General features: G+C 39.2%; 58 protein-coding genes, 6 tRNA genes, 1 other RNA gene and 1 riboswitch (1 of these 66 cut by a window edge). Of the genes, 29 read left to right on the forward strand and 36 right to left on the reverse strand.

The genetic code is table 11. From position 1 onward, the window contains the following. The 5 genes from HMPREF0013_RS11680 to HMPREF0013_RS11700 all read right to left on the reverse strand — a co-directional run. Positions 1–377, reverse strand: a 377-nt coding sequence (locus HMPREF0013_RS11680) for a GTP-binding protein (protein WP_005803167.1), incomplete at its 3' end; no start/stop codon positions are given. A 95-nt stretch (positions 378–472) separates the two neighbouring features. Then, positions 473–2,611, reverse strand: coding sequence for an elongation factor G (fusA, locus tag HMPREF0013_RS11685; protein WP_002120436.1), 2,139 nt, complete (start codon positions 2,609–2,611; stop codon positions 473–475). 177 nt (positions 2,612–2,788) lie between these two features. Next, on the reverse strand, positions 2,789–3,259 hold the full coding sequence (rpsG, locus tag HMPREF0013_RS11690) for a 30S ribosomal protein S7 (RefSeq protein WP_001138055.1): 471 nt from the start codon (positions 3,257–3,259) through the stop codon (positions 2,789–2,791). A 160-nt stretch (positions 3,260–3,419) separates the two neighbouring features. Continuing rightward, on the reverse strand, positions 3,420–3,794 hold the full coding sequence (rpsL, locus tag HMPREF0013_RS11695) for a 30S ribosomal protein S12 (protein WP_002050319.1): 375 nt from the start codon (positions 3,792–3,794) through the stop codon (positions 3,420–3,422). Positions 3,795–3,994: 200 nt separating this feature from the next. After that, positions 3,995–5,314 carry an EcsC family protein gene (locus HMPREF0013_RS11700; RefSeq protein ID WP_019767918.1) on the reverse strand — a complete coding sequence of 440 codons (1,320 nt, stop codon included), beginning with the start codon at positions 5,312–5,314 and terminating at the stop codon, positions 3,995–3,997. 300 nt (positions 5,315–5,614) lie between these two features. Here HMPREF0013_RS11700 and HMPREF0013_RS11705 point away from each other — a divergent pair, with 300 nt between their 5' ends. The 5 genes from HMPREF0013_RS11705 (at position 5,615) to HMPREF0013_RS11725 (ending at position 11,069) form a co-directional block, all read left to right on the forward strand. Then, positions 5,615–6,844 (forward strand): beta-ketoacyl synthase N-terminal-like domain-containing protein, encoded by a 1,230-nt coding sequence (locus HMPREF0013_RS11705; RefSeq protein WP_005803174.1) that lies wholly within the window; start codon positions 5,615–5,617, stop codon positions 6,842–6,844. 18 nt (positions 6,845–6,862) lie between these two features. Further along, entirely contained in the window at positions 6,863–7,315 is a 453-nt protein-coding gene (gene hemJ / locus HMPREF0013_RS11710) for a protoporphyrinogen oxidase HemJ (protein ID WP_002120291.1), read from the forward strand. Between the two features lie 161 nt (positions 7,316–7,476). Next, positions 7,477–8,037, forward strand: coding sequence for a hypothetical protein (locus tag HMPREF0013_RS11715; RefSeq protein WP_002120301.1), 561 nt, complete (start codon positions 7,477–7,479; stop codon positions 8,035–8,037). Between the two features lie 385 nt (positions 8,038–8,422). Next, on the forward strand, positions 8,423–10,048 hold the full coding sequence (locus HMPREF0013_RS11720) for an NAD+ synthase (protein WP_005803179.1): 1,626 nt from the start codon (positions 8,423–8,425) through the stop codon (positions 10,046–10,048). After that, entirely contained in the window at positions 10,041–11,069 is a 1,029-nt protein-coding gene (locus HMPREF0013_RS11725) for a hypothetical protein (RefSeq protein WP_005803180.1), read from the forward strand. Before HMPREF0013_RS11720 ends, HMPREF0013_RS11725 begins: the two co-directional genes overlap by 8 nt. Before the next feature lie 43 nt (positions 11,070–11,112). Here HMPREF0013_RS11725 and HMPREF0013_RS11730 read toward each other — a convergent pair. From HMPREF0013_RS11730 to HMPREF0013_RS11760, 7 genes are all read right to left on the reverse strand, one after another. Further along, a tRNA-Met gene (locus HMPREF0013_RS11730) sits at positions 11,113–11,189 on the reverse strand. 156 nt (positions 11,190–11,345) lie between these two features. Further along, positions 11,346–12,302, reverse strand: a complete 957-nt coding sequence (gene cntB / locus HMPREF0013_RS11735; protein ID WP_005803183.1) for a carnitine monooxygenase, reductase subunit CntB — start codon at positions 12,300–12,302, stop codon at positions 11,346–11,348. A 47-nt stretch (positions 12,303–12,349) separates the two neighbouring features. After that, on the reverse strand, positions 12,350–13,801 hold the full coding sequence (locus tag HMPREF0013_RS11740; RefSeq protein ID WP_005803184.1) for an NAD-dependent succinate-semialdehyde dehydrogenase: 1,452 nt from the start codon (positions 13,799–13,801) through the stop codon (positions 12,350–12,352). A gap of 63 nt (positions 13,802–13,864) precedes the next feature. Then, complete coding sequence (gene cntA, locus HMPREF0013_RS11745) at positions 13,865–14,980, reverse strand: carnitine monooxygenase subunit alpha (protein ID WP_002120432.1); 1,116 nt, start codon at positions 14,978–14,980, stop codon at positions 13,865–13,867. A gap of 48 nt (positions 14,981–15,028) precedes the next feature. Continuing rightward, positions 15,029–15,997: an alpha/beta hydrolase gene (locus HMPREF0013_RS11750; RefSeq protein WP_005803187.1), complete on the reverse strand. Its 969-nt coding sequence runs from the start codon at positions 15,995–15,997 to the stop codon at positions 15,029–15,031. Between the two features lie 11 nt (positions 15,998–16,008). Next, positions 16,009–17,661 (reverse strand): BCCT family carnitine transporter, encoded by a 1,653-nt coding sequence (locus HMPREF0013_RS11755; protein ID WP_023187688.1) that lies wholly within the window; start codon positions 17,659–17,661, stop codon positions 16,009–16,011. A gap of 20 nt (positions 17,662–17,681) precedes the next feature. After that, positions 17,682–18,794: a tartrate dehydrogenase gene (locus tag HMPREF0013_RS11760; protein ID WP_005803190.1), complete on the reverse strand. Its 1,113-nt coding sequence runs from the start codon at positions 18,792–18,794 to the stop codon at positions 17,682–17,684. 103 nt (positions 18,795–18,897) lie between these two features. Here HMPREF0013_RS11760 and HMPREF0013_RS11765 point away from each other — a divergent pair, with 103 nt between their 5' ends. Next, positions 18,898–19,878 (forward strand): LysR family transcriptional regulator, encoded by a 981-nt coding sequence (locus HMPREF0013_RS11765; protein ID WP_005803192.1) that lies wholly within the window; start codon positions 18,898–18,900, stop codon positions 19,876–19,878. A 52-nt stretch (positions 19,879–19,930) separates the two neighbouring features. On the opposite strand, the gene HMPREF0013_RS11770 is transcribed toward HMPREF0013_RS11765, so the two are convergent. From HMPREF0013_RS11770 to coaD, 5 genes are all read right to left on the reverse strand, one after another. Then, positions 19,931–21,115, reverse strand: a complete 1,185-nt coding sequence (locus tag HMPREF0013_RS11770) for a porin (protein ID WP_005803193.1) — start codon at positions 21,113–21,115, stop codon at positions 19,931–19,933. A 148-nt stretch (positions 21,116–21,263) separates the two neighbouring features. Then, positions 21,264–21,340: transfer RNA gene (locus tag HMPREF0013_RS11775), tRNA-Met, on the reverse strand. Between the two features lie 64 nt (positions 21,341–21,404). Then, positions 21,405–21,760: RNase P RNA component class A (gene rnpB, locus HMPREF0013_RS24255), an RNA gene on the reverse strand. A 27-nt stretch (positions 21,761–21,787) separates the two neighbouring features. Beyond that, positions 21,788–22,051, reverse strand: a complete 264-nt coding sequence (locus HMPREF0013_RS11780; RefSeq protein WP_005070936.1) for a YfhL family 4Fe-4S dicluster ferredoxin — start codon at positions 22,049–22,051, stop codon at positions 21,788–21,790. A 1-nt stretch (position 22,052) separates the two neighbouring features. After that, the gene (gene coaD / locus HMPREF0013_RS11785; protein ID WP_005070938.1) at positions 22,053–22,544 is read right to left on the reverse strand and encodes a pantetheine-phosphate adenylyltransferase; all 492 of its coding nucleotides are present in this window, start codon (positions 22,542–22,544) and stop codon (positions 22,053–22,055) included. A gap of 134 nt (positions 22,545–22,678) precedes the next feature. On the opposite strand from coaD, the gene smpB reads away from it, so the two are divergent. Next, a complete protein-coding gene (gene smpB / locus HMPREF0013_RS11790; RefSeq protein WP_002120348.1) occupies positions 22,679–23,155 on the forward strand; it encodes an SsrA-binding protein SmpB in 477 nt (158 codons plus the stop codon). Between the two features lie 48 nt (positions 23,156–23,203). Here the strand turns inward: smpB and HMPREF0013_RS11795 are convergent, their stop codons facing one another. The 3 genes from HMPREF0013_RS11795 to rluD all read right to left on the reverse strand — a co-directional run bounded on the left by HMPREF0013_RS11795 (position 23,204) and on the right by rluD (position 25,745). Then, positions 23,204–23,755, reverse strand: coding sequence for a flavodoxin family protein (locus tag HMPREF0013_RS11795; RefSeq protein WP_005075275.1), 552 nt, complete (start codon positions 23,753–23,755; stop codon positions 23,204–23,206). 189 nt (positions 23,756–23,944) lie between these two features. After that, on the reverse strand, positions 23,945–24,682 hold the full coding sequence (gene pgeF, locus HMPREF0013_RS11800; RefSeq protein ID WP_005075273.1) for a peptidoglycan editing factor PgeF: 738 nt from the start codon (positions 24,680–24,682) through the stop codon (positions 23,945–23,947). A 10-nt stretch (positions 24,683–24,692) separates the two neighbouring features. Then, complete coding sequence (gene rluD, locus HMPREF0013_RS11805; RefSeq protein WP_005803197.1) at positions 24,693–25,745, reverse strand: 23S rRNA pseudouridine(1911/1915/1917) synthase RluD; 1,053 nt, start codon at positions 25,743–25,745, stop codon at positions 24,693–24,695. 71 nt (positions 25,746–25,816) lie between these two features. Here rluD and HMPREF0013_RS11810 point away from each other — a divergent pair, with 71 nt between their 5' ends. Then, positions 25,817–26,980 (forward strand): outer membrane protein assembly factor BamD, encoded by a 1,164-nt coding sequence (locus HMPREF0013_RS11810; protein WP_005803198.1) that lies wholly within the window; start codon positions 25,817–25,819, stop codon positions 26,978–26,980. Positions 26,981–27,137: 157 nt separating this feature from the next. Then, complete coding sequence (locus tag HMPREF0013_RS11815) at positions 27,138–29,006, forward strand: DNA primase (protein WP_005803201.1); 1,869 nt, start codon at positions 27,138–27,140, stop codon at positions 29,004–29,006. On the opposite strand, the gene hemA is transcribed toward HMPREF0013_RS11815, so the two are convergent. Beyond that, on the reverse strand, positions 29,003–30,286 hold the full coding sequence (gene hemA, locus HMPREF0013_RS11820; RefSeq protein ID WP_005803203.1) for a glutamyl-tRNA reductase: 1,284 nt from the start codon (positions 30,284–30,286) through the stop codon (positions 29,003–29,005). The two genes, HMPREF0013_RS11815 and hemA, sit on opposite strands and share 4 nt — an antisense overlap. Positions 30,287–30,374: 88 nt before the next feature. Here hemA and HMPREF0013_RS11825 point away from each other — a divergent pair, with 88 nt between their 5' ends. The 11 genes from HMPREF0013_RS11825 to panD all read left to right on the forward strand — a co-directional run bounded on the left by HMPREF0013_RS11825 (position 30,375) and on the right by panD (position 36,448). Then, on the forward strand, positions 30,375–32,084 hold the full coding sequence (locus tag HMPREF0013_RS11825; RefSeq protein ID WP_005070953.1) for a tetratricopeptide repeat protein: 1,710 nt from the start codon (positions 30,375–30,377) through the stop codon (positions 32,082–32,084). Positions 32,085–32,088: 4 nt separating this feature from the next. Then, positions 32,089–32,667: a lipoprotein insertase outer membrane protein LolB gene (gene lolB, locus HMPREF0013_RS11830; RefSeq protein ID WP_005803205.1), complete on the forward strand. Its 579-nt coding sequence runs from the start codon at positions 32,089–32,091 to the stop codon at positions 32,665–32,667. An 18-nt stretch (positions 32,668–32,685) separates the two neighbouring features. Next, entirely contained in the window at positions 32,686–33,519 is an 834-nt protein-coding gene (gene ispE / locus HMPREF0013_RS11835) for a 4-(cytidine 5'-diphospho)-2-C-methyl-D-erythritol kinase (RefSeq protein ID WP_005803207.1), read from the forward strand. Further along, positions 33,518–33,592: transfer RNA gene (locus HMPREF0013_RS11840), tRNA-Gln, on the forward strand. Before ispE ends, HMPREF0013_RS11840 begins: the two co-directional genes overlap by 2 nt. A gap of 26 nt (positions 33,593–33,618) precedes the next feature. Beyond that, positions 33,619–33,693 (forward strand) — tRNA-Gln (locus HMPREF0013_RS11845). 20 nt (positions 33,694–33,713) lie between these two features. Then, positions 33,714–33,788 (forward strand) — tRNA-Gln (locus HMPREF0013_RS11850). A 91-nt stretch (positions 33,789–33,879) separates the two neighbouring features. Continuing rightward, positions 33,880–33,954, forward strand: a tRNA-Gln gene (locus tag HMPREF0013_RS11855). Between the two features lie 36 nt (positions 33,955–33,990). Then, on the forward strand, positions 33,991–34,941 hold the full coding sequence (locus tag HMPREF0013_RS11860) for a ribose-phosphate pyrophosphokinase (RefSeq protein ID WP_002120445.1): 951 nt from the start codon (positions 33,991–33,993) through the stop codon (positions 34,939–34,941). 96 nt (positions 34,942–35,037) lie between these two features. Then, positions 35,038–35,334 carry a 50S ribosomal protein L25 gene (rplY, locus tag HMPREF0013_RS11865; RefSeq protein ID WP_002120443.1) on the forward strand — a complete coding sequence of 99 codons (297 nt, stop codon included), beginning with the start codon at positions 35,038–35,040 and terminating at the stop codon, positions 35,332–35,334. Positions 35,335–35,354: 20 nt separating this feature from the next. Continuing rightward, positions 35,355–35,936, forward strand: a complete 582-nt coding sequence (gene pth, locus HMPREF0013_RS11870) for an aminoacyl-tRNA hydrolase (RefSeq protein ID WP_002120328.1) — start codon at positions 35,355–35,357, stop codon at positions 35,934–35,936. A gap of 131 nt (positions 35,937–36,067) precedes the next feature. Further along, complete coding sequence (gene panD, locus HMPREF0013_RS11875; RefSeq protein ID WP_002120296.1) at positions 36,068–36,448, forward strand: aspartate 1-decarboxylase; 381 nt, start codon at positions 36,068–36,070, stop codon at positions 36,446–36,448. 45 nt (positions 36,449–36,493) lie between these two features. Here panD and HMPREF0013_RS11880 read toward each other — a convergent pair whose 3' ends face one another. Both HMPREF0013_RS11880 and HMPREF0013_RS11885 read right to left on the reverse strand, forming a co-directional pair. Continuing rightward, positions 36,494–37,054 carry a GDYXXLXY domain-containing protein gene (locus tag HMPREF0013_RS11880; RefSeq protein ID WP_005803211.1) on the reverse strand — a complete coding sequence of 187 codons (561 nt, stop codon included), beginning with the start codon at positions 37,052–37,054 and terminating at the stop codon, positions 36,494–36,496. Continuing rightward, positions 37,051–38,835 (reverse strand): DUF2157 domain-containing protein, encoded by a 1,785-nt coding sequence (locus tag HMPREF0013_RS11885; protein WP_005803213.1) that lies wholly within the window; start codon positions 38,833–38,835, stop codon positions 37,051–37,053. Before HMPREF0013_RS11885 ends, HMPREF0013_RS11880 begins: the two co-directional genes overlap by 4 nt. A 176-nt stretch (positions 38,836–39,011) precedes the next feature. Further along, a riboswitch (FMN riboswitch) is annotated at positions 39,012–39,162 on the forward strand. Positions 39,163–39,252: 90 nt separating this feature from the next. On the opposite strand from HMPREF0013_RS11885, the gene ribB reads away from it, so the two are divergent. Continuing rightward, positions 39,253–39,912, forward strand: coding sequence for a 3,4-dihydroxy-2-butanone-4-phosphate synthase (gene ribB / locus HMPREF0013_RS11890; RefSeq protein WP_005070969.1), 660 nt, complete (start codon positions 39,253–39,255; stop codon positions 39,910–39,912). Between the two features lie 58 nt (positions 39,913–39,970). Here the strand turns inward: ribB and HMPREF0013_RS11895 are convergent, their stop codons facing one another. Next, the gene (locus HMPREF0013_RS11895) at positions 39,971–40,645 is read right to left on the reverse strand and encodes an HAD-IA family hydrolase (RefSeq protein WP_005803216.1); all 675 of its coding nucleotides are present in this window, start codon (positions 40,643–40,645) and stop codon (positions 39,971–39,973) included. A gap of 97 nt (positions 40,646–40,742) precedes the next feature. On the opposite strand from HMPREF0013_RS11895, the gene HMPREF0013_RS11900 reads away from it, so the two are divergent. Further along, a complete protein-coding gene (locus HMPREF0013_RS11900) occupies positions 40,743–41,510 on the forward strand; it encodes a hydroxymethylpyrimidine/phosphomethylpyrimidine kinase (protein ID WP_005803218.1) in 768 nt (255 codons plus the stop codon). 45 nt (positions 41,511–41,555) lie between these two features. Here HMPREF0013_RS11900 and lysM read toward each other — a convergent pair whose 3' ends face one another. From lysM to HMPREF0013_RS11930, 6 genes are all read right to left on the reverse strand, one after another. Continuing rightward, positions 41,556–42,029, reverse strand: coding sequence for a peptidoglycan-binding protein LysM (gene lysM, locus HMPREF0013_RS11905; RefSeq protein WP_002120434.1), 474 nt, complete (start codon positions 42,027–42,029; stop codon positions 41,556–41,558). Positions 42,030–42,215: 186 nt separating this feature from the next. Continuing rightward, positions 42,216–42,452 (reverse strand): acyl carrier protein, encoded by a 237-nt coding sequence (acpP, locus tag HMPREF0013_RS11910; RefSeq protein ID WP_001279871.1) that lies wholly within the window; start codon positions 42,450–42,452, stop codon positions 42,216–42,218. A gap of 84 nt (positions 42,453–42,536) precedes the next feature. After that, positions 42,537–43,271 carry a 3-oxoacyl-ACP reductase FabG gene (gene fabG, locus HMPREF0013_RS11915; RefSeq protein WP_002120395.1) on the reverse strand — a complete coding sequence of 245 codons (735 nt, stop codon included), beginning with the start codon at positions 43,269–43,271 and terminating at the stop codon, positions 42,537–42,539. Then, positions 43,268–44,254, reverse strand: coding sequence for an ACP S-malonyltransferase (fabD, locus tag HMPREF0013_RS11920; protein ID WP_005803223.1), 987 nt, complete (start codon positions 44,252–44,254; stop codon positions 43,268–43,270). Before fabD ends, fabG begins: the two co-directional genes overlap by 4 nt. Positions 44,255–44,405: 151 nt before the next feature. Continuing rightward, positions 44,406–44,591, reverse strand: a complete 186-nt coding sequence (rpmF, locus tag HMPREF0013_RS11925; protein ID WP_000290730.1) for a 50S ribosomal protein L32 — start codon at positions 44,589–44,591, stop codon at positions 44,406–44,408. 74 nt (positions 44,592–44,665) lie between these two features. Further along, positions 44,666–45,226: a YceD family protein gene (locus HMPREF0013_RS11930; RefSeq protein ID WP_005803225.1), complete on the reverse strand. Its 561-nt coding sequence runs from the start codon at positions 45,224–45,226 to the stop codon at positions 44,666–44,668. A 96-nt stretch (positions 45,227–45,322) separates the two neighbouring features. On the opposite strand from HMPREF0013_RS11930, the gene HMPREF0013_RS11935 reads away from it, so the two are divergent. From HMPREF0013_RS11935 to rluB, 5 genes are all read left to right on the forward strand, one after another. Further along, positions 45,323–45,985 carry an elongation factor P hydroxylase gene (locus HMPREF0013_RS11935; RefSeq protein ID WP_005803226.1) on the forward strand — a complete coding sequence of 221 codons (663 nt, stop codon included), beginning with the start codon at positions 45,323–45,325 and terminating at the stop codon, positions 45,983–45,985. 90 nt (positions 45,986–46,075) lie between these two features. After that, positions 46,076–46,693, forward strand: a complete 618-nt coding sequence (locus HMPREF0013_RS11940) for an L-threonylcarbamoyladenylate synthase (protein ID WP_002120255.1) — start codon at positions 46,076–46,078, stop codon at positions 46,691–46,693. Positions 46,694–46,916: 223 nt separating this feature from the next. Next, positions 46,917–47,708, forward strand: a complete 792-nt coding sequence (locus HMPREF0013_RS11945) for a segregation and condensation protein A (protein ID WP_005803227.1) — start codon at positions 46,917–46,919, stop codon at positions 47,706–47,708. Next, positions 47,705–48,301 carry an SMC-Scp complex subunit ScpB gene (scpB, locus tag HMPREF0013_RS11950; RefSeq protein ID WP_005803228.1) on the forward strand — a complete coding sequence of 199 codons (597 nt, stop codon included), beginning with the start codon at positions 47,705–47,707 and terminating at the stop codon, positions 48,299–48,301. The genes HMPREF0013_RS11945 and scpB overlap by 4 nt, the downstream gene beginning before the upstream one ends. A 41-nt stretch (positions 48,302–48,342) precedes the next feature. Continuing rightward, the gene (gene rluB, locus HMPREF0013_RS11955) at positions 48,343–49,266 is read left to right on the forward strand and encodes a 23S rRNA pseudouridine(2605) synthase RluB (protein WP_002120431.1); all 924 of its coding nucleotides are present in this window, start codon (positions 48,343–48,345) and stop codon (positions 49,264–49,266) included. A gap of 59 nt (positions 49,267–49,325) precedes the next feature. Here rluB and bioD read toward each other — a convergent pair whose 3' ends face one another. The 5 genes from bioD to HMPREF0013_RS11980 form a co-directional block, all read right to left on the reverse strand. Continuing rightward, complete coding sequence (gene bioD / locus HMPREF0013_RS11960; protein ID WP_005803230.1) at positions 49,326–49,970, reverse strand: dethiobiotin synthase; 645 nt, start codon at positions 49,968–49,970, stop codon at positions 49,326–49,328. Continuing rightward, entirely contained in the window at positions 49,971–50,720 is a 750-nt protein-coding gene (bioC, locus tag HMPREF0013_RS11965) for a malonyl-ACP O-methyltransferase BioC (protein WP_005803231.1), read from the reverse strand. Beyond that, positions 50,717–51,874, reverse strand: a complete 1,158-nt coding sequence (locus HMPREF0013_RS11970; protein WP_005803232.1) for an 8-amino-7-oxononanoate synthase — start codon at positions 51,872–51,874, stop codon at positions 50,717–50,719. Before HMPREF0013_RS11970 ends, bioC begins: the two co-directional genes overlap by 4 nt. Before the next feature lies 1 nt (position 51,875). Further along, positions 51,876–53,156, reverse strand: coding sequence for an adenosylmethionine--8-amino-7-oxononanoate transaminase (gene bioA, locus HMPREF0013_RS11975; RefSeq protein WP_005803233.1), 1,281 nt, complete (start codon positions 53,154–53,156; stop codon positions 51,876–51,878). Between the two features lie 93 nt (positions 53,157–53,249). Then, complete coding sequence (locus HMPREF0013_RS11980) at positions 53,250–53,981, reverse strand: alpha/beta fold hydrolase (RefSeq protein ID WP_005803235.1); 732 nt, start codon at positions 53,979–53,981, stop codon at positions 53,250–53,252. Between the two features lie 356 nt (positions 53,982–54,337). Between HMPREF0013_RS11980 and otsB the strand changes: the two genes are divergently transcribed. Together otsB and HMPREF0013_RS11990 are read left to right on the forward strand one after the other, a co-directional pair. Then, complete coding sequence (gene otsB, locus HMPREF0013_RS11985; protein ID WP_005803236.1) at positions 54,338–55,189, forward strand: trehalose-phosphatase; 852 nt, start codon at positions 54,338–54,340, stop codon at positions 55,187–55,189. Beyond that, complete coding sequence (locus tag HMPREF0013_RS11990) at positions 55,177–56,610, forward strand: alpha,alpha-trehalose-phosphate synthase (UDP-forming) (RefSeq protein ID WP_005803237.1); 1,434 nt, start codon at positions 55,177–55,179, stop codon at positions 56,608–56,610. Before otsB ends, HMPREF0013_RS11990 begins: the two co-directional genes overlap by 13 nt. A gap of 69 nt (positions 56,611–56,679) precedes the next feature. On the opposite strand, the gene HMPREF0013_RS11995 is transcribed toward HMPREF0013_RS11990, so the two are convergent. After that, positions 56,680–57,671, reverse strand: the 3' portion of a protein-coding gene (locus HMPREF0013_RS11995) for an MFS transporter (RefSeq protein WP_023187685.1). The gene runs 202 nt beyond the window's last position; the window shows 992 of its 1,194 coding nt (coding positions 203–1,194); the start codon falls outside the window, past its right edge; its stop codon occupies positions 56,680–56,682.

The raw sequence follows: 57,671 nt of genomic DNA on the forward strand, positions 1-57,671 counted from the left end.
ACCTGACGAGAAAGAAGGATGTGTTCACGAGTTTGTGGCATTGGACCGTCAGTCGCAGCACACACAAGGATCGCGCCGTCCATCTGAGCAGCACCAGTAATCATGTTTTTAACGTAATCGGCGTGGCCCGGGCAGTCAACGTGCGCGTAGTGACGAATTGGAGAATCGTATTCTACGTGTGAAGTATTAATTGTAATACCACGTGCTTTTTCTTCAGGTGCTGAGTCGATTTGTGAGTAATCTTTCGCTTCACCGCCGTAAGTTTTTGCACAGATAGTTGCAATCGCAGCAGTTAAAGTTGTTTTACCATGGTCAACGTGACCGATTGTGCCCACGTTTACGTGTGGCTTATTACGTTCAAACTTGGCTTTAGCCATGATGATCTTCCTTTATAAACTACTCATGGAGGGTCACCCCATGAGCACTTGGTTTTTAACTAAGAAATTAGTTTGGGCTTATAGTAATCGAAAGATTACTCGTCGTCACCTTTTTTACCGCCAGCTTGGAATTTAGCGATGATGCCTTCAGCCACGTTACGTGGAGTTTCAGCATATTTAGCAAATTCCATAGAGTAAGTCGCACGACCTTGAGACATAGAACGCATTTGAGTCGCGTAACCAAACATCTCAGCAAGAGGAACTTCTGCACGAATTGCTTTTGTTCCACCAGGAAGATCGTCCATACCTTGAACCATACCACGACGACGGTTTAAGTCACCCATGATATCGCCCATGTAGTCTTCTGGAGTTTCTACTTCAACTTTCATGATAGGTTCAAGAAGGATAGGATCCGCTTTCATGAAACCATCACGGAAGGCATAAGAACCTGCCATTTTGAACGATAATTCGTCAGAGTCGACGTCATGGTAAGAACCGTCGAATAATGTCGCTTTAATACCAACAACAGGGTAACCAGCTAATACACCATTCTTCATACGTTCTTGAATACCTTTGTCAACCGCGCCAAAGAATTCTTTAGGTACTACACCACCAACAACTTCTTCAACGAATTGGTATTCTTTACCAGCTTCTTCAACATCAAGCGGTTCAAGACGTACATATACGTGACCAAACTTACCTTTACCACCAGTTTGACGTACGAACTTACCTTCTTGTTCAACAGACTTTTTGATCGTTTCACGGTAAGCAACCATTGGTTTACCAATGTTAGCTTCAACACCGAATTCACGCTTCATACGGTCAACAATGATGTCAAGGTGAAGTTCACCCATACCAGCAATAATTGTCTGACCAGATTCTTCGTCTGTACGAACACGGAACGATGGATCTTCTTTAGCCAAACGACCTAAAGCGATAGACATTTTTTCTTGGTCTGCTTTAGTTTTTGGTTCAACAGCCAATGAAATTACTGGCTCTGGGAATTCCATACGCTCAAGAGTAATGATGTTTTTCTCATCACATAATGTATCACCAGTTGTAACGTCTTTAAGACCTACACACGCTGCGATATCACCTGCACGGATTTCATCAAGATCTTGACGTTCGTTCGCATGCATTTGCACGATACGACCGATACGTTCACGCTTAGCTTTAACTGGGTTATAAACCGGATCACCTTGTTTAAGAACACCAGAGTAAACACGTACGAATGTTAAGTTACCTACGAATTTGTCGTTCATGATTTTGAACGCAAGTGCAGAGAACGGAGCTTCGTCAGATGCTTCACGAGACGCTTTAGTTTCGTCTTTGTCGTCAAGGATACCTTCGATCGCTTTAACTTCTGTAGGTGATGGTAAGAATTCAATTACAGCATCCAACATACGTTGAACACCTTTGTTCTTGAACGCAGAACCACAAAGCATTACTTGAATTTCAGAAGCTAATGTACGAGCACGTAAACCAGCGATGATGTCTTCTTTAGAAAGATCACCTTCTTCTAGGTACTTGTCCATTAATTCTTCAGAAGCTTCAGCCGCAGCTTCAACCATTTTTGTACGCCATTCGTTAGACGTATCAACTAGGTCAGCTGGGATATCAGCATATTCAAACTTCATACCTTGAGATGCTTCATCCCAGATAATCGCTTTCATTTCGATAAGGTCAACAACACCCTGGAATGTATCTTCAGCACCAATTGGCACAACGATAGGAACAGGATTACCACCTAAACGAGTTTTAACTTGCTCAACAGCACGGAAGAAGTTTGCACCAGTACGGTCCATCTTGTTCACGAATGCTAAACGAGGCACTTTATATTTGTTCGCTTGACGCCATACAGTTTCAGACTGAGGTTGTACACCACCTACAGCACAGTAAACCATGCACGCACCGTCAAGAACACGCATAGAACGTTCAACTTCGATTGTGAAGTCTACGTGTCCCGGGGTGTCAATTACGTTGATACGGTGTTGTTCGAATTGGTTACCCATACCAGACCAGAAACAAGTCGTAGCAGCAGAGGTAATTGTAATACCACGCTCTTGCTCTTGTTCCATCCAGTCCATTGTTGCTGCACCGTCGTGTACTTCACCAATTTTGTGAGATACACCTGTGTAGAACAAAATACGTTCAGTTGTAGTTGTTTTACCTGCGTCAATGTGCGCAGAAATACCGATGTTACGGTAACGAGTAATTGGGGTTTGGCGAGCCATGATGTCTACATTCCTAAATGTTATATTTAAAACAGGACGCACCAATTAAATTGATGCGCGCGAATATCCAAACAGGCAACTTAAATACCTGCAAAGCCCCCACTTTGATAGAGAGCAATGTTGAATCGAGCTGCTGTACGCATGAATATTCTCCTGAATAAGGCCTGTTTTATCCGCTTAGAAACGGTAGTGAGAGAAGGCTTTGTTAGCTTCAGCCATACGGTGCACATCTTCACGTTTTTTGATTGCTGCACCTTTACCTTCAGCTGCATCAAGCAACTCACCAGCAAGACGTAAAGCCATCGTTTTTTCAGAACGCTTAGCAGCAGCATCTACTAACCAACGCATAGCTAAGGCAGTACGACGGGATGGGCGCACTTCCATAGGTACTTGATAAGTAGCACCACCAACACGGCGTGCTTTTACTTCAACCATAGGACGAACTTTTTCAAGAGTAGTCTCGAAAAATTCAACTGGGTCTACTTTGTTTTTTTCTTGAACGCGTTCTAAAGCACCGTAAACGATACTTTCTGCAATAGATTTTTTACCATCTTGCATTACGTGGTTCATGAATTTAGCGATTGTTTGGCTGCTAAATTTTGGATCTGGAAGGATCTCACGAGCAGCGACTACGCGACGTCTTGGCATTTTAATACACCTAATAATATGACACTTCAGGATGATCCAGCAGTTTGTACAAGTGTCATGTACACGACGCTGGCCTTACTATACGTCGCTTGAATTACAAATCTATGAAGAATTCAAACAAGCGAAACGCTAAAGGGCTTATTCGACTAGTTTCCTAGAATTACTTCTTAGGACGCTTAGTACCGTATTTAGAACGTGATTGATTACGATCTTTAACACCAGCACAGTCTAATGAACCACGAACGGTATGGTAACGTACACCCGGTAAGTCTTTAACACGACCACCACGGATAAGAACAACACTGTGCTCTTGTAAGTTATGGCCTTCACCACCGATGTAGCTAGATACTTCAAAACCTGAAGTTAAGCGAACACGGCAAACCTTACGCATAGCTGAGTTAGGTTTTTTAGGTGTAGTTGTATAAACACGTGTACAAACACCACGACGTTGTGGACAAGCCTTCAACGCAGGAACTTTGGATTTTTCAACCAAAGTCGTACGACCCTTACGGATCAACTGATTCGTTGTTGCCATATGGCAATTCTCCCGTTATTAAAAAACCTTAAAAAGAAAATACCTCTTTTTAAGGGCACATAATTGTAAGCCAAGATGCAAAAATGGTCAACACGGCAATACTTACCAAATGTTGACCATATCAATGTTTGACAGCACGATTTACAAATTTAAATAGAGGCTATTTTTACTTTTTAAACCTTCACTTTGTAAGCGTATTGTTAAGAGTATTTTTTATCTTCTAATATCTCGTCATCATCCTCTGGTGTTAGAGCAGGCTTTTGTTCAGTATGCTCATGTTCTGTCACATGTTTGTCAGCAAGTTTTTCTAAGCCCTTATGAACATTTTCCTGAACTTTCTCTTCACTTTTTTCGCTTTCTGTAGGTTTTAACACAATAGATACTTTCGAGATTACCTCGTGATTTTCTACTTTATGATGATGAGCAGCATGAATATTGCCATCTTCGCCTACATTTAAAAGTCTTGGGCTTGCTTTTTGAATGAGTGTAACCGCAGCATAATAAGCCTGTAGTGGAGATAAATGCTCACTTGGATGTTCGTTTAAATAATGTCTTGCAGCTCCAAAAATTGCCTGAGCTTTATGTCCTACATCTTCTTGTAATTTCCAGCTATATACTGCACTTAAAACAGCCCCTGCAACTGGAATAAACTTACCAAAAGCTGAAAGTTTAGGAATACGATTTAACCATTCCCATTTAAACTCCCCTTCTTCATCTGTTAGCCAGCTCTTTAAAGTATCTATATCTGTGGTTGAACCTAATACTTGCTGAAATTGATGAATATCTTGAGTTTCCAACATATTTCGCAATGTTTTTAAAGCCAACAAGAGAGTTTGTTTCTCTGCAATCAGGCTAATGTCAACTTCTTTAAAAATAAACTCAACAACATCTTGGTCTGCTACCTCCAGCAGATCAAAGCCATGTGACCTTCCTGTCTGGTAAATAGTTCTTAAAACCAAAACCAATGAAACTGGAATATCTACAGCTGCACCAACAACGCCTGATACACCTGTAATTGCACCTTGTACAGTCGCAATGAGCTTGTTTTGTTCTATAAGCGCCTGACTTAGACGTTGAGAACGACCTGTATCTTTAGTTAATTCAAATAAATCTTTAGCACCGGCTTCTTCTAGGATTTTTTCAGTTAAGGTACTTTTTGAACTAAAGTCATTTAACCAATTAAATAAATGGCCTGAGATTTTTTCATCCCAATCTGGCGAAAGAAATGTAGCAACACCATTTACTTTTTTAAAATGTCGACCAAATACCTGACGTGTGACTTTTGGTAAATGTTCTCTTAGCATTTGTTGAGGACTTTCATATTGCTCAACTTCAAATGGGCTTTTTGTTCTCGATCTACCTTCAACAGTTTTTCCAGTTGGGATTGGTTCAATTACCTTACTGACGTCACCTGATTGGTTCTGTTGCAAGATACTCAATCCTGTAGAACTGAGCTTTTTAGCCACTCCGAAGACCTGAGAAAACAAATTGTCAGATTGATTATTATTAAATTTTGTCATCAAGTACCTCGATTTTTTAATTTATCTAATTAGAGATAAATACTAGGTGGAATGTGGATTTATCTCAACTTGAATGTGTGTATTTTAGTTAACCCTAAATGCAACATACTATGTATTTGGTTATTTTTTTTAAATGTAAAATTGTCATAAAGATTTGCCATAAGAAATAAAAATCCTTTCTGCTATCATGTTAACAACGAAAAACATGAGTCCCGTTTTCTTACAGCTATATTCTCCTATTCATTTTCATAGCTGTTGAACACGATAGACTCTTAAATATCACCATAAAGGGACCTGTAGATGAAACGTGTTGTAATCACTGGTATGGGTATTAACTCATGTATCGGTAACTCTTTAGAAGCAGTTACTCATTCACTTCAAAATGGAATCTCCGGGACACGTTTTAACCCAACTTATGCTGAACTCAATTTTAAAAGTCATGTCAGCGCTGCTGCAGAACAAGACTTTGATAATATCGACCGTAAATTAAAACGCTTCATGGGCGTATGTGCGATGCATGCATACAACGCTGCTGTAGCTGCAGTTGAACATGCAGGCCTTACTCCTGAACAACTTGCTGGTAATCCACGTTATGGTATTGCAGGTGGTTCAGGTGGTGGCTCAACTGCTTCTGTTGTTGAAATGACAGAATTATTAGAGACTAAAGGCGCACGTAAAGTGGGTCCATTCTTCGTACCACGTAACATGTCAAACACCATTACTGCAAACGTAGGTGTTGCATTTAAACTACAAGGTATTTCACATACTATTACAAGTGCTTGCGCAACTTCTGCAGATGCAATTGGTTATGCGTACAACTTAATTCAACTTGGCAAACAAGACCTTATGCTTGCTGGTGGCGGTGAAGAAGATCACTGGTCTCAAAGTTTATTGTTTGATGCAATGGGCGCACTTTGCTCGAAATATAACGACTCTCCAGAAACAGCATCTCGCCCATATTCAGCAGACCGTGACGGCTTCGTTATTGCTGGCGGTGGTGGTTTCGTAGTACTTGAATCACTTGAGCACGCGCAAGCACGTGGTGCGAACATTTTAGCTGAAGTAGTAGGTTATGCTGCGAACAGTGATGGCGCGGACATGGTTGCTCCAAGTGGTGAAGGTGCTACACGTTGTGTATTAATGGCACTTGAAGAAGCTAAGCAACATGGTGTAGAGAAAATTGACTATGTAAATACACATGGTACTTCTACTCCAGCTGGTGACATTACAGAACTTAAAGCAATGGAACGTGCATTTGGTGAAGGTAACGTACCTCCTCTTAGCTCAACCAAATCTATGACAGGTCATAGCTTGGGTGCAGCTGGTGTACAGGAGGCTATTTACTCTGTGCTAATGATGCAAAATGACTTTATTGCACCAAACATCAACGTGACTGAACTTGATGAAGGCGCAAAACCTTTCGATATCGTACTTGAAAAACGTGATGCAAAATTGAATACTGTAATGAGTAACAGTTTTGGCTTTGGCGGTGTTAACGCTTGCCTTATTTTCAAGAAGTGGGATGCATAATCCCACCTAGGATTATCGATGGATGCACCTTCTGATGCTTTTTTGTGGGTAAAAGCATTACATATTATTGCCGTGGTTTGCTGGTTCGCTGCTTTGTTCTACTTACCACGTCTATATGTTTATCATGCTATGAGTGAAGATGCTGCAAGTCATCAACGCTTTGAGGTAATGGAACGCAAGTTGTATCGTGGAATTATGTGGCCTTCGATGATTGCTACATTAATTACCGCCCATTTCCTTGTAGAGTGGGGTGATGCAACTCGACATTACCATCAAGCGACTTGGTTTTACCTCAAAGTTGGATTAGTGGCTTTATTAGTGATTTATCATTTGGTATGTGGCTATTATCGTAAAAAGCTCATCGGAAATGCTCACTATAAATCACATAAGTTCTGGCGATTCTTTAATGAAATGCCAACCTTAATTTTATTTGCTGTTGTGATTTTAGTTGTTGTAAAACCTCAGTTTTAACTGGGGCTTTTGCTTTTCTTATCCAAGAATTCTTTTATTCATCCTAATAAAATGCACAATCTATTCAAACAATTATATTTTTCAAAACAGAACTATAAAATTAATCAATTCCCTACCTCTTTATTTAGCAATACCTAATCTATACTATGCTAAAGAAATAGATGAACTCATTTAATGGCAAAGCTATGCTAACTTTTAATGCCTTTAAACGCTTAATCCATACACCATTTATTCTTATTACACTTTTTATTTTCCGTCACCTAAAAAACTATCCGATTAGACATTTGACTGCTCAAGAAAAAATATTAGCGCAAATGGTTTTCGGTGACATGCTTGATTGCGAACGGCCTAAAATTATTGCTACGCGCTACCTCCCTTGGCAGAGTTGCGGTATTTTTATGGCCCCCAATGGGAATATTTATGTCAATCCTGCTGATTACAGTGAAAATTACGCTCTAGAGTCTAAGTTTATGCAGGGTATTTTTATTCACGAACTCACACATGTCATGCAATATCAAAAAGGCATTCATGTACTATTTAAAGGTGCTTTATTACAATCAGCCTATTACCTAAGCTTTAAAAGTTACAATCCCTACAAATACACCTATCACCCTGACAAGGCATTTAATACGTATAATATTGAACAGCAAGGCGAAATTGCGCGCGACATTTGTTCTGGAAAAATCCCAAATATTATCTGTTCACCTCAACTTCATTTGTAACTAAATAATCAATCCCGCTGTGAACGTAACATTTTTTGCGTAATGTAAATGAGAATTCTTATAAATCAGAAATACTTATCTAAACTATAAAAGTGGGCTTATTCAATTCAAATTATTGAAAAAAATAGAACAGACTTATTCCAAATTAGCTTGTGATAAGGCAGTATACAAACAATAAAAATAATGAAGCCTGTTTCTATTCTATACAGAAAATCTCGTTATTTTTACGCAGAAAATATGGGATTGGTATATATTATTGATCTTGACATTTTTGTTTACTATTTTAATTGTTTACTATCGTATCATACACATCGTTGAAAAATTATATTCATAAAAATCAACATTGTGTGTATCTATATTCGTTATGATCTAGGATTAGGTTTGAATGAAAAGTTTTAAAGTTGCCCTTGCTCAGTTTTCTCCGCATATTGGCAATATTGACTCAAACACCCAAAAGATGATTGAGCAAGTAAATCAGGCGAAAAAACAAGACGCTGACCTGATTATTTTTCCCGAGCTTTCTGTTATTGGTTATCCAGCTGAAGATCTATTGTTACGTCCAAATTTAAATAAACGTATGCAAAAGGCTTTTGCACAACTTGCCGAAGTTAAAGATATTGTTATGGTTTTCGGATTTGTAAACCAGACAGAAGATGGTCAACGTTATAATTCTGCTGCTGTCATGAAAGACGGTCAAGTTTTGGGTGTTTTTAACAAACACAATTTACCAAACTATGGCGTCTTTGATGAAAAACGCTATTTCCAAAAAGGCCATCAGCATTTGGTGTTTGAATATCTTGGACATAAATTTGGTGTATTAATTTGTGAAGATATCTGGTCAATTAATACGGTCAAACAGTTGAGCCAATTAAATGTTGATACAGTTCTTGTACTCAACTCATCACCATATGAAGTCGGCAAACCACAACACCGTATACAGACCTTAAGTGAACTTGCAAAACAACTTCATCTAAATATTGTTTACGTTAACCAAGTGGGCGGACAAGACGATTTAATTTTTGATGGTACAAGTTTTGTCAGTAATCAAAATGGTGAGATTGCTTTACAAGCACCGAGCTTTAAAGAAGACATTTATATTGCTGAATTTGACCGTGATACAAAGTTATATAAAGTCACTGAATCTGCTCCTGCATTAGAAACATTTGCAGAAATCTATCAAGGTTTAGTCATGGCAACTCGTGACTATGTAGAGCGCTCAGGCTTCCCAGGTGTGATTCTGGGTCTTTCTGGTGGTATCGACTCTGCCCTTACACTTGCGATTGCTGTTGATGCAATCGGTGCAGAAAAAGTGCAAGCTGTAATGATGCCTTATACTTACACTTCTCAAATTAGTGTAGAAGATGCGGCTGAACAAGCTCGCCGTATGGGTGTGACTTTCGGTATTGCTGAAATTCACTCAATCGTAAATAGCTTCATGCAAACCCTGTATCCTTTCTTTGGTAATTCACCAGCTGATGCAACTGAAGAAAATTTACAAGCGCGTGCTCGTGGCACATTGCTTATGGGTTTATCAAACAAGTTTGGTAATTTAGTCCTTGCTACAGGGAATAAATCTGAACTTTCAGTTGGCTACTGTACGCTTTATGGCGATATGGTTGGTGGCTTTGCGGTTCTAAAAGATGTTTATAAAACTATCGTATTTGAATTAGCAAAATACCGTAACAGCTTAAGCGAAACCCCTGTGATTCCTGAGCGTGTGATTACCCGCCCACCTTCAGCAGAACTTCGCCCAGATCAAAAAGACCAAGACTCTTTACCAGCATATGATGTATTGGATGCCATCCTTTACGCATACATTGAAGAAGATTTAGGTCAGGCCGACATTATTGCCAAAGGTTTTGATAAAGAAGTTGTTGAAAAAGTCATCCGTTTAGTTGATCGTAATGAGTACAAACGTCGTCAAGGTGCGATTGGCCCGAGAATTACCTCTCGTGCATTTAGTCGCGAACGACGTTATCCGATTGTCAACGGTTGGACAGCGAATGACTGAGCAGAAAAACTCATCAAAAACTACAGCACTTGCTCAAGCACTTTTGCTTGAGCAGGTGGAATTTTTCAAAAAACAATTATCTATAGAAAACTCACCTATTTATTTCCAGCAGTTCATTCAGTTGTTTATGCAACATGCTGACGAAATCAAGCTACATGAAGTTGTTGATTTAGAGCAACTACAAGCCGTTGTGAAACGCTATGCTTTTAAAATGCAGCTAGGTGCTGGTTTACTTGAGTTTATTGGGGAAATCGCGCAGCGTATTTATTTATCTGCTATGAAGTCTCCAATTCAGTTACAAGACTTGGTCTCTGACCACCAATTTGAAATGTGGCTTTCTAAATTTTTAGAAATGGAACATATTCCTCATTATCTTAATCAGTTTTTAAGAACTAGCCCTTCTGTACAACAGCTTTGCCAATATATTGCAACCTCGACTCTAGAACAAAAATTACCAAAACTTCTAACTGCATCTAGAGTAGATGACTACCATTTTGAATGGCAACATAAGCTCAAAAAATTCTCTTTTTTACAACAACAACGCCTCGAGCATAAACTTGAAACTTGGATTGCCAGTTTTATTCATGAGCAACTTACAGAATTAAGTCTTTTATCGAGTGAAGATTTAGAAAGTCTAGTACGTCATGTTTGGGAAGATATTAGACATAAAAAAATGTATGAATTTATGAAACAGCTCACTCCTCTCGATGTAGAAGAGTTCTTTGTTTTAATTTACGAATACTGGAAAGAATTACGCCAATCGCAATTTATGCAAGATCTGATTTTGTATGGTGTCGAAGTTTTTTATGACTTTTATAAAGATCAGAGTTTATTTGAAGTATTAAGTGAGATTGGATTAACCGAAAGCGACTTACAAACAGAAGCTTTACGTTTTTATCCGAAGGTTATGGATGCCTTTAATGAACACGGTATTTTAGAACCATTACTTCAAGCGCTTTTAGCTCCTTTTTATCAAAGCTCAAAAACACTCGATATGATTGAAAAACATTTTAATGAGTAAAAAATAGATAAAAAGAAACCACGCAGGAGCGTGGTTTTTAAAATGGTGGCTATGACGAGACTTGAACTTGTGACCCCCGCATTATGAGTGCGGTGCTCTAACCAACTGAGCTACATAGCCGTAAACTGTGTGCGCATTATCTATAGTTCTGTATAGCAGGTCAATAGGTAAAAACCCTTAATGCCCATCAATTGAACAAATAAGATTCAGATCATCATTATTTGTTCTTTTTTTAGCATTTTTTGCTTTAAACAATTGATCGGCCACAGAAATATATTAAAGATCTAATACTAGTTTTTTACCTTTAGCTCTCGACACACAAATCATCATGCTCTTCTGTGAAGCCTTTTCTGCATCACTTAAGTATTGATCAAAGTGATCTGCTTCGCCTTCTAAAATAGCAGTTTCACATGTACCACAAACCCCTTCTCGGCATAGACATTCCACATCAATATTTAATGTTTCAATAGCTTGTAAAATCGTCTGATTACTTTGTACTTCAATTTCTTGATTAGATTTGGCAAGTACCACTGTAAATGCTTCACCATCTTCAGGAACTGTTGAGGCAAATTGTTCCCAGTGAATGTATTCATCGCGGTAACGGTGCTTATTACAGCAATCAATCACAGCATCAATCATGGGTTTCGGTCCACAAACATACACATGTGTGCCTTTAGGTTGTGATGAAATCAGTTCATCCAGCTTCAATGAGCAACCTTCTGAGTCAACATAGCTAAATACATGTTCTGCATGTTTCTGCTTTAACTCATCTAACAAAGCCGCATGTTCAGGCGAGCGATAAGCATAATGTAGCTCAAAATCTGCACCGCGTGCTGCAAGCTCATCCATTTGAGGCAAGAATGGTGTAATGCCAATTCCACCTGCAATTAAAATATGTTTATTCCCTGTTTCGGCTAATGGAAATAAATTTTTTGGTTCTGAAATCTGAATTTCACAGCCTTCATTGCATTGATCATGCATAAACACTGAACCACCCTTACCTTCCACATCTTTACGAACGCAGACTTGGTAAGTCGATAGGTCTTGTGTACAACTCATCAATGAATATGCATTTGAAAGCTGTTCATTCATTTTGACAATAATATGGCTTCCCCCACTAAATCGAGGAAAGTTCTGCCCATCTTGACGTTTGAACGTAAACCGTTTGATTAAAGGGGTTAGTTGCTCCACATGAGTAACAACCGCTGGGAACATTTCATAATGACTAGCCATATTAGAATCCTTCTTTTACCACATATTCTTGTTGTTAGGGCTTATCCTTAAAGCCCTAAACACATGTATTTAATGGTCATGAATTCTTCAAGACCATACTTTGAGCCTTCACGCCCAACACCTGATTGTTTCACACCACCAAATGGTACAACTTCATTTGAAATTGCTGTGGCATTCATACCGACCATTCCATATTCAAGCTGTTCTGATACTCGCCATAAACGTGAAATATTTTCACTATACACATAAGCAGCCAAACCAAAGATCGTGTCATTTGCTTGAGAAACGACGTCTGCTTCATCTGTAAAGCGAATAAGCGGCGCAACTGGACCAAAAATTTCTTCTTGGACAATTTCCATTGTACGGTCTACGTTCGTTAGAACCGATGGCTCATAAAAGGTTTGTCCTAAAGCATGCTGCTTACCACCGCAAGCCACCTTAGCGCCTTTGCTCACTGCATCATCAATCAACTGCTGTGCTTTTAACACTGCTTTTTCATTAATTAATGGGCCAATTTGCACGCCATCTTCAAGCCCATTACCAACTTTAAACTTTTGTACTTCTTGTACAAACTTCTCGGCAAAAGCTTGATAAATATTGTCGTGTACATAAATGCGGTTAGCACAAACACAGGTCTGGCCTGCATTACGGAACTTGGCAAAAATCGCACCTTGTACAGCTTTATCTAAATCGGCGTCATCAAACACAATCAGAGGAGCATTTCCGCCCAACTCAAGCGCTAATTTTTTAATGGTACTTGAGCACTGCTGCATCAGTAGGCGTCCCACTGGAGTTGAGCCAGTGAAGGTCAATTTTTTCACTTTTTCATGTGAAGTAAATACCGAGCCAATTTCTTGAGACTTACCAGTAACGACGTTAATCACACCCGCTGGAATACCTGCTTTTTCTGCAAGCTTCGCAATCGCTAAAGCACAATAAGGCGTTTCATTCGCTGGCTTAATCACGACCGTACATCCAGCTGCTAAAGCCGGTGCTGCTTTACGGGTAATCATGGCGATTGGGAAATTCCACGGCGTAATCGCAGCCACCACACCCACAGGTTCTTTACTGATAATAAAGCGCTGCTGGTTATTGACGGTTGGAATCACATCACCATAAATACGCTTGCCTTCTTCGGCAAACCATTGAATAAATGATGCAGCATAACGCACCTCACCTTTCGCTTCTGCCAGAGGTTTTCCTTGTTCAATAGTCATAATTAAAGCAAGTTCATCGGTATGATCGAGAACTAGTTTGTACCAAGCTAATAAAATATCTGCACGGTTTTGAGCGGTCAAAGCCTTCCAGCTTTGCAAAGCAGTATAAGCAGCTTTAACTGCTTGTGTAGCTTCAGCCGCTCCCATATTTGGAATTGTGCCAATTTCTTCGCCTGTTGCTGGGTTAGTCACTGGAACCGATGCATTGGACTGTGCAGCTAGCCATTGTCCGTTAATATAGGCTTGTTGCTGAAATAATTCTGTGCTTTGTAAACTCGACATATTATCTTCCTAACTGAAGAATCAGGTGTAAGTCATCTTTACACCTGAATAAATCCATTTGTTTTATTTGTGATGCTGCGCCACTAAATGCTGGAAGTAAGCAATACCATGCTCACTGATACCAGAGCGTTGCTTGTCGGTCATAATACGACCTTGACCACGATAACCACGTGATTTCAAACCACGTTGTACGCTTTCGACCAAGTTCAAATCTTCAGGACGGAATACATTGCGATACCACTCAATTAAGTCTTTCTGATCTTGAGTGAGTTCTTCGTTCGTGAAGTAAATATCGTAATGCTGCAAAGTCGTTTCTGCATCTACTGGGAACTCATAGATCACAGTCATGAAATTGCTGCCCGGTGGTACATTGAACATCGTGCAAGGCCAAGTCCAGAAACCGTGAAATTCAGGATCTGTTACTGATGGATCAAGCTTAAATGACTTCTCAGATGAGCGAGCAAAGCCATATTGCAATGTCCAGTTCTGATGTGTGGTATGCCAATATTTATCAACTTGTACGGAGTCAGCAAAACCAGGATGCGCTGGTCCACAGTGATAGCACTCTAGATAGTTATCAACAATCACTTTCCAGTTTGCTGGAGTTTCTGTCACAAAACGTGCTGCCAGTTTCAAATCTTTAATTACGCTACATGCTTGATTTAAACGCTCAGCAAATTCCGGAAGTTGGTCTTCTACACAAGTCGCATTTTCATCCATATTAATGAAAACAAAGCCTGCATATTCCTCAACTTTTAAAGGCACCATGCTTGAATTTTCTTTGTCAAAAGATTCGACATGGTCACAGTTACGCGCCAAGGCTAAGCTACCGTCTAGCTTAAAAGTCCAAGCATGATATGGGCAAGTAATTACATTTTTTGCTTTACCACTGCCACTTAAAAGCTCGTGACCACGATGTGGACACACATTATAAAACGCACGTAAAACGCTATCTTTACCACGAATGATGACAATATTTTCACCAATTACTTTACGGGTAATATAGTCATTCGGTTGTGCCAATTCACTGCCATGTGCAACACAAATCCAGCTTTTAGCAAAGATTGCTTCTTTCTCATGCTCAAATACTTGCGATGAAGTATAGAAAACTTTAGGGAAAGTCCATGCAACATCTGGGTTTGCGCAAAAATCTTCAGGTAATTTTTCAACTGCACTCATGTTATTACTCCATTAAATTCTTTTCGTCCAAATGACTCGATATTAAATTCATATCTTTTCGACACTGCCAAACATGCGACGTATCGCACTCAGCATGTTTTGATATAACTGTTGAACTTCAGGACAGTCACGCATCAGACGTAAACTGCCATGTAATAAACCTTTGCCTAAATGGAACTCGTTAGGGATACCTACTTGTTCCAATTTTTGGGTAAGGAAATAACCGTCATCACTTAAAGGGTCATATTCTGCAACCGCCACAAAACTTGTAGGCATATCTGAAAAATCAGTTGCCAATAAAGGTGCTAGACGTAAATCCTGCCAATCTTGTGAATTCGGTGCATACTCCTTTAAATAAAAATGCATATCTTCCGTTGTGAGTAACGGCGCATGGGCATGCTTTTGTGCGGCTGGTGTATCAAGTGCTGTAGTTAAACACGGATAAACCAAAGCCAGACCTTGAGCTTGTAAACCACTATGCTGTAGATGCACTGCAAGGGCTGCTGCTAAGTTACCGCCTGCGCTATCGCCTGCTAGAACGATATTTTCACTATCAATCTGCCAGTCAGAACCATGTTGTTTAAGCCATTGATAAACTGCTAAACAATCTTCAAAAGCTGCTGGAAAGCGATGCTCTGGTGCCATGCGGTAATCCACACCAATGACAACTGCATTTAGGTCCTGACATAAATAACTGGTAATAAACTCATGTGAATCGAGTCCACCGACCATCCAACCGCCACCATGTAAATACAACACACATGGCCAACCAGCTTCAGGTCGTTTAGTTTTTGGTGAATAGATGCGAACAGGTACAGGATGCTCTGCATTTGCAACAACTCGGTCTTCTACTTCGATCTTGCCATCACGAGGCAAAGTGTAGTGTCGACACATCGCGTCATAGGCCGCGCGGACTGAGTCAATATCTGCATCTGCTGGTGAATAAATGCTGCTCCAATACACAAGGCTTTGCATTTCTTCACTTAAAACATACGTGGTCTGTTCACATGTAGTCATTACCGTTCCCTCTAGCTGGTTTTTCTGTCCAGTTTGATTGAGCTTGCAAGCTCAAGCTGCATCCGTTTTGCATGTTCATCTTGAGTCTGGTTTAAACCAATTTCCACATCATCATAACCTTGTTGCTCAATTAAATGTGATGGGACTTTGGCATAATCCTGAATCAACCATTTCACTAAACCATAGGTTTGAATCAGAATAATCACAATGAATGGTAAAGCCGTCACAATAGTTGCTGTTTTCATTGTGTCTAAAGGTGCCTTACTAAAGATCATGGCAATTGGAACCAAAGTCAGCATGACACACCAGAACAGACGTGCGTTTGGCGATGGATCTTGCCCTTCACTTAAACCGCGTGTACATGTTGCTGAAACCGCATACCCAACCGCATCCATATGTGCTGCCAAGAACACCACCATAATGCCGAGGAAAATCCACATCATCAGCTTTCCAGCAGGTAATAGGCTGAGCAATTGACCAATTGCAACCTCACCACCCTGTTGGCTTAAGATTTGCGGTACATTTACAGCCCCATGAATAAAGCTATAAACACTGTAGTTTTCAAACACACCAAAGATGAACCAAAGACCAACACTGCCACCAATCACCATGGCAAAGATCACTTCTTTAATAGTACGACCTTTAGAAACACGTGTTACAAACAGTGCCACACCCGGTGCATATGAAATCCACCATAACCAGTAGAAAACAGTCCATTCACGAGTAAACTTGCCATCGCCCATTGGGTCGGTAAACAGACTCATATCAACAAAGTTGGTTGCCATTAACCCGAAACTCATTAATGAGTTATTCAAAATGAATTGCGTTGGACCAAAACAAAGTACATAAATCGCAAATAACACCACACCTAAGCACACCATGTGACTTAAACGTTGCATGCCCTTGTCCATACCTACATACGAACTTAGTGCGAATAGAACCGAAACACCCAAAATAATGATGACCTTGGTCATAAAGGTATTTGGAATACCCGTGAGCTGAGACAAAATATTGGTAAATGTCACGGCAGTGAGTACTAATGAAATCGTCAATGCACCAAACATGCAAAGCAAGAACATAAGATCGACTAAACGTCCAACCACGCCAGTTGATTTAAAGCCTGTCACAGCTTCAATCACAGAAGCCAAACTTAAGCCTTTGTTTTTTCTAACATGGTAGCTGTAGCACAAAGAAATTGATGCCAAAGCATAAATTGCCCATGCACTTAAACCTGAGTGAAAAAACGAGTAAGCCACGCTATATTTCAATGCTTCTGCTGACTCAGGCGGTAAGCTCAAACCCGGAGTTTGATAATAATAAGCCCAGTCCAGAAAGCCCCAGTACAATGTAGAAGACCCGATACCCGACAAGATGAACATAAAAATCCATGACATCGTGGTGTATTGAGGCTTTCCTTCACCTAGTTTGATTTTGCCGTATTTACTAAAAGCTAGACCAAAAGTAAAAATAATAGCTAAAAAAGCAAACAGTAATACTGGGGTGGTAAATACCGATGTCGTCCACTGCATCCATGTTGCAGCAATCTTTATCGACTCTTGCGAATAAATCGCCAAACCAGCAACTGAAATAAATACAAACAGTAAACTGGTTACGGCAAGAACTTTATCCGTATAAATTTTTGTGTTTTGATTATCCATATCCATACATCCATTTTTGGATGGCGTTATTCCATAGCGAACACGTCCATTTTAATTTGGGCTACACATGATGCAATTGCATCTCCTACCTCATAAGTTTTTGCCTGACCGCCGATATCGGCTGTCTTTGGCCCATTAATTAATACATTCTCAATCGCCTGCATAATGTCCTGACCTGCTTGAATGCAGCGTTCATCATCTTCGCCAAAGAATTCGAACATCATGGCACCTGACCAAATCGCAGCGATTGGGTTGGCAATTTGTTTACCGTAAATATCTGGTGCCGAACCATGTACAGGTTCAAACAATGAGGGGAATTTTCTTTCTGGGTTTAAATTTGCCGAAGCAGCTAAACCAATAGTTCCTGTACATGCCGGGCCTAAATCGGAAAGAATATCACCAAATAAATTTGATGCTACAACCACATCAAAGCGTTCAGGTTGTAAAACAAAACGAGCTGCTAAAATATCAACGTGCTGTTTATCGGCCTGAATTTGTGGATATTGTTTTGCCATCGCATCCACACGTTCATCCCAATAGGGCATGCTGACCGCAATACCATTAGACTTGGTCGCTGCTGTAATTTTTTTCGCGTCACGCTGATTTGCAAACTCAAATGCATAACGCAAAATGCGATCTACACCATGACGTGTAAATACAGCTTCTTGTAAAACAAACTCTCGATCTGTTCCTTCAAAAGCCTTACCACCAATGGCTGAGTATTCTCCTTCACTGTTTTCACGGACCACGTAGAAGTCGATATCGCCCGGTTTTTTACCTACTAGGGGACATTTAACACCCGGCATTAAGCGCACTGGACGTAAATTCACATATTGGTCAAAACCGCGACGGAACTGGAGCAGCGAACCCCATAGTGAAATATGGTCAGGTACTTTATCTGGCCAGCCTACAGCGCCAAAATAAATTGCATCATAGCCCTGCAAAGTTTCAAACCAGTCATCTGGCATCATTTTGCCGTGCTCAAGGTAGTAATCGCAGCTTGCCCAATCGAAAGCATCTAACTGAAGCTCAATACCATGCTTCTCTGCTGCTGCCTTTACAACCTTAATGCCTTCTGGTAGAACTTCTAAACCAATGCCATCGCCTGCAATCGTGGCAACTTTATATCTTTTTGCCATAAGCTTCCTTCACACCTTCGACTAATATCCTTGTATGGCTTAAACATGATGTTTTAAGCAAAAATGATCAACAACAGAACTATCACTCCAATGGACACGGATCGTGAACAATCTACCTAACCTATCGGATTTAAAGGTTTTTTGCACAGTCGCCAAACTAAAAAGTTTTGTCGAATCTGCTGAGGAACTTGGGACATCGCCAGCTTTTATTAGCAAGCGAATTAATATTTTAGAAAACACGTTAAGCTGCAAACTTTTTCATCGCAGTACACGTCATGTTAGCCTGACGGAAGATGGCAAACTCATCCTTGAGAGAGTTTCAAATATTCTTGAAGAATTTGATGAAGTCTGTGAACTGGTAAATAACCCACTCAGTACGCCTACCGGTCGTATGGATATTATTAGTAGCTTTGGTTTTGGCAGAAAGCATATTGCACCAATTCTGTCTAAATTAATGATGCTTTATCCAAAACTTCAGATTCATTTTGATACCATCGACAATACCAAAGACCTGATTCAACACAGTATTGATTTAGACATCAGAATTGGTAATGAAATTGCACCAAACATGATTGCGAAGAAGTTAGCTTCCAATTTTCGGATTTTATGTGCGGCGCCGAGTTATTTACTTAAACACGGCGTACCAGACAGCATTGAAGATTTGCAAACACATGATTGTTTGACAATTAGTGAACGCGATCAATCATCTGTGTTATGGAAATTTAGGCATGCTTCTGAAGATGTCTCAGTGCATATCAAACCACGTTTTGTTTCGAATAACGGCGAAATTATTCATCAACTTGCCATAGAAGGCCACGGGATTATTTTCCGATCAATTTGGGATGTTGCAGATGAATTAATTACAGGTCAACTCCAACACATTTTGCCCGAATATTGGCAAGATGCAGATGTTTGGGCAGTTTATCCATCACGACTCAAAAGCTCATCTAAATTGCAAACCTGTATTTTGTTTATTCAAAACGAATTGCTCAATCGTTTACAGCATGTACAAAACCTAAGTCGTGGACAACTCATTTCACCAGCCTTCAAACGAGATCCACCACCTGAAAAAGTCTTTCTATAAAAAAGCCCTAAGTGAAGTGTATTCACTTAGGGCAATAAATCGCTTTTAAATTTTAAAAATAATATCCGATTGAAAGATAAAATAATTTATCCCAATCATTACTGCTACCTTGTGCAAGGCCATCAGCCCCACCACCAACCATTGGATCATTTTTACTCATAATGTATTCACCCTGAATACCAATGGCTTTGTAATTAAAATAAACCCCTGCAATTAAGCGTTCAGAGTCTTTATAACCATTCTCATCTTTAAAGAAGCGGCTATGAGAGATATAAGGTTTAATATTTTCAAGTTTGTGAAATGGCTGAGCAAAGGTATAGTTGATTTCATTGACCAGATATTTGCCTTTATTAGCAACTTGATATGGATAGTCGAACGCACCAATCGTTGAACTATTAGGGAATAAATCGTCGCCATTCGTGACATCTTGCTTGCCCGCTAAGAACATCCATTGCCATGCTTGATATTGTGTTTGAGCAAAAACGTTCCATGACTTGCGGTGTCCATCTTCGTCTGTTCTTTTATTTTCTAAATCAGAGTACCAAACTGAACCACCTAACTCGGTCGAAAATTTTTGAGCTTTATCAAGTTCAAATTTTCTAGATCCTCGAGCAATCCACATATTCTTTTCTTCGATATTAGTACCTGTGGTTAAATCATCAGCTTCCACAAAGTTACCACTGTATCTGCTTGAGTCCTTTGAAGTTCCCTTATAATTTCCGCCATCAGTGGGATAGAATCCTAGGGTCAAATTATATTTATCATCTGCAAATTTATATTTAATCCCCAGATTATCGATATCTTCTAAACCGACAGTATTTAAAAGAGTTTCGTAATAGCTACTTCCCCAAAATTCGCCAAAGCCAAAATCAACGGGTTGTAAACCTGCCGTGATTCTCTGCTGATCAGATAATTTATAACCTACCCAAGCTTTTTTTAGAAAAATCGCATCACACAAGCGATCATATTGATAACAACGGGCATCCGCACCTGCAATCCAATCTGGATTTTCATAACCTAGCACTAATTTAATATCAGTTAATCGCCAATCATCATTTTGAGAACCTTCATTTGCATCAACTACATAATCTTTATGCAAATAGCGGGAACGTACTGCGCCAGAAATTTTAAACTGACCAGAATCTAAAGTTGGATCTCCCCAACTTAGATCAGCCGCAGAAGCCTCTACTCCCGCCGTTAAACTTAAAATTCCTAAAAATAATAATGACCTTTTCATGTCTTCAACATCCTTGTTAAGTGTTATAAGAACATGAAGAAATTGATCTAGACAAACAATGCCATAACTATAAAGTCGGTCTTTACAAACTGTGTTTAATCAAAAAATGAGCATAAAAAAAGACCACGCAGGAGCGTGGTCTATAAAATGGTGGCTATGACGAGACTTGAACTTGTGACCCCCGCATTATGAGTGCGGTGCTCTAACCAACTGAGCTACATAGCCGAAAACTGTGCGCGCATTATCTTAACTTCTTTAACGCACGTCAAGAAAAATTTTAAATAAAATGAGGTGAAGTGAGCCTATAAGCCGGGTTCTGTCGAGGATGGTCATTCCTCTAGGCGCACAATCACTCATACGCTCAAGCGACCTACCCGAATCCAGTACGGGCCGTACCTCAGGATTCCTATTTGGTCTTGCTTCTGGTGGGGTTTACCATGCCGTGAACTGTTACCAGACACGCGGTGCGCTCTTACCGCACCCTTTCACCCTTACCTCACGAATGAGGCGGTCTACTCTCTGCTGCACTTTCCGTCGGCTTTCACCGCCCAGGCGTTACCTGGCACCCTGCCCTATGAAGCCCGGACTTTCCTCCCCTGCTTCAGTCACGAAGACCTCCACAGCAGCGACCATCCAGCTCACTTCAGGGGCGCATATTAACAAATTTATTTACTAATTGCTTGTGCTTTTTTGAGCAATTAATTTTTTGTATTTGTCGAATAGCTCATCTTCCGTCTCCACATGCTGCGGATCTTTAGGAATACAGTCCACTGGACAAAATAACTGACATTGCGGTTGGTCATGATGACCAACGCATTCAGTGCATAAATCCGGATGAATTTCATAAATCACTTCACCCATGAAAATAGCTTCATTTGGGCAAACTGGTTCACAAACATCACAGTTTATGCATTCATCGGTGATATATAACGACACTTTACCAACCTTGTTGATGTTTACGTTCAAAGGCCTCAACCACAGCTTGCGGAACAAACTTGGTTACATCCCCTTTTAAACGAGCAATTTCCCGAATCAATGTCGAAGAAATAAATGAATACTGCTCAGATGGCGTTAAAAATACTGCTTCAAAATGTGGGTCAAGTTGACGGTTCATATTGGCAAGTTGAAATTCATATTCAAAATCAGAAACTGCTCTTAAACCACGAAGTACTGCTGTTGCCTTCTGCTCTTTGAAAAAATTAACTAGCAACCCATCAAAGCCGACAAATTCAACATTTGATAAATGGCTGAGTGATGTTTGGGCCAGTTCAACTCTCTCTTCTAGACTGAACAAAGGGTTTTTATGATGTCCAATTGCAATTGCTACTACAACCTCATCAAACATTCTTGATGCTCTAGTAACTAAATCAACGTGTCCATTCGTGATGGGGTCAAATGTTCCAGGATAAATTACACGCGTTTTAGACATCCGCTAGTACTCTAATTGTATTGTGAACCTATTTTAGCAAAAGTTATACATGAGGCGAAATATTGACGTGCAGGAAAAACTTCACCTTAGCATCAGTTTACGGCACAATAGGGGCAATTGTGGAAGTTTGAATTATGGCGAAAGCAACAGTAGTGAAAAAACATAATGGTGGAACCATCGCACAAAACAAACGTGCCCGCCATGATTATTTTATCGAAGAAAAATTTGAAGCTGGTATGTCTTTACTCGGCTGGGAAGTAAAGTCTTTACGTGCTGGTCGCATGAGTTTGACAGAAAGTTATGTCATTTTTAAGAATGGTGAAGCGTTTTTATTTGGTGCACAAATTCAACCGCTCCTTTCAGCATCTACTCATGTAGTACCTGAAGCTACACGTACACGTAAATTATTATTATCACGCCGAGAACTAGAAAAGCTAACAGGTTCAGTTAACCAAAAAGGTTACTCATGTGTTCCTTTAGCATGTTACTGGAAAGGTCACTTGGTTAAACTTGAAATCGCGCTTGTGAAAGGTAAACAGCTTCACGACAAACGTGCGACTGAAAAAGATCGCGATTGGCAGCGTGATAAAGCTCGTATATTTCATAAGTAATTAAATAAAAAGCCTCTTTTTAGAGGCTTTTTTATATCGCGGAATTTATTAATTTAATCTATATAAGAGTCCAGCAATATATTCGCCAAACCATTTAGCTGTATCTAAATCACCTTGTGGAGGAGTAATTTCAACAGGTGCATTATCTGACTGCGTCATTAAACCTAAACAACTCGATAATCGATTTAAATCTTTTTCACTATGCCCAGTCGTCATTAAAGGTAAACCTGACCAAAGCATGCCATGTTGCATCGCAAAAATATTTAATTGTTGTAATACCGCTAATTTATCGCCGCTTAGACCACCTGAGTTTGCAAAGCCAGCTGCAAGTTTGCCTTGCCACAAACGCTCTTTCCAACGTTTAGAAGTACTGTCCATAAACTTTTTAAAGTCGGCAGTCATACTTCCCATATAAGTAGGCGAACCAAAAATAATACCATGCGATGCATCAAGCGCATCCCAATCAATATGTTCAATATTCATTAAATGTACTTTTACACCCATCACCTCTGCCCCAGCAGCAATAGCGGAAGCTACCTTCGCGGTATGACCATATGGACTGTGGTAGACAATAGAGAGATGTTTTTCAGGCAAAGACATAAGATTAAAATTTTGAGCGATTTTTTCTATTTTATCATTTTATTAACACTTGCTAAACCTTCATCTATAAATATGAAATATAAGGTTTTCACTAGTACATACTATAGAAATATTTTCAAATTAAATAAAAAACTCTCCTATTTTTAATAAATATAAAATAAGAGAGTCATTTAAGGAAGTTATCAAAACTTACATAAAAACAAACGTAGCCATACGTCCTGTCTTCGCATCACGACGATAAGAAAAATACTCATCACCCTGTTGATAAGAACATTGATCTCCACCTAAGACTTGCTGTACACCTAGACTTTGCAAAATAAAACGAGCAATGGCATATAAGTCTGCATGAAATTTATTTGGAGCCACGCCCTCAACAAAAGCTGTTTCCAACTCTGGATATTTATCACAAAAAGCAGTTTTTACTTCGGCCCCAATTTCAAAACAAGGTTGACTGATTGCAGCTCCTAACCATGCCCAAGTTGGAGGATTTTGCATAGCCGTAACTGTATTTTCAATAATGCCACCTGCTAAACCACGCCAACCCGCATGCAAATTAGCAACTTCACTGCCTTCGGCATTTCCCAACACGACAGGTAAGCAATCAGCCGTCATCATCATTAAAGCATGGCCTTTTGTTTGGGTGACCAAACCATCGCCAATTAAAGCTTTAAAAGGAATTTGTTCATTTACAGTATGGCAAATCGTACTATGCGTTTGAGTCATCCATGTCATTTTTTTAACACCAAATTTCGCAAACTCATCTAACAATATCATTCGATGCTGTTGAACACGTTGTGCCTCATCTTTGACATGTAAAGCCAAATTAAAGCCAGATAATTCAAGTTGATCCGTTGGTAATGCCAAAGGATGTTGAACACGTGTCTGCCCTACAAATACGCCTTGAGGTAAACCTTGAACAAATTCCATATGCACGTCCTTAATATGCAGCGTTTTCTGAACGCAACACATTCACTAAATGTGTAAAATCTTCAGGCCACGGCGCTTCAAACAGCATTTCTTCACCAGTACGAGGGTGTTTTAAGCCCAATTTCGCTGCGTGCAATGCCTGACGTTTAAAACCACGTAAAGTTTCAATGAGCAACTCAGATGCACCAGCTGGCACTCGTACACGGTTCATATAAACCTGATCGCCAATCAAGCCATAACCAATGTAACTAAAATGCACACGGATCTGATGTGTTCGTCCTGTTTCAAGACGAGCTTGTACACGAGTAAAATCCTTAAAGCGTTCTTTTACATTGTAGTGAGTTACCGCATCTCGCCCACCCGGTAAAATTGCCATTTTCACACGGTCAACTGGGTGGCGTTTGATTTGTTCATCAATCGTACCGCCAGCAATAATATTTCCATAAACAACCAAATCATATACACGGTAAACCGTTTTATTTGCCAACTGTTTACTTAAAGAAAATTGAGCTTCTAGGCTTTTAGCGACAACCAGTAAACCGCTGGTATCTTTATCAATACGGTGTACTAAACCAGCGCGCGAAAGTTCTGCCAATTTTGGGAAATGGTAAAGCAAAGCATTCACTAAAGTTCCAGAACTATTGCCTGCTCCTGGATGTACCACCATGCCCACTGGCTTATTAATGACTAAAATATCATCGTCTTCATAGACAATATTAAGTGGAATATTTTCAGGTTGACTCGTCGTCTGGGCTTCGAGCTCTACTTCAAGCGTAAGTAGCTCTGTTCCTTCACAACGGTGCTTAGGCTTGACAATGTTACCATTCACCAACAGATGACCATCCTTCAACCATTGCTTGAGCTTTTCACGCGAAAACTCGCTCCACACCAAAGCTGCTACCTGATCGATACGTTGTCCCAGATAGGTTTCATCTAGCTGAACTTGCAACGATAAACGTGTTGCAGTTGTATCAGAAGTATGGTTATCTGCATCCTCAGAATCTTCAAGTAAATTGAAGTCGGTTTCAGAGAAGTTTGTGTTTGAAGATTGTGCTGAAGTCATTTGATCATTGAGATAAAAGTGGTTTAATAGCGCAATTGTAGCTCATTGCCCAACATAACAGAGGAGTTTTTATGTCGCTACCACGTTATAAAATTACGATGCTTGCCTTATCTTTAGGCGTAGCGTCTGCATTTGTGGGCTGTAGCAGCAATCCAAGTAAAAAAGAAGTGGTCAATACTGGCCCTCAATCTAGTGAACAAGCTTACTTCGAAAAGGCCCAAAAGTCGCTTGACCGTGGTCAATATCTTGATGCGACCAAGTCTTTAGAGGCAATCGATACTTATTATCCGACTGGACAATACGCTCAACAAGCACAACTTGAACTTCTATATTCGAAATTTAAACAAAAAGATTATGAAGGCACCATTGCCTTAGCAGAACGTTTTATTCGTTTAAATCCTCAACATCCAAATGTGGATTATGCTTATTATGTTCGTGCTGTTGCCAATATGGAGCAAAACTACGACAGTTTGATGCGTTATACCTCTTTGCAACAGTCACATCGTGATGTGAGTTATTTAAAAGTTGCGTATCAAAACTTTGTTGATTTAATTCGTCGTTTCCCAAGTAGCCAATATTCTGTCGATGCTGCTCAGCGTATGAAATTCATTGGGCAAGAACTTGCCGAAAATGAAATGACTGCTGCCCGCTTCAACGTTAAACGTAAAGCTTGGATCGCAGCTGCAGAACGTTCGCAATGGGTGATTGAACACTATCCACAAACACCTCAAATTCCAGAAGCTTTAGCCACTTTGGCATATAGCTATGACAAGTTAGGTGATAAAGCTACTTCGCAACAATATATTGAAGTTTTAAAACTTAATTATCCAAGCCTTGTGAAAAAAGACGGCACAGTTAACATGCGTGCTGCTCGTAAAGAAGGTAACTGGATCAACCGTGCAACTTTAGGTATTTTCGGTCGTGAATCGACTGCTGCAACGCCAGAGAGCACAACTGAAGCAGAAGCTCCAAAACGTGGTTTCCTCAACCGTGTTAGTTTTGGTTTAATTGGTAATTCAGATAAAGAAGAAACTGAAGCACCAGAACAAACACCTGTTGAAGCTCCTAAGTCTGAACGTAGTTGGACAAACCGTTTAAGCTTCGGTTTATTAGACAAACCTGAGTCACAAGCAGCAGAAAATACAACTGTTGCACCAGCTGTAACCTCTACTGAAGCTTCAACTGATGTTCAAGCAGATGAGGCAACACAAGGTGCGGATGACGCTGCTCAATAAGTTTAAGCTTTAAAAAACATCAACAAACAGGCAAGTGATATCACTTGCCTGTTTGTTTTTATAAAATATTAAAATATTTATTGGGCATATCTCGATTCATCATGTCAGAATATTCTGACTCACTGTCTCATCAAGTTTTAATACGGTTATCTGAATTATGGCAATTCCACAACATACGATTGATCAAATTCTAGATCGCACAGATATTGTCGATCTGATTGGTCAGCGTGTGAAATTGAAAAAAACCGGACGTACATATTCCGGCTGTTGCCCTTTTCATCAAGAAAAAACGCCATCATTCCATGTCTACCGTGACAAGCAGTATTATCACTGCTTTGGTTGTCAGGCTAACGGAAATGCAATCCGTTTTCTTATGGATATTGATAACCGAAACTTTATTGAGGTAATGAAAGAATTATCGAGTAGTACTGGAATTGAATTACCCAAAGATAATACTGAAAATAAAAAACTGTCTTATACCCGTCAGGTTACAAAGCCACCTGTTACTAAAACAAATACGGCTGAGCCTGTAACTTCACAGCAGCCATCAGATGAAAGCTACAACACACTTGAACCCGTATTTTTTGATGACCCTTTTGCTCAGTTCGAACAGCCGTTTAGCTTTGATGAACCAGTTCAAGAAGGTAATTTATATGACTTACTGGAAAATGTTGCTCAGTTCTATGAACAACAATTACCTCATAGCCAAAAGGCAAAAAATTACTTTAAACAGCGTGGACTAACCAATCAGACGATTCAATTTTGGCGCTTAGGCTATGCCCCAGAAGACTGGCAACACCTAGAGAAAGCCTTTCCCTATGACATTGACGGCTTAAAACAACTTGGGCTTATCCGCTCGAGCGATAATGGCCGTGATTTTGACCTATTACGTGACCGCGTTATTTTCCCAATTCGCGACCCTAAAGGTCGAGTCGTTGGTTTTGGTGGGCGTGCATTAAATGATGAAATCAAGCCCAAATATATTAACTCGCCAGATTCAGAAGTCTTTCATAAAAATCAGCTACTTTACGGACTTTATGAAGGAAGAAAGCTTAAATCCAGTGATTGGTTAATGGTTGAAGGTTATATGGATGTCATTGCGCTTCAGCAATATGGCATTACTGGAGCTGTAGCAACGTTAGGGACTGCAAGTAATACTGAACACCTTAATATTTTATTTAAACAAAATAGTCGTATTACGATTGCTTTTGATGGCGATGCAGCCGGTCAAAAAGCTGCACGTAGAACTTTAGAAATTGCTTTACCACTTCTTAATGATGGTCGTGAACTTAAATTTTTTGTTCTACCCAATGATCACGACCCCGACTCTCTCATCCGTCGAGAAGGACTCGAAAATTTCCAAAAACTATTACAACAAGCCCCTCTTCTGTCCGATTTCGTGTTTGCGCACTTAACAGGTCAACACGATATCAGTACGCCTGAAGGGAAAAGCTTAGTCATGGGAGAACTCAGAGAACTCACCGAGTTATTGCCAAAACAAGGTTCTTTCCGTTACTTACTTACTCAATCTTTCCGTGAAAAACTCGGACTTGGTAAACGTTTTACCCCACAAATCAGCCACGATGCCTCGCTCTCATTTAACATCCATACAAAAGATGAAGACTTTGCGATTGCAATTTTAATGCATCATCCTTTTCTTTATATTCATTTCGAAGGATTACTGGCTTATATACAGCAAGATGAATTATTGGCCAAAGTACTGGCAATCTTAAACCGTATTTTTGATGATTTACCGGATGATCAAGAGCTGGCAACTTATTATGTGCTTGGTGCTTGTAGTAGTTACTGTCATGAAATCGCCGATATTATGCAAAGAACCAATATTCAGGCATTAACACAGGCACCTGAGGTAGCTGACAAGTTAGCTAAGGAATATTCGCTAAGTCTGCAAGAAAGATATTTACGTCAAAAACTGAAATCACCGATTTCTTTAATTGAATCAAGAAATCTAAGACAACAGCTCAATGAGTTAACAAAACAAATTAGCTTAAAGCTGTTGTCTTAATGTTTTGGCTTACGCTCATGATCAAATACATCCTGTAAATGCTGTTGTAACCATTCAAAATAATCAGGATTTTCTGCTTTAGCAGCTTCACGTAACAAGATAGATGTGGGATGCATAAGTTTTTGCGTCAAACGGTGAGCAAATTGCTGTAACACCTGTTCGGCATTCTCACCATGATGCAAAGCTTCTAACGCATGTGTAAGCTCTTGTTGACTAATCTCTTCACTGTGCTGGCGGTAAGCATGAATTGTACTACCCGCCTCTTTAACCTTTTGATGCGTAATAAGCTGAGTAGCTAATTGATTAACCATGACCTCTGCTTCAACAGCCGCCTGACGACGTTGAGCAAGGTTCTCATCAATCACACTTTGTAAATCATCAACACCATATAAATAGACCCCATCAAGTGCTTCAACTTTAGGATCTATATCACGTGGTACCGCTAAATCAACCATTAACATTTGTTGGTAGCGACGTTTCTTCAATGCGGCCTTAACATCAGAATAAGCAATAACTTGATATAAACTACCAGTACAGCTCGACACGACATCAGCACGATATAAATTTTCTGCTAATGCTGAAAACTCAATAATTTCAACTTCAACCTGATGTGCAATCTCCTGAGCCAGCTGGTCAGCACGCTCACGGCTACGATTACAAATAATAATCTTCGCGACACCCATTTCAGCCAAATGTTTAGCCACCAAGCTATTCATTTCACCCGCAGCAACCACCATAACAGTAAGCTTTTCAGGCTTACTAAAAACCTGTAAGGCCAGTTGTGCAACTGCATAACCCATTGAAACAGCATGACTACCTACCGCTGTTTCGGAACGTACCCGTTTAGCTGCATAGAAAGCGTATTCAAAAACACTATTTAATTCAGGAGAGACCGTTTGCGCTTCTTTAGACAATGCCAAAGCGCTTTTGACCTGCCCTAAAATTTGTGGCTCACCAAGCATGAGAGAGTCTAGACCACTCGCCACTCGCATTAAATGTGTAATCGCCTGCGTATTCTCGTAACGATAAACATGATGAATTAACTGCTTTACATCAATATTATTGGCATCGGCTAACCATTTTAGAAGGCTTTCGGCGTTTTCTGCCATGGCATAAACTTCTGTACGGTTACAGGTCGAGACGACCACCAAATCCTTTAAGTTTTGGTGATGGCGTTGTTCGGCAAGCAAACGACTTAATCGCTCTGCATTGAAAGCAATTTGTTCGCGGAGTTCTACAGAAGCTGTTTGATGGTTGACACCCAATGCAAAGAAAGACATATCAGATCATCATTTCGCTAAATTTATGCTATTGTGCAACATCGGTGTCATAAAAAGCATTACTTTGGATCAATAAAAATTGCGTCAAATGAATAGCCGTATTAATTTTAACGGTGCTTCGATAAGACAGTATTCTACCACATTCTTGTTGTTAGGTAGCATGTCCTCGTATGTCTATGCACGTCCTGTGCAAGAGACCTATGCCGTTCATTCATTTGATCAGGCCCTAGAGCAAACAATGGTCGCTGAATTTGCTCTAGCTTATGACGATATTCCAAACGCTTTGCATAATTACACAGTGCTCGCAATTAAAAGCAACTCTACATCAATTAAGCAGAGAGCTTTAGACGTTGCACTTGAATATAATGATTTACAAGCTGCGTTAAATATTGCTACTCATTGGGTAGCTCAAGAGCCTAAAGATGTACCAGCTTTATTTTATTTGTCACATATTGCTTTAAAAACGCACGAATATCAGCTTGCTGCTGAGACATTAGATAAAATTTTAAAGATAGATCCCACTGCCGATTTAGAACAAATTTTAGCTAGCATTGCTCCAGAAAATGCGCAAGATCGAGAAGTACTATTAACAGCTTTACGTTCTAGCGCAGAAAAAGACAATCCTTCTATTTTGGCACTCATCGCCAATTTAGAAGCTCAAAATGGCCAATTACAAACTGCGCTAACCAACATTAACAAAGCATTACGTCGACGTCCTAAAGTAACGAGCTTTATTTTAATGAAAGCAAACTTACTTATTGCTCTCAGCGATCAAGAAGGTGCGCTTAAATGGTATGCAAAGTCGAGTCGTAAAAATAAGAAAAATTTAGATATTCGATTAGCTGAAATCCGCTATCTCATACAAATTAACCAATCTCAGCTTGCGTTAGAAAAACTTGAAAAGATTATAGAAACTAACCCTAAAGCTGAAGAAGCCTTATTTATTGCAGGCTTAACAAGTATTGATTTAAAGCAATATGACAAAGCAGAACAATATCTTGTTGACCTACGAAACTCGGCAAAATATCAAAATGAAGCGTATTACTACTTAGCTATTAATGCGGAGCGTAAACAGCATTATGAAACTGCAAAAGCATACTATCGTTTAGTTGATGGCAGTTTATATGTGGTATCTAGACGAAACTTGATCGCAATATATGATAAACAAGAAAATTTACACGATGCTTTACGGTTCCTTACTCAAGAACGAGTAAATTATCCTCAACATGCAAGTTTCTTATATCAAGCCCAAGCTGAAATCTTAAAGAAAATGGGCAATAAAAAAGCTGCACTAAATCTATTAGATGAAGCAATTAAAAACCTACCCGACGACCCAGAACTAATTTACGCGGAAGTTTTATTACTTGATCCATATACGGACCGTGACAAGCTGGACAAAACCTTAAAACAATTATTACAACTTGAGCCCAACAGCCCAACGTATCTAAATGCATATGCTTATACACTGGCACTGCAAAACCGTCGTTTAAAAGAAGCACGTCAGTATGCAGAGCAAGCATTAGAATATGCGCCTGAACAGGCTTCAATTCTTGATACGCTAGGTTATATTGCATTTTTACAGAATGATTATGAAGCTGCGGCGGAAGCCTTAGGCAAAGCGTATGAACTTAGCCATAATATAAATATTGGCGTTCGTTATGCTAAAGCTTTGTATATGCAAGGGTCACTCACTCAATTTAGCGCAGTGTTACAACAACTGAAACAAAAACATGCCAATGATCCACAATTACAACAGCTTGATGCGTTAATTTTACCTACATCTGCAAAAAAGAGTTAAATATATGAGCAAATTTGCCCAACTGTGCACAGCGATCTGTGGATCAAGTGTATTATTTCTAACCGGTTGTCAGCATTTTACTCAACCAAAACCTGCGGTTACCCAACAAGTTCAAGACGAAAAACACTTTAATTTGCAAGGTAAGATTGGGGTTAGTACACCACAGCAAACTGGTAGTGCTTTTTTTACTTGGCTTCAACAGCAAGATAATTTTGATATCGAATTAAGCGGTATTTTAGGCGTTGGAAAAACCCAAATTCAGGGTAAACCGGGCGAAGTAACTTTAAATAGTTCTAAAACAGGACTTATTAGCGCAGCCTCTCCAGAAGAACTTTTAGAGCGAGCAACGGGTTGGCAAGCCCCGATTACACACTTAACGAGCTGGATTTTAGCAAAACCAGCAACGCTAAATGCTCAAATTACGAAAGACGCTGCAAATCGAGTGAGTCAACTGATTGAAGATGGCTGGACAGTTAATTTCAGTTACGATGGTGAACAAACTTTGCCAAACAAACTGGTTTTAAAGCAAGCTCTTGCTGAAGATAAAGAAAACCGTATTACAATGGTCATCCAAAACCGCTAAGTCTAATTATATAAATCTATGATTCGAGTTCCTTCCCCTGCTAAGCTCAACCTGTTTTTACATATTACAGGCCGACGTGAGAATGGTTACCATGAGCTACAAACCATTTTCCAACTGATTGATTTATATGATTGGATGACATTTACACCGACTTTGGGCGAAGAAATCAAAATCGATGGGTTAAGTGAAGTTCGTGCTGAAGAAAACTTGATTTATCGGGCAGCTCAAATACTAAAACCACATGCGAAAAAATTTTGTGGCTTGCACATCAAAATTGAAAAAAATATTCCAATGGGTGCAGGTCTAGGTGGCGGTTCATCTAATGCCGCCACAACGCTTATTGTGTTAAATCAATTATGGGAATGTGGCCTAAAGCAAGAACAACTTGCGGACTACGGTGTAAAGCTCGGTGCTGATGTTCCAATTTTTATTTATGGTAAAAATGCATGGGCTGAAGGCATCGGTGAACATTTATCATTCATAGACTTAGATCAAAAACAGTTCATTATTTTAAAACCTGATTGTTTTATCAGCACTCAATTGCTTTTTTCACAAAAAACATTGACAAGAGACTCTAAGACCACTAAATTTTGCGCCTATCAGTTAGAACCTTCTAATTTTGGAAATAACTTTGAGCCACTGGCTCGGCAGTTATACCCTGAAGTAGAAGAAGCAATGCAATATTTAGATCAATTTGGTCAAGCAAAGCTTACAGGTACAGGTGCTTGTGTTTTTATTGAAGTAACGAATGAAATGAATATTGATGAAATTCTTAAGTATTCACCATGTAAATCTTACTTGGTAAATAGTTTAAATGAATCTCCTCTTAATCATTTTAAGGTTACACGTTAGGGGCGTCGCCAAGTGGTAAGGCACCGGGTTTTGATCTCGGCATCCGTTGGTTCGAATCCAGCCGCCCCTGCCAACCTCACCTGTAATGATGATTATATTAGGGGCGTCGCCAAGTGGTAAGGCACCGGGTTTTGATCTCGGCATCCGTTGGTTCGAATCCAGCCGCCCCTGCCATCATATATATCATCGAATTTAGGGGCGTCGCCAAGTGGTAAGGCACCGGGTTTTGATCTCGGCATCCGTTGGTTCGAATCCAGCCGCCCCTGCCATTCTCTTATTTTAAAGACAGACTTAATTGCTATGCTTTTTGTTGATTAATCTTGACATTGCATTGCAAAAATATTAAAGTTCTGCCGCATTAGGGGCGTCGCCAAGTGGTAAGGCACCGGGTTTTGATCTCGGCATCCGTTGGTTCGAATCCAGCCGCCCCTGCCATCTATTTCATTACATACCAACCGCCAAGGGTGCTTCATGCCCAATCTTGTCGTTTTTAGTGGAAATGCTCATCCACAGTTCGCTCAAAAAGTCGTAAGTCACTTACATATCCCTCTAGGTGCTGCATCAGTCGGTCACTTTTCTGATGGAGAAATTTCAGTAGAAATTACTGAAAATGTTCGTGGTAAAGACGTATTTATCGTTCAGCCTACTTGTGCCCCTACCAATGATAACCTTATGGAAATCTTGGTTATGGCAGATGCTTTGCGTCGTGCAAGTGCTGGTCGTATTACCGCTGTTATCCCTTATTTTGGTTATGCTCGCCAAGACCGTCGTCCACGTTCTGCACGTGTGCCGATTACAGCTAAAGTTGTCGCAGACATGCTTACCACTGTTGGTATTGACCGTGTCGTGATGATCGACTTACATGCTGACCAAATTCAAGGTTTCTTCGATATTCCAGTCGACAACATCTACGGTACTCCTGCTTTGCTTGCTGACTTACGTCAACAACAACATGACAACCTTATGGTGGTTTCTCCTGACGTTGGTGGTGTAGTACGTGCTCGTGCTGTTGCCAAACAGATGGGTGACATCGATTTAGCAATTATTGATAAACGTCGTCAAAAAGCCAACGAGTCGCAAGTTATGCACTTAATTGGTGACGTAAAAGATCGTGATTGCGTTATCGTAGACGATATGGTCGATACTGCTGGTACATTGTGTAAAGCAGCTGATGCGCTTAAGCAATTTGGTGCACGTCGTGTAGTTGCATACGCAACTCACCCTGTACTATCAGGTAAGGCTATTGAAAACTTACGTAATTCAGTTATTGATGAACTGGTTGTAACTGATACCATTCCTCTTTCTGAAGAAGCATTGACCTTAGGCAAGATCCGTCAGGTTTCTGTTGCTAGCATGGTTGCTGAAACGATTCGTCGTATTAATAACGAAGAGTCTATCAGTGCAATGTTCGATAGTTTATAATATTGCAGCTTTTTATAAACCCTAGCCTTGGCTGGGGTTTTCTATCACTAAACTGGTCGCAAGTTTAGTCTTTTAAACTTTAATGAGGATTTACTCATGGCAAACTTCGTATTAAACGCTCAAGCGCGTGCTGAAGACAAACAAGGGAAAGGTGCGAGCCGCCGCCTTCGTCGCGAAGCTTTAATTCCAGCTATCATTTATGGTGGCAACGCTGAGCCTGTAACTGTTACTTTAGAACTTCGTGAGCTTGTAAAAGCTTTAGAAAGCAATGCTTTCTTTGAAGAAGTTGTAGAAATCAAAGTGGGCGACAAAGTTGAAAACGTTAAAATCCAAGCGTTACAACGTCACCCATCTAAAAACACTCCTATGCACGCTGACTTCAAACGCGCATAAGTGTTTAAAGGCGTAGATTAGTGTCAAATATTTCGCTAATTGTTGGTTTGGGCAATCCTGGTTCAGAATATGCCCAAACCCGCCATAATGCAGGTTTTTGGTTCATTGAACAGCTTGCAGACAAATATGGCATTACATTAAAAAATGATCCGAAATTTCACGGAATCAGTGGACGTGGTAATATAGAAGGACACGATGTCCGTCTACTTCTACCCACTACATTTATGAACCGTTCTGGACAAAGTGTAGTTCCATTTGCAAAATTTTATCAAATTGCTCCCGAAGCAATTTTGATTGCTCATGATGAACTTGATATGAACCCAGGTGTAATTCGTCTTAAAACAGGCGGTGGACACGGTGGTCATAACGGTTTACGTGACATTGTCCCTCATATTGGTCCAAATTTTCACCGTTTACGTATTGGTATCGGACATCCTGGCTCGAAAGAGAAAGTTTCAGGTCACGTACTTGGAAAAGCACCAAGTAGTGAACAAAGTCTGATGGATGCAGCAATTGATCATGCCCTTTCTAAAGTGAAGCTACTTGTTCAAGGACAAGTTCCACAGGCCATGAATCAAATTAATGCATATAAACCCACTTAAATTGTTGAACAATCATGCTTGCTATCTTGCTTTTTTAGGAGCAAAATGCGCATCAGCCACTTTGCCAACCGCAAAAGCTAAAGATTTCACCATAAGATCTACATCTTAGGTCTACTCAGGAGACGCTAGCCATGCTATCTCGTTTATTAAAATGCAAAATTCACCGTGCAGTTGTAACCCATGCTGAACTTCACTATGAAGGTTCTTGTGCAATTGATGGCGTATTGATGGACTTAGCTGGTATTCGTGAATATGAAGAAATTCATGTTTGGAATGTAACCAATGGCAAACGCTTCACAACTTATGCGATTCGTGGTGAAGATAACTCTGGAATTATTTCAGTAAACGGCGGTGCTGCACATCAAGCAGACGTTGGCGATTTAGTAATTATTGCTACATTTGGTGATTTTACTGAAGCTGAAGCAAATATTCATAAACCACGTTTGGTATATGCTAATCCAAATAATACAGTCAACCACACAGCAAATTGCATTCCTGTTCAAGTTGCCTAATTTATTTTAAGAATAAAAAGCCCGCATTGACGGGCTTTTATTATTTTATAAATCCTTAATAGTTCCTTCCCACCAGTTCTTTTGTTTTTCACAATTTAATGGTTGAAGCTGCTCTCCTCGTAATTCGAACAATATCGCCTCTCCTTCAGGATTTACCTTAAATTCAGCATATTTGGCTTTTTCATAACATTGAGCCAAGCCTTCTGCAAACAAGAAACTGCGAGAGGCAGGATATAAAGCCTGCAAACGATTTTCAGGATTTTTTAAAATTAACCTCTGCCCAGCAAATGAATTATTGATATCTAAAATGGTACGAACTACGCGATTTTGTGAATCCAAAATAACTTTTGCGGGAACGGAAGAGCGATTAAAAATCACCTGTTCCAGAGCCTCACCTTCACTTCCTGCAAGAGCTTTAAGAGATTGTAAATGTAATTCATAAGCCAGTGCCATATAGTCACCTTGTAAAATTGAACGAGGATCAACTGGTTTAAGCTCAATAAAAATACTTTTACTATGGTGCAAATGCCATTCGTTTTTCGCCACTAAGCCTGCAAAAAATAATAGCGCAATAAAGGCAAGAATAAGAGAAAAATACTTTTTCATTCTTTCTCTCCTTTAACAAGATCATTTTTATTTTCACGTTGAAGTAACCAAGACAGAGCCAACAAAACAATACCCGAAATAAAAATAGATGCACTCTTAGCTAGAAAAGTTATTTGTAGGTTGTAATAGAGCTGCCAGAACACAAAAACGAATACTGTTAAGCTCACTCCATACACAATATAATCTTTCTTTTTTAATGCCCACGTTAAAATAATAAGCAGGATGAAAATTTCAAAATATCCCAACACAATAAGTAACACACCAAATATTAAAAAGGCGCAAAAAGTGAGTGTATTAAGTTGTCGATATAAATGAAGAACACTAAAGCAAAGTAACCAGATAGCAGGTAGCAAATATAAAACCCATACCTGCTGATCTATCGAATTTTCTGGTACCACCCCCATAAAAGTATCGAAAAAAGAAGCTACAAGAATTACGACCAGCACGCATAAAAAAATACTACGCTCATATAGAGCTATTGATTTCTTCTTAGGTAAGAGTACCAAACTAAAAACCAAGTAACTGAGCAAAGTTAAATTTAAATAAGTCTGAGTAGAATGTATCGACCACAATGAATGGTCCAGTTGTAACAAATAGATAAAAGCTATGCCATACGTAGCAAGCATTTGAATTAAAATGAAGAACCAATGTGGTTTAAGAAAACAACTGATACATAGAATAAAAATCTGTGCAATTAAAACCCATAGAATTTGATCTGTTTCTGAACCAAGATGAAATAAGAAAGCGGTCTGCCCACTGATAAACAAACAATAGGCAAATTGCCGAAAGAAATAGCTTTGTGATTTCTTTAAAAGAATAAACGCCAATCCAACAAAAACAACTCCAATAACTAAAGAAATAGCTTCCCAAAACACCAGCGTAAAAGCTGCAAGTGCCAAGCCAGCAAGCCAAGCACCAATTGCCAATGGAATGATATAAAAGCGGCTTTGACGAAAAAATTTTATTAAAAGATAGCTAATCAGCGCAAACCAAATAAAAATAATGCCTGCAATCAATAAAAATATGAACTCATTAGAGTCTTTAAATAGGTTATTAATCCCATCTACAAGCCATATGGTTGCGGTCACGCCCAGAACAGCAGCCATTAAACTGGCACATAACTGATCGTCTTTTTTGAAGAAATAATAAAAAGCGATTATTCCTGAAAAGAAGGCAGAAATTAGATAAGGAATATTCTCATTCGATAAATATTGAATCATTCCAATAATCGAAATAACGGCGAACCAAGCGATAAAGACAAACCTTAAAGCACGATATTTCTTTATACATACCCAAAACTCAATAAGGCTTAATAGATTTAGAGCGATTAAATATAAATAAGGAAACTTTTCAGACCAGAAAGTCTGTTTAAAAAATAAAAAAAGTGTAAGTTGGCTGGTAATACAAATTAAAGCAAAGATTCCAATATTCGGCCGATATAACCACGGCAATAAAAGCAATGTCCAAATTAAAAAAAGCAAATAACTGTCTGCACCAGTTTGATAAACCTGTCCAATTACAGCCAAGCTTAAACCTATCATCAAACCACAAACGCTATGTAAGGTCTGCCTAACCCCATCACTTAATGTATCTTTTATGCTGAACCAAGCTGTAACAACTAATATAACGGGCGGGATCGCGAGTTGAATACTGTTTGGAAGCATAAACCAGTTGGCAGCAATTAAATAAAGGATACTTACTGCCATAAATACATAACTGAAAATATGGAGATGCTGAATAAATGAGCTATTGGTTAGAGGATAATAGTCTCTTATCTGCATGAAACACCTATTTTATTTATAATTTTCTATAAAAAACATAGCATTCCATTTTCATATCAACAAGTAAGCTCTTGTTAAAAAGCCTATTTCGATTTATGAAAATGCTTATTCATAAAGAAACTTAGCATTCTATAAAAGCATCTAGCCAATTCTATCAAGCGCGCTATAATAAAACCCATCGCTTCAGGGCGGGGTGCAATTCCCCACCGGTGGTAAAGTTAATTTTTATAAATAGATTAACAAGCCCACGAGCTTAAATTGTGTAATTTGAGCAGATTTGGTGAAACTCCAAAGCCGACGGTATAGTCCGGATGAAAGAAGACGACGAACTGGGATAAATCCGTTTTATTTCAGTGCCAGCCTGTTTTTACATCAGTCCTGAAATGTTCAACCGTATTTTTACGAGAGCGTTTCATTATGTCTAGCTTAATTCAACCAGAACTTTTTTTCTCAGCCCTCTCTCCTGCTGAGCAACGCATTCAACAAGCATTAGAAGATATCCGTCAAGGCAAGCCTGTCTTGGTTATGGACGACTTTGATCGCGAAAATGAAGCAGATTTAATTGTTGCAGCCGAAACTTTAACGGTAGAAACAATGGCACGTATGATTCGTGATGGTTCAGGGATCGTATGTTTATGCCTTACAGAAGAGCTAGCAGATCATCTAGAACTCCCTCCAATGGTTTCTCAAAACTCAAGCCAGTTTCATACCGCTTTTACAGTGACCATTGAGGCAGCTCAAGGCGTTACCACTGGTGTTTCTGCTAAAGACCGTGTAACAACTATTCAAACTGCTATTAAAGATGGCGCTGTTGCAAGTGACTTAAATCGTCCGGGTCACGTTTTCCCATTACGTGCACGTAATGGTGGAGTCCTTACTCGTCGAGGTCATACCGAGGGAACAATTGATCTAGCAAGATTAGCCGGTTTAAAACCTGCTGGTGTGTTATGTGAATTAACCAATCCAGATGGCACGATGGCATCGGGCATTCAAGTTTTAGCATATGCTCAAACTCATCACTTAACGGTGATTACGATTGAAGAACTTGTTCAATACCGCCAGCAACACGGTATTTAAATAAAAAAGGTTTGGCTTTAGATCAAAGCCAAACCTTCAAATTAAAACTTACGTATATTTAAGAAACTTTCTTTTGTGTTGCCAGTTCTTCAACATAGTCCAAAAGCTCAGAAAATTGCTTAATCATTGCTTTTGGCTGTGCTTGAGCAAGTTCCTCTGCTATTCCATAACCATACGTCACCGCTACCGCCTCAATACCATTATGACGAGCACCCAAAATGTCATATTGACGATCACCGACCATTAAACACTCTTCTGGGTTTAATTGCTCATGCTCAAGAATATAATGGATAAGGTCAGCTTTATTAGTGCGCTCACCCGTTAACTCACTCCCATAGATATGTACAAAGTATTGGCTTAATTCAAAATGATCCAAGATACGTTTTGCATAAATCGTTGGTTTAGCAGTTGCAACAAATAAACGATATCCTTCTTTTTTTAAAGCGCTAAGCGTTTTTGCAACAGATGGATATACTTCATTTTCAAACAGGCCAACCACCGAAAAACGCTCGCGATAAGCAAGTAAAGCTTGTTCAGCTAAAGCATCATCTTGAGTAGCCAATAATTTTGCGAGTGATGGCTTTAATGGTGGGCCAATTGTCCAGTCAATATCTAAATCAGCAGCCAATGGATAGCCTAATTTCTCCATTGCATAGCGAATTGAAGTATGGATTCCAACTTTTGGGTCTGTTAAGGTTCCATCTAAATCAATCAAAATATGTTTTATAGCCATTCAATCATTAACCCAGTAAAGTATTTAATTCAATTGGTCGAGAGTTTAATCAAACTCTCTTATACTAACGTAAATTTAAATTGAAGAGGAAATAACCGTGCGTCCAACCGTACTTTGTTTCTCGGGTTTAGACCCTTCAGGTGGTGCAGGTTTACAAGCCGATATCGAAGCAATTGGACAAAGTGGTGCCCATGCAGCAATTGCATGTACTGCCCTCACCATTCAGAACTCACAACAAGTATTTGGCTTCGAAGCAACCTCAAAAGAACTCTTATTAGCACAAGCAAATGCAGTTGTAGGTGACTTACCCATTAAATGTGTTAAGTCAGGCATGCTTGGCACAACAGATAATATTGCTGCACTAGCTGAATTTTTACGTGCTCATCCTGACTATCAGTATGTACTTGATCCTGTTTTAGTCGCAAACAGTGGCGGCTCTTTAGGTGATCAAGCAACTCTCGTTAAAGCGTTTGTTGAACTTATTCCTCTAGCTACAATTATTACTCCAAATACCGTTGAATTACGTGCTCTAACAGGTATTACTGATTTAGATCAAGCCACTCAAAAGCTTTTTGAAATGGGTGCTAAAGCTGTTCTAGTGAAAGGTGGACATGAAGATACACCAAATCATATTAAAAATAGTTTATATATCGATGGTGAACTAGTAGCGAGTAGTAGCTGTCCTCGCCTTGAAGGTGAATATCACGGCTCAGGTTGTTCTTTAGCTAGCTTTATCGCTGGCCGTTTAGCTTTAGGTGATTCTTTAAAAATTGCAGTACAGCATGCTGAAACATGGTTATTCGGTGTTTTAAAAAATGCAGACACCCCTGTACCAAACGGACAAAAGATTCCAAAGCGTTTTTAAAAGCACAAAAAAGGCGCTTAAAGCGCCTTTTTTTATTAACCTCGATTATTGAGGAATACGTAAAACTTGCCCCGGGAAAATCTCATCAGGATCTTTTAACATTGGTTTATTTGCTTCAAAGATTTTTGGATATTGATTTGCATCACCGTAAACTTCTTTCGCAATTTTTGAAAGGTTATCACCAGATTTCACTGTATAAAATTTACTTTCTGGTTCAGGAGTTGCCACTGTCATCTGGTCATCTACTTGAGCCACATGATCAATGTTTCCAACAATAAGAATAATTTTCTCTTTATCTGCTTGGCTTTTTACCTGCCCTTTAATAATTGCAGTATCAGTAGTACCGTTATAGGTTACAGATAAGCCTTCTACCCCTAAGCCCAAACTTTTAATTAAACCTAATAATTTATTTGCAACTTCTTGTGCAGAAGGTTCTGCTGGTGTTGCTGGAGCTGGTTGTGGTTCTGCTGGTGCGGTATTTTTCTTACCAATACCTTTTACAAAATCAAAAAGACCCATCTTTTAGTCCTCATATTATTGTTTATAGTAAAGTCATTAAACTGACCTTTATTGTTATACTTCAAAAAAGTTATACCTCTGCTATCAATTGAGGTTGATCTTGTAAAAATATGTATCTCTTAAATTTTTTCTAAAATAAAAAAAGCCACCTTACGGTGGCCTTCTTTTTATTCAGCAATATGCGAATTAACCAAGTTTTTTAGTTACATAGTCAATTGCAGATTGAACTGTAGTGATTTCGTTAGAATCTTCATCAGGGATAGTGATGTCGAAGTCATTTTCGAAAGACATAACAAGTTCAACTAAATCTAAAGAGTCAGCACCTAAGTCATCCATAAAAGATGCTTCGTTTTTAATCTCTTCAGCTTTAAGACCAAGTTGTTCTGCAACCGCTTGTTTAACGCGTTGTTCGATATCGCTCACAGGAATTCTCCTCATTGCTTGTGGCGTTTAATTTGCCACTAGTTTAATTGAATATAAAAATTTTTAAAAGTTTATACATCGGCGTTAGGCCATGTATAAACCACCATTTACATGTAATACCGTACCGGTAATGTAACCTGCTTTATCACTTGCAAGGAAACTCACCGCATTTGCGATATCTTGTGGCTCACCTAAGCGATTTAAAGCCACTTGATCACTCATTTTTTTGCGAATGTCTTCACTAAGTGCATCTGTCATTTCTGTTGCAATAAAGCCTGGCGCCACACTGTTTACAGTAATTTGGCGGCTACCCATCTCTTTTGCAAGGCTACGGCTGAATGCTTCAATACCTGCTTTAGCAGCAGAATAGTTCGCTTGGCCTGGGTTTGCAAAATGAGCTACAACAGAACTGATATTAATAATTCGACCAAAACGCGCCTTCGTCATACCCTTAAGCACACGTTTAGATAAACGATAAACTGCTTTAAGGTGAATGTTGAGAATGTCATCCCAATCATCTTCAGACATACGAAGCAACAAATTGTCTTTCGTAATACCTGCATTGTTAACTAGAACAAGTACAGGACCATAGTTCTGTTCAATATGAGAAACGACTGCTTCAATCTCATCGAGATTACGCACGTCGAGCGCCAAACCTGCACCTTGTTCACCAAAGCTATCACTTAACTTTTGTGCACCAGATTCAGAAGTCGCAGTACCTACAACAAAATAACCGTCTTGAATAAGTTGCTGGGCAATGGCAGCGCCAATACCCCGACTCGCGCCCGTTACTAATGCAACTTTGCGTTCTTGTGTCATGCAATTTTTCCTTCTGCCACTAAAACAGCATTTAGGGCATCTTCCATTTTGCTCTTACTATCAATAGAAAAAGCTTTTTCAATATTTGGTAAACGCTTTGCGAGGTTACTCAATACTGTACCTGGACCACACTCAACAATGTATTGAATACCTTGGTCTTGTAGAGACTGCATGGTACGTGTCCATTGTACTGATTGGTACAATTGTGCAGTTAATGCCTGACGCAATTGAGCAACATCGTTAGCTATTCCCGCGTTGACATTTTGTATTACAGGAATGGTAGGTAGCTCAATGGCAGTTTGTTCCAAAGCTTCTGCAAATTTCTCAGCGGCAGGTTTCATCAACGAACAATGAGAAGGAACTGACACTGGTAAAGCAATTGCTTTAGCTGACTGCTCTTTTGCCAAAGCCATGACTTCTTGTACAGAAGCTGTACTTCCTGCAATCACAACTTGACCTTGTGAATTATAGTTTGCAGCTTCTACAGAACCTTCACCTGACGCACTCACGGTTTGACAAAGTTCAACCACTTTTTCATCAGCCAAACCAAGGATTGCAGCCATAGCCCCTTGACCCTGAGGTACAGCACTTTGCATGAGCTTGCCACGCAAGTTAACTAATTTAACTGCATCTGCCAAGCTCATAGAGCCTGCAGCTACCAATGCACTGTATTCACCTAGTGAATGTCCTGCAAGGTATTTAGGTGCCAGACCACCTAAATCAAGCCATACACGCCATAAAGCGATACTGGCAGTTAATAACACAGGTTGGGTATTTTCTGTTTGGTCGAGACCTTCGCCACTTTGCGCAATATGCCAAAGATCAAATCCAAGAGCATCTGAAGCTTCTGCAAAAGTTTGCCCGACCCCACTAAACTGTTCTGCTAGTTCAGCAAGCATACCGACTTTTTGTGAACCTTGACCAGGAAACACAAATGCAGTTTTTGTGGCTAAAGCTACTTGTTCAAGACGTTTAGCAGACATAAGAAATCCTTTTTTGGGTTTTCACTCATTTCTGGAGCGGAAATCTAACATGTTATTTATATATTTATAATTGCGAAAAACAACAAAAAAAGGGAGCTTTCGCTCCCATTTTTTCTATACTTAAGCATCACGCTTAATGCATATCATGCAATTATTCAGCATCAGCTGCTTTAGCGAATAATTGACGACCACGGTAGAAACCGTCTTTAGTCACGTGGTGACGACGATGAGTTTCACCAGTTGCTTGGTCTACTGTTAATGCATTCTCGGTTAAAGCGTCATGTGAACGGCGCATGTCACGGCGAGAGCGACTTTTACGGTTTTGCTGAACGGCCATGATGGCTCCTTACAAAGATCGAAAAAATGGATCAGAACAAATTCAGTTGTCTTATCTCACAATTATAACACAAATTATGAGTTAAGTTTACCCTTCAAACCTGCCAAAACATCAAACGGATTATCCCGTTTTTCTTCGACAACATTCTGAATGGTAGGTTGATGTTTATGTTCACAAGCATCATGCTTGGGAGATAAAGGCATCAACAATAACAGTTCATCTTCTAGTAATGCGAGTAAGTTAATCGAGGCAGGCGTATCATAATCGCCTTTCGTCGAAGACTCACTTTCACCTAAAACGATGAAATCAGCATCCTCATCCAAGCGCTCTATCAGTGACTCATCATCCACTAATGCAATATGGAAGTCTAAGACAAGAAGCATTTCAACAGGTTCCAAACAACGTTGGCACTCCATTGGAACTTTCGTGTCCATGTGACCGTCCATCCACACAATGCGATGATATGCATCCATTGATAGCTTACAGTCTATGTTGATCAATTGGTTATCAATTGATCCAACAGCTTCACGAGCGATACGAGCAAAGCGAGACAAGGGCAGTTGACCTGACCATGTAAAGCCTTGTTCAGCCCATTTAAACGGCTCAATCTGTGCCGGAAAGGTATTTGCTGACATAATTAAGGCGGCAATTCTACAAATTCATCGGTACTCTGTCAAAGATTAAGATACAATTTTGCACTTCTTTAGACAGAACTCGGGGTAAATTAAGCAATGCACCTGTTGCAGCCGCAACCTGAAGTTAACACTTCATTACTCGTTTGCACCCATTCAACTCATCAGAAAACCTTTGTACCTGACCTAGTGCAACTCTCACCATGGTCAAGCTCAAAATCGGAGTCTGAGCAAGTTGATTGGCTTATTTTACACTTTAATCACTGGTTTTCCCACCATAATGTGACATTAGTTCGTGGTGATTTTGAACCTGAATATTTTCCAGCGACAAATAAAGAACCAGCCAAGATCCAATTTGCTCACGGTTTCTTTAATAGTGCTTTGCATGAAATTAGTCACTGGTCTATTGCAGGTGAAAAAAGACGTCTATTACCAGATTTAGGTTATTGGTATGCACCTGATGGTCGCACCCAAGAACAGCAAAGTTTATTTGAACAAGTAGAAATTAAGCCACAAGCAATTGAATGGTTATTTGCGCAATCTTTTGGCCGAAAATTTAGAGTTTCACTCGATAACCTTACAGGTGATAGCGGTGATGGCAAACTATTTAAAGATAACGTTTATGCTCAAGTGCAACGTTACTTTTCGGGTGAAGCTAAGTTGCCACGTGATGCAGCAGCATTTATTGGTTTTATTTGCCAATGTACACGTTCGGGTACACCTTTACAATTAAATGAATTTAAACGTGAACTCCTTGATTAATTGACAAAAAAGCTACGTTAATTGCTTGCCTAGGCCATTTAAAAAGCCTAATAATTATTTTTAACACTGGCGTGATGGAGTCTCTAAAATATGATGCATTTACATGTACATCCTGAAAATCCACAGCAACGCCTCATTGCCCAAGCGGTTGAACGTATCCGAGCAGGAGATGTTGTGGTCTACCCTACCGATGCTGCCTATGCGATTGGGTGTCAAATCGGTAATAAAAATGCCATGGAACGTATTGCACAGATTCGTGGCTTAGGGCCTAAACATCAATATGCCATTATGTGCTGTGACTTATCTGATATTGCAACTTATGCAAAAGTTGATAATGCGACATATCGTTTATTGAAAGCGAATACACCAGCTATTACTACATTCATTTTACCTGCAACAAGTGAAGTTCCTCGTAGATTGATGCACCCTAAAAAGAAAACGATTGGTTTACGTATTCCAAGCAACCCGATTTGTCAGGCTTTATTACAAGAACTTGGTGAGCCGCTACTCACCAGTACATTAATTTTACCGGGTCAAGAAGACCCTCTAGATGACCCTTACGATATTGAAAATCAGTTAGATAAACGAATTGATGTATTTATTGACGGAGGTTTTGGTACCTTGACCAGTACAAGTATCGTTGATTTATCGGGCGAACATCCTGAAATTATCCGCCGTGGTGTTGGCGATGTAAGTGCTTTTGAATAAGCACTTACTTTTTTACCAATAGTTTAAAAAAAAGTATTATCACTCAAAAAAATACTCTTTATTTATTTTGGATTTTTTTTACACTTTAGTCGTTAAGTAATTTATTAAAAGACACAATTCATTTAGAATGATTTTCACTATCTGCTGTTCTTCTACTTACAGCTGTCTAGGACTTGAATAACAAGTCTCATGCTTTTGAAAATTCGCGTGGCTTATAATCGTAATGAATCAATCACTTCATCAATCCATGGAAGACGCTCCACACATCCGTGTTTTAGATGAGTGGCATGACAAAATTCCAGAAGATCTCTATATACCTCCAGCTGCATTTGAGATTTTGCTCGAGCGGTTTGAAGGTCCATTAGATTTTTTAATTTATCTGATTCAGAAAAACGGTTTCGATTTAATTCAACTCGATATTGCTCCTATAGCGACTCAATATTTGGCCTATATGGATAGCATGAAATCTTTAAATATCGAGTTGACAGCAGATTATATGGTGATGGCTGCTTTATTGGCTGACTTGAAGTCTCGCCTACTTCTACCAAAACCTACAATTATAAGTATTGAAAAAGATCCTAAGCAGGAGCTTATTGATCGTCTTGAAAGCTATCTACGCATTAAGCAAGCAGCTGAGCGTTTAGGTCAAATGCCAATTCTTGAGCGCGATACATTTAGTGCCAATGTAAGCTTAGGGCATATCTCTCCTGTTTATGAAGGTTACGATATCTCAGCGCTACATGATGCGTTGTTCTGTGTATTTAATCGCCCTGAACCTATTACCCATGTTGTCGCTCAAGAACCTGTTTTGCTCGAAGAACGTATTGCATATATTGAAGAGAAATTAGAGTCTGGTGATGTGTTAAGTTTTAAAGAATTACTCAATCCCCAGCAAGGTCGTATGGGAATGGTTGTTACTTTTATGGCAGTTTTAGAATTGACTCGCCAACAGAAAATTAAAATTATTGCCACTGGTATTGAAGCCCCGTTAGCAATTCAAGGATCTTCAATATGAGTAGTTTTGAACAAAATAATAGTGATTTGTCATTAGCTGACATACATCATGAAGTCTTATTACAACTTGAAGCAATTATCTTTGCCAGTGAAGCGCCTGTTTCAATTGCCCGCTTAAAAGAAGCATTTAACAATCAATATAATAAACAACAGCTTCGTCAGCTCTTGCAACAGCTCGCGCTATTACAACATGGTCGATCTATTGAGCTGATTGAAACAGCACAAGGGTTTCGCTTTCAGGTAAGATCTAAATATCGTAGTATTATTGCGCAAATTTGGCCAGAGCGACCAACAAAACTGTCGCCTTCATTACTAGAAACCCTGGCTGTCATTGCTTATCATCAACCGGTTACCCGAGCTGATATTGAACAAATTCGTGGTGTATCTAATAATAGTCAGATTCTTAGAGCACTATTTGACTGGAACTGGATTAAAGAAGCCGGTTTTAGAGATTTACCCGGAAGACCTGCGTTGCTAATTACAACGCCTCAGTTTCTGAATGCTTTTGGTCTAGCCTCTCTAGGCCAATTGCCTCCCCTACAGAACGCCAAGGAAGCCTTTATGGCTCTCGATGCAAATGCACCGAAATCATAAAGAGGTGGACTGTTGATCATTATGTCTAAGGTTGTGCTGTCATGAGTGAAAAATTGCAAAAAGTATTAGCGCGAATCGGATTAGGTTCCCGCCGATATATGGAAGAGGTTATTGCCGCAGGACGCGTGAGTGTAAACGGTCGTGTTGCCCAAGTGGGTGAGCGCATTGAACCAGGCGATGAATTACGCATTGATGGCCGTAAAGTTCAGTTTCAGATTGAAGACGAAATTCGTCGTCGCGTACTGATTTATTATAAACCTGAGGGTGAAATCTGTTCACGTAATGATCCTGAAAAACGCCCAACCGTATTTGATCATTTACCACAAATTGCCAATGACCGCTGGGTAATGGTAGGTCGTCTGGATATTAACAGTACTGGTTTATTACTATTCACAAATGATGGTGAACTTGCTAACCGCTTAATGCACCCATCTAATGAAATCGAACGTGAATATGCTGTTCGAGTAATGGGTGAAGTAACGCCAAAACTACGCCAAAACATGGTCAACGGAGTAGAGCTCGAAGATGGCCCTGCCAAATTCGAATCATTCTCTGAAATTGGTGGTGAAGGTATTAACCGCTGGTACCAAGTTGTAGTAAAAGAAGGTCGTAACCGCGAAGTACGTCGTATTTTTGAATCGCAAGATCTTAAAGTAAGCCGTTTATTACGTACACGCTACGGCACAGTTATTTTACCGCGCGAATTACGTACTGGTCGTTGGATGGAACTCGACAAAACTGACATCGACAACTTAGCCAAATCGGTTGAGTTAAAACCACGTCAAGGTACAGGTTTATTTGGTATGGCAAAACGCCGTACTGATCGTATGACTGAAAAACCAATGGCAGCACGTCGTGGCGGATACTTACGTCAACAACGTCGTGATGATGAAAAAGAAGCTCCTGTTAACACAGGGAACCAACGTAAATCGACTGGTTTTAACCGCGGTTCGAAGAAATTCTAAGCTATTAAAAAGATGTAAAAACCGCTCAAATTTGAGCGGTTTTTTTATAGCCGTTTAACTTAATTCATTTTTGCCAGTTCAATCCATTCAGCTTCGGGAAAATGAATAGCTAAGTAATCTTTCAAATAATTTGAAGTATCTTGAGAAATTAATGGATCTTTTGATTCATCTTTTAGGTTATAAACCAAGGCATGCAACTTCAACCCACGAGACTTAAGCGCTTCAAGACTAAGCAAAGTATGGTTAATACTTCCTAAACGACCAGATGTTACTAAAATAACGGGAAACTGATGCTGAGCAACATAATCAATGGTCAGCAGACTGGTGGTTAATGGCACCATTAAGCCTCCAGCACCTTCCAACAATACGATTTCAAAACGCTCCGCCAATGTTTGGATCGCATCTTCAATTTTTTGAAAATCAATTTCTCGGTTATCAAGACGTGTTGCAAGATGAGGTGAAGCAGGATAACTGAAGATTTCAGGCATGGTTAGCTTGTCATGATCTTCTTGAAACCAGCCCTGTCCCATAATTTCACGATGCTTTTCAATATCCTCAGAAACATCAGCGTTACCTGTTTGAATGAGTTTTTGGGTAATCACTTTTTTACCCTGCTCAGTCCATAATTTTGCTAAGAAACCTGTCGCGTAGGTTTTACCAATTTCGGTATCAATCCCACTCACAAAATAGATCTGACCACTCATTTACTTCACTCTCCGGGCAATACAATAAATCGGATGATATGTTAGGGAATATCCCTCGACACACTTAAACCGATCATAATCTTGATAAAACTGTTGTAAAGTTTGCTTAGTCCAACGATGCTGAGCCGTTGCGGTTACACCTGTTGCTTTTAAATGTTGCAACACAGCTTTAGGTGAATCGAAATAGAGTTGAGTTTCTGATTCTGACAAATGCAAAATCTCAAAACCAGCCTGAGTTAAGGCACTACTCCAATTTTCAACTGACCAGTAACTTAAACCCTGTCCTGTTAATTCTTTAATCTCTAATAAGTTTTTATAGCCAAATGTTGAAAAGCATAACCAACCTCGCTCAGTTAAAGCCTCATTACAACGTTCGAGCAAATGCGGTAAATCTTGCATCCACTGTAAAGCTGAACCTGAAACAATCATATCCAGCTGCTGAGGGAAATCTAAAGTTTCAATATCCCCAATCAACCATTTTAAATTTTCTTGATGACTAAAGTGCTGCTGCACATCTGCATATAGATCATTCAAAATTAACTCTTCAAACTGAAAAGATGTAGCAAGAAGACGAGTTAAATTGCCAGAACCACAACCAATTTCAAAGACACACGACATCGTAGTCGGGCAGAACTGCTGAACTAAACCTGTTAAATTTTGGCAAATCTGTTTTTGAACAATTGCATGCTCTGAATAGCTTTGCCCTGCTTTGGCAAAACGCTGGGCAACTAAGTTTTTATTCAAACTCACAGAAAACTCACCAATTCTTCAAGCTCATGTTGCTGCACCATTGACGTTAAAGAAATACGCAAACGCGAACTGTTTTTAGGTACTGTTGGTGGACGCACAGGCATGGCATAAAAACCACTTGCCTGAACCTGCATCGCTTTATTGATAGCAGCCTGACTTTCTCCAACAATGACTGGAATAATATGGCTGGTGGATGGGCTATCGTAGCCCTTCTGTACAACAGCTTGTTGAAGATATTGGCTAATATTTTTTAAGTGTTCACGTTGAGATTGAGCGAGTAATACTTTCTGAAAAATAAAGTTTGCCCATGCCATAACAATCGGAGGCTGTGCAGTACTAAAAATAAGTGGGCGCATTTTATTAATGAGATAATCTTTAATAATTGGATCGCAAATAATGTAACCACCGACCGCCGCTAATGCTTTACCTAATGTACCAACCAGAAAATCAATTTCCTGAATCACATTATATTGTTCAGCACATCCTAAGCCTTGCTGACCACGAACGCCAATTGAATGCGCTTCATCAACATATAACATAGTTTTAGCAAACCGTTTTTTTAGCTGAACTAAAGCGGCTAAATCCGTCTCATCACCGTCCATACTAAAAATACTTTCTGTGACCACAATGATTCGTTCAATCTTGTCATCATCATGATATTTCTGGAGGAGTTGTTCCAAGTGTTGTAAATCGTTATGTCGATAACGCACATACTGAGCGCCAGATAAACGTATACCGTCAATCATACTGGCATGAACTAACTTATCCGCCAATATTAAAGTTTTACTATCAGCAAGAGCTGGCAAAATACCAATATTCATATGGTAGCCACTATTAAATAATAGTGCCGCGCGACCACCAAATGCTTGGCTTAGGCTATTTTCTAATTGTTCATATTCATCAAAATTGCCCGTTAATAGACGTGAAGATGATGAACTAAAATAGCTACGCTCGATTGGAAAGCTATCTAAAAACTCTTGACGAAGATTGATATCAGCAGCCAACCCAAGATAGTCATTTGAAGCTAAGTTGAGCATCGTTTTATTTTGAATCGTAATAAAACGTCCGTGCTGCACATTTTGGGTAAATTGTCTAAAGTTACCTTGTTGCTTTAACTCATCTAATTCGGCAGAAAAATGATCAAGCAATGACATCTTAATTCGCTCCCTGCATCGTTTGAACAACTTCAACCAATTGTTCGAGCAAATCGCTTAACTCTTGATGCGTGATGACATACGGTGGCATCACATAAACCAATTTTCCAAAAGGACGGATCCAGATTCCGCGGTCTACAAATTGTTGCTGTAAAGTTTTCATATCAACATTAAAGGTGAGTTCTACTACACCAATTGCACCCAGCACTCGCACATCGGCAACATAATCAAGCTGACTTAAAGGCGTTAAATATTGGCTAAGCTGTTGTTCAATTCGCTCAATATTAGCCTGCCAATCTTGCTCAATTAATAATTGGGTACTTTTTAAAGCGACCGCGCAAGCAAGTGGATTGGCCATAAAAGTTGGGCCGTGCATAAATACCCCAGCCTCACCGCGACTAATGGTTTCTGCTACATACTTTGTCGTTAAAGTAGCAGATAACGTCATGTAGCCGCCCGTTAGCCCTTTACCTAGGCACATAATATCTGGCTCAACTTGTGCATGTTCCCAAGCAAAAAGCTTACCTGTACGACCAAAACCAGTGGCAATTTCATCAAAAATTAATAACAGATTATATTGTTCACAAAGTGCTTTCGCCTGACGTAAATATTCAGGATGATAAAAACGCATCCCCCCTGCACCTTGTACAATCGGCTCAATAATCAGTGCAGCAAGGTTTTCATGATTTTGCTGAATAGCTTCTTCTAGCTCGGCAATATCTTCTTGGTTCCACTCTTCATGAAATTTGGTTTGCGGTGCTGCTACAAAAAGACGGTTCGGTAAACTTGTACCAAAAATTTGATGCATGCCTGTCACTGGATCACAAACAGACATCGCATTCCATGTATCACCGTGATAACCAGAACGTGTAGTAATAAAATTTGTTTTTTGCGGTTGGCCTTGTGCTGTCCAGAATTGCACAGCCATTTTCAATGCAACTTCAACGGCAACCGAACCTGAATCTGCATAGAAAATTTTATCGAGACTTGGCGACGTAATTTTTAAAAGAATTTTTCCAAGTTCAATGGCAGGATCATGAGTTAAACCACCAAACATGATATGCGACATGTCCTGTAATTGATCTGTCACTGCCTGATTGAGTTCAGGGTGGTTATAGCCGTGAATTGCACACCACCATGACGACATACCATCAATTAAAGTCTTACCATCATCTAGTTCAATCGTTGCCCCATAGGCACGTTTAACTTTAAACGTTGGTAAAGGTTGGGTCATTGAGGTATATGGATGCCAAATATGTTCCAAATCAAAATTATCGGTCATCCTCTATACCCTTTTACAGCAATTAAATCTTTCATTTAGCACATGTTAAACCTGTTAAGAATGAAAGAAAATTGCGAGATCAACCAAAGCTTATTAACTTTGCTGATGAATTGTTAAAAATTGGCAGATTTCTTCAATTGTTCGATCTACTTCTAGGTATGGAAAAGCATGAGTAGCGCCTTCTAATACTTTATAACTCATGTTTTCTGTCGCGATATCCTTGAAATTTTCACTAATTTTGCAAGGAATGACATTATCTTGCTCGGCAAACACATGAAGCTGCGGACCTAGATAGTTTTTTAAGTTATTTACCAAATTTAGTTGCTCAAGCATTTGCAAACCTTCTGATAGCAATTCACTTGAAGGCGGATTTGCTATGTTTTGCATGCTTATCCAGTCTTGTTTAGCCTGAGATGAACCGAGTGTAATTAAATAATAAAAACGCTTTAAAGTGGCTTGCGGGTTTTGTAAAAAAGAAGTTTTAAATTGACTAAACATATCAGCAGGCATAGCAGTCTGCCAATTATCGTTGGTAACAAAACAAGGATTTGAAGCGAGCGTAATTAAAGTTTTAGTTTGCCCTGTTTGTTCATAAAAAGTATTAACCAGTTGAGTTGCTAACTGTCCACCTAAAGACCAACCTATTACTACATCAACCTCAGCAACTAAATCAAGTTGGGCACAATAGTTAGCATCTAAAATATTAAAAATATTAATAAGTTGTGTTTGATAGCCAGCTTTTTCCAATTGCAATTTAAGGGACTGCAAAGGCTCCACTCCTACTCCCCAACCTGTAATTAATAAAATTTTATTTTGTAACTTCATATGCCTGTCCAAAGCCGATTTTATAAAGATTATATAATAATATCGATTTAAAATATCTTTTAAAATCAATATAAAGAGTAAATTTTAGAGCATAAGATTAAGCATTTATAATGAGTTAATATTCTGAAATATATTGATAAGTAAGACCCGCATTATTCATAGTAAATATACAAAAATTTAATTATCTAAACATTGAAGCCAATCAGAAAACAACATACTCCACACTTCGCCTATAAATCCATTATGCAATGTAATTAATGTTAATACTTATGTTTTTTTATTAAAAAAAATGACTCACCAATTCATTTTAATGTTAGAAGATTAATTATTGATCAAAAAGTATTAGGAAGGCTAATATGAACAGTCAAAACACAATATCTGATGGGAGAGAAAAAAATACATCTTTTGTTACACCCAATGATATTATAAACAACTTATCTTTAGATAAAAATTACTGCTTATTTTTGGATATCGATGGCACACTCGCACCCTTTCAAATTAACCCTGAGCATAGTTTTATTCCACAAACTACATTAGAAATTATAAAAAAAATTACTAAATTAAATATACCTGTTATTGCTGTAACAGGCCGTGATGTAGATACAGCAAGCAAACTACTACATCCTATTGAAGTTCCAATTGCTGGTTTACATGGTTTAGATATTTGTCTTGATTCAGACAACTATATTCGACCAGATTTAAGTCAAATTAATTTTAAAAAATTAAAACAAGATATTCAAAAATCTTGCGAGAAATATCCTGAGTTATTAATTGAGGATAAGAATTATTCTATTGCTTTACATTACCGAAAAAATCCTGATTTAGAAAATCATGCTATTAATATTATGCAACAGATTAGCTCTAATTATCCTCAATTAAAATTAAATAAAGGAAAATTTGTTATTGAGTTAATTCCAAATCAAGCTGATAAAGGTAAAGCAATAAAAACCATATTAAATCATCTTAATTTACCTTCCGTATTACCTATTTTTATAGGCGATGATTTAACAGATGAATCAGGTTTTGTATTTATTAATCAGCAATCTGGCCTCACGATTAAAGTGGGTTCCGGTGAAACACAAGCTAAATATAGATTAAAAGATATTGATAATGTCGCGAATTTTCTTTTTTTATTTCAAAACAAAATAAAAAGCTTATATGTCAAAAATAGCCAAAATCAGAATGGAGAAAAAATATGTCTAAATTAATCGTATTATCGAACCGGATAAGTATGCCATCAGGTAAAGCTTCAGCTGGTGGCCTCGCCGTGGCTGTACAAGACGCTTTGAATGATAGTAATGGTATTTGGTTAGGCTGGAATGGTCAGCAAATTACCGATAGCGAAGCGCCAGAGTTTGAACAAGCCTCTTCTCAAGGGATTGATTACATTACCTGCCCTCTTACTCATCAACAATATGCGCAATATTACTGTGGTTTTGCAAATAAGGTTCTTTGGCCAGCCATGCATAGTCGCGAAGATCTAATTGAATATGATGCGCAAGAATATAGCACCTACCAAAAGGTCAACCGTTTGTTTGCTGAAAAGTTAAAACAGCTTGCTCAACCTGAAGATCTTATTTGGATACACGATTATCACTTTTTTAGTGTAGCGCGTTACTGCCGTGAATTAGGCATGCAAAATAAAATTGGTTTCTTTTTACATATACCATTTGCTAGCCTCAATATCTGGCGCAAAATTCCAGTGGGCCGAGAATTAATTCAAGACTTGAGCCAATATGATGTTATTGGCTTACAAACCCAGATTGACCAAAATACCTGCATGCAGACTTGTCTGAATTTACTCGAAGCTCAAAAAATTCAAAGCAATATTATTAGCTATAAAAAACGTCAAATATTAATTAAATCTTACCCAATTGGTGTTCAGCCTGAACTTATACAAAAGCAAGCTCAACAAGATTTGGCGACCTCTTCGGTGTTTAATTTTGAAGAAATTCCACGTCAAAAAACTATTATTGGAGTTGATCGTATTGATTATTCAAAAGGTTTACTCGAAAGATTTAATGCATTTGCAACCTTTTTGGAAACCAGCCCTGAATATCATGGCTTAGTTCGACATCTTCAAGTGGCGATCCCTTCTCGTACCGATATTCCAGCTTATCAGCGTTTATTCCAACGTTTTAAAACCAAGCTGGAGTTAATTAACGAAGAGTTTGCGCATGAAGACTGGAGACCTGTAGATTGCTGCTATGACACGGTACAACACCATAATCTCATGCACATTTATCGTCATTCAGATATTTGCTGGATCAGTTCACTACGTGATGGGATGAATCTAGTAGCTAAAGAATATATTGCGGCTCAAGACCCAGAAAATCCAGGTGTGCTCATTTTATCTAAATATGCTGGTGCTGCTGAGCAGATGTCTCAAGCCTTGATTGTTGACCCGCAAGATAGAGCGGCAATGATGGATGCTTTAAAAATGGCTTTAGAAATGTCTAAAGCTGAGCGTATTAATCGTTATCAACAATTGATAGAGGGATTAACATCATCTGATCTGACCCATTGGCGAAATAACTTCTTGGATGATTTAGAAAAGACACCAACTTTACTAATGAAGCCTCAGCGATTATTACAAGATAATTATCAATCTATTTATCAGGTTTTATAAATCTAAATAAAAGAACATCGAGAAATTCAATTTCTCGATGTTCGCTATTTGGTGATTATTATTTATAAATTAATTTGTCTTTACTAATGTAAAGCGGTTAAGTAAAGCAATAATAAATAGTAATACAGCGACGCCTGTTAAAACTGTACTTAAACCAGTCCATTCCCCAATTAAACCGATTAAAGCTGGTCCACTTAATGAACCGGTATAGGCAATTGTTGATACTAAAGATAGTGCTGCTGCTTTAGGCATATTGTTTTGTCGACCAACACGAGAAAACATCACGGGTACAATATTAGAACAGCCTAATCCTAACAGTGCATAACCCAATACAACCACTTGCCACACTGGTGCAGTTACAATAACAGTCATACCAATAGCGGCTCCAATTGCACTATAAGTCACAATATTTTTTTCACCCCATTGCTTAAGCAAGATATGACCTGCAAAACGACCAGTCGTCATGCTAAGCGCAAAGAAAGTGTAAGCTAAACCAGCAAAAGCAGGATTAAGCTGATATTTACTTGTTAAATAAATACCACCCCAGTCCATTGCTGCACCTTCTGATAAAAAGGCGATAAAACACATCATACCAATAAGCAGAATAATGCCATCAGGACGATAAAGTTTTTTGGGCGCTTGAGTGGTATCTTCAAGTGGCTTTTCATCCTGTTCAAAAGACGTTAAACAAGATGGAATCGCAACGCCACCAATAACAAGTAAAATCATAACGACTGATAAAGTACTCATTAGAGGTGAAAGCCCTACTGCCAATAATGCTGTCACAAGCATAGCGCCCGTTAAGCCACCAAGACTGCACATTCCATGGAAGCTAGACATAAGAGCTCGCACACTATGTTTTTCAACAACTACTGCTTGTAAATTGATAGCTACTCCAAGACATCCTGCTGCCGATCCAAAAATAAACAATGCTACGGCCATCGTCACAATGCTGCTCCACATCGTAAGGCTAGGCAATAAAACCATTAACAACATCAATGCCAAAGCAATTAACGGACGACATCCCCAGCGCTTTACTAAAGCACCAGTCGCAGGCATAG

Source organism: Acinetobacter sp. SH024 (assembly GCF_000163635.1).
In the GTDB taxonomy this organism is placed as follows: Bacteria; Pseudomonadota; Gammaproteobacteria; order Pseudomonadales; family Moraxellaceae; genus Acinetobacter; species Acinetobacter pittii.

Bases quoted from the DNA above. Each gene is read 5' to 3' on its own strand.
- cntA (WP_002120432.1), bottom strand. From the start codon at position 14,980: ATGAGTGCAGTTGAAAAATTACCTGAAGATTTTTGCGCAAACCCAGAT.
- ribB (WP_005070969.1), top strand. From the start codon at position 39,253: ATGTCTAGCTTAATTCAACCAGAACTTTTTTTCTCAGCCCTCTCTCCT.
- hemA (WP_005803203.1), bottom strand. From the start codon at position 30,286: ATGTCTTTCTTTGCATTGGGTGTCAACCATCAAACAGCTTCTGTAGAA.
- HMPREF0013_RS11770 (WP_005803193.1), bottom strand. From the start codon at position 21,115: ATGAAAAGGTCATTATTATTTTTAGGAATTTTAAGTTTAACGGCGGGA.
- panD (WP_002120296.1), top strand. From the start codon at position 36,068: ATGCTATCTCGTTTATTAAAATGCAAAATTCACCGTGCAGTTGTAACC.
- HMPREF0013_RS11880 (WP_005803211.1), bottom strand. From the start codon at position 37,054: ATGAAAAAGTATTTTTCTCTTATTCTTGCCTTTATTGCGCTATTATTT.
- bioA (WP_005803233.1), bottom strand. From the start codon at position 53,156: ATGACCGATAATTTTGATTTGGAACATATTTGGCATCCATATACCTCA.
- rpmF (WP_000290730.1), bottom strand. From the start codon at position 44,591: ATGGCCGTTCAGCAAAACCGTAAAAGTCGCTCTCGCCGTGACATGCGC.
- rluD (WP_005803197.1), bottom strand. From the start codon at position 25,745: ATGACTTCAGCACAATCTTCAAACACAAACTTCTCTGAAACCGACTTC.
- HMPREF0013_RS11720 (WP_005803179.1), top strand. From the start codon at position 8,423: ATGAAAAGTTTTAAAGTTGCCCTTGCTCAGTTTTCTCCGCATATTGGC.
- HMPREF0013_RS11725 (WP_005803180.1), top strand. From the start codon at position 10,041: ATGACTGAGCAGAAAAACTCATCAAAAACTACAGCACTTGCTCAAGCA.
- lolB (WP_005803205.1), top strand. From the start codon at position 32,089: ATGAGCAAATTTGCCCAACTGTGCACAGCGATCTGTGGATCAAGTGTA.
- cntB (WP_005803183.1), bottom strand. From the start codon at position 12,302: ATGGCTAGTCATTATGAAATGTTCCCAGCGGTTGTTACTCATGTGGAG.
- HMPREF0013_RS11980 (WP_005803235.1), bottom strand. From the start codon at position 53,981: ATGAAGTTACAAAATAAAATTTTATTAATTACAGGTTGGGGAGTAGGA.
- otsB (WP_005803236.1), top strand. From the start codon at position 54,338: ATGAACAGTCAAAACACAATATCTGATGGGAGAGAAAAAAATACATCT.
- HMPREF0013_RS11990 (WP_005803237.1), top strand. From the start codon at position 55,177: ATGTCTAAATTAATCGTATTATCGAACCGGATAAGTATGCCATCAGGT.
- HMPREF0013_RS11760 (WP_005803190.1), bottom strand. From the start codon at position 18,794: ATGGCAAAAAGATATAAAGTTGCCACGATTGCAGGCGATGGCATTGGT.
- HMPREF0013_RS11740 (WP_005803184.1), bottom strand. From the start codon at position 13,801: ATGTCGAGTTTACAAAGCACAGAATTATTTCAGCAACAAGCCTATATT.
- HMPREF0013_RS11860 (WP_002120445.1), top strand. From the start codon at position 33,991: ATGCCCAATCTTGTCGTTTTTAGTGGAAATGCTCATCCACAGTTCGCT.
- lysM (WP_002120434.1), bottom strand. From the start codon at position 42,029: ATGGGTCTTTTTGATTTTGTAAAAGGTATTGGTAAGAAAAATACCGCA.
- fusA (WP_002120436.1), bottom strand. From the start codon at position 2,611: ATGGCTCGCCAAACCCCAATTACTCGTTACCGTAACATCGGTATTTCT.
- ispE (WP_005803207.1), top strand. From the start codon at position 32,686: ATGATTCGAGTTCCTTCCCCTGCTAAGCTCAACCTGTTTTTACATATT.
- HMPREF0013_RS11945 (WP_005803227.1), top strand. From the start codon at position 46,917: ATGAATCAATCACTTCATCAATCCATGGAAGACGCTCCACACATCCGT.
- HMPREF0013_RS11795 (WP_005075275.1), bottom strand. From the start codon at position 23,755: ATGTCTTTGCCTGAAAAACATCTCTCTATTGTCTACCACAGTCCATAT.
- HMPREF0013_RS11810 (WP_005803198.1), top strand. From the start codon at position 25,817: ATGTCGCTACCACGTTATAAAATTACGATGCTTGCCTTATCTTTAGGC.
- HMPREF0013_RS11930 (WP_005803225.1), bottom strand. From the start codon at position 45,226: ATGTCAGCAAATACCTTTCCGGCACAGATTGAGCCGTTTAAATGGGCT.
- coaD (WP_005070938.1), bottom strand. From the start codon at position 22,544: ATGTCTAAAACGCGTGTAATTTATCCTGGAACATTTGACCCCATCACG.
- hemJ (WP_002120291.1), top strand. From the start codon at position 6,863: ATGGATGCACCTTCTGATGCTTTTTTGTGGGTAAAAGCATTACATATT.
- pgeF (WP_005075273.1), bottom strand. From the start codon at position 24,682: ATGGAATTTGTTCAAGGTTTACCTCAAGGCGTATTTGTAGGGCAGACA.
- rluB (WP_002120431.1), top strand. From the start codon at position 48,343: ATGAGTGAAAAATTGCAAAAAGTATTAGCGCGAATCGGATTAGGTTCC.
- scpB (WP_005803228.1), top strand. From the start codon at position 47,705: ATGAGTAGTTTTGAACAAAATAATAGTGATTTGTCATTAGCTGACATA.
- fabD (WP_005803223.1), bottom strand. From the start codon at position 44,254: ATGTCTGCTAAACGTCTTGAACAAGTAGCTTTAGCCACAAAAACTGCA.
- fabG (WP_002120395.1), bottom strand. From the start codon at position 43,271: ATGACACAAGAACGCAAAGTTGCATTAGTAACGGGCGCGAGTCGGGGT.
- HMPREF0013_RS11705 (WP_005803174.1), top strand. From the start codon at position 5,615: ATGAAACGTGTTGTAATCACTGGTATGGGTATTAACTCATGTATCGGT.
- bioD (WP_005803230.1), bottom strand. From the start codon at position 49,970: ATGAGTGGTCAGATCTATTTTGTGAGTGGGATTGATACCGAAATTGGT.
- HMPREF0013_RS11825 (WP_005070953.1), top strand. From the start codon at position 30,375: ATGAATAGCCGTATTAATTTTAACGGTGCTTCGATAAGACAGTATTCT.
- HMPREF0013_RS11970 (WP_005803232.1), bottom strand. From the start codon at position 51,874: ATGTCATTGCTTGATCATTTTTCTGCCGAATTAGATGAGTTAAAGCAA.
- HMPREF0013_RS11755 (WP_023187688.1), bottom strand. From the start codon at position 17,661: ATGGATATGGATAATCAAAACACAAAAATTTATACGGATAAAGTTCTT.
- HMPREF0013_RS11715 (WP_002120301.1), top strand. From the start codon at position 7,477: ATGAACTCATTTAATGGCAAAGCTATGCTAACTTTTAATGCCTTTAAA.
- HMPREF0013_RS11750 (WP_005803187.1), bottom strand. From the start codon at position 15,997: ATGACTACATGTGAACAGACCACGTATGTTTTAAGTGAAGAAATGCAA.
- rpsL (WP_002050319.1), bottom strand. From the start codon at position 3,794: ATGGCAACAACGAATCAGTTGATCCGTAAGGGTCGTACGACTTTGGTT.
- smpB (WP_002120348.1), top strand. From the start codon at position 22,679: ATGGCGAAAGCAACAGTAGTGAAAAAACATAATGGTGGAACCATCGCA.
- rpsG (WP_001138055.1), bottom strand. From the start codon at position 3,259: ATGCCAAGACGTCGCGTAGTCGCTGCTCGTGAGATCCTTCCAGATCCA.
- HMPREF0013_RS11885 (WP_005803213.1), bottom strand. From the start codon at position 38,835: ATGCAGATAAGAGACTATTATCCTCTAACCAATAGCTCATTTATTCAG.
- HMPREF0013_RS11895 (WP_005803216.1), bottom strand. From the start codon at position 40,645: ATGGCTATAAAACATATTTTGATTGATTTAGATGGAACCTTAACAGAC.
- HMPREF0013_RS11815 (WP_005803201.1), top strand. From the start codon at position 27,138: ATGGCAATTCCACAACATACGATTGATCAAATTCTAGATCGCACAGAT.
- HMPREF0013_RS11935 (WP_005803226.1), top strand. From the start codon at position 45,323: ATGCACCTGTTGCAGCCGCAACCTGAAGTTAACACTTCATTACTCGTT.
- HMPREF0013_RS11940 (WP_002120255.1), top strand. From the start codon at position 46,076: ATGATGCATTTACATGTACATCCTGAAAATCCACAGCAACGCCTCATT.
- HMPREF0013_RS11700 (WP_019767918.1), bottom strand. From the start codon at position 5,314: ATGACAAAATTTAATAATAATCAATCTGACAATTTGTTTTCTCAGGTC.
- rplY (WP_002120443.1), top strand. From the start codon at position 35,038: ATGGCAAACTTCGTATTAAACGCTCAAGCGCGTGCTGAAGACAAACAA.